A 55786-nucleotide genomic window follows, 5' to 3' on the forward strand; every position below is an offset into this window, starting at 1 on the left:
CGGAGGCGGTGCTGCGCACCTGTCCGGGCTACCAGACGGCACCACCTGTAGCCTCGCTAAGCGAAGCGCGAGCGATGAGACAGCAGAACAGGTGGCTGAGAGTGCAACAGTGGTGGGGGAAGGATTACTCGGCGCTAAAGCGCTTCGCCCTTCGGGCCGTTGCCTACGGCAACGTTCTCTCGCTTCGCTCGAGTCGAACCTTAGTCGAAGCTTCTCATCCTTCCCCATGGGGCAGAATATAGAATATCGTAGAGTAATTGGATTGAGGTGTTTTTTAAGAAGATGGTGGTGGGGGAAGGATTCGAACCTTCGAAGTCGATGACGGCAGATTTACAGTCTGCTCCCTTTGGCCGCTCGGGAACCCCACCAGGGGTAAAAACACATTGTAGGCTATTCAGCAAAATGAATGGTGGTGGGGGAAGGATAACTCGTCGCTATCTCTCCTCGCCCTTCGGGCCGTTGCCTGCGGCAACGTTCTCTCGCTTCGCTCGAGTCGAACCTTAGTCGAAGCTTCTCATCCTTCCCCGTGGGGCAGAATATAGCGTATCGCAGGTGGAATAAGCTGGGCAATACATGAAGAGGTGGTGGTGGGGGAAGGATTACTCGGCGCTAAAGCGCCTCGCCCTTCGGGCCGTTGCCTGCGGCAACGTTCTCTCGCTGGCGCTCGAGTCGAACCTTAGTCGAAGGTTCTTACCCTTCCCGCTAAGTGCAAACATCGTTTACGCTTGTCGGGGAAACCATATCACTGTAGTGAATAATGGTGGTGGGGGAAGGATTCGAACCTTCGAAGTCGATGACGGCAGATTTACAGTCTGCTCCCTTTGGCCGCTCGGGAACCCCACCACGGGGTAATACTTGGTACTGGCCTGCTTCCTTCTCGGGAAGCGGGGCGCATCATACCAAATGATGCGCCCCTGTAAAGCATTCGTTTGACAAAAATAAACTGGTTGCCTGATTTTTACGCGTAACGCCGTAAAGCTAACCAATTCATTTCTCAGTCGATTAAAGAATAATCGTCCGGTTACCGTAAACGAAGACGCGCTGCGCCAGTACCTGATACAGCGCCCGGCTCAAGACGTTTTTTTCGACATCGCGCCCAGCGCGCATCATATCTTCTGCGGTATAAGTATGATCGACATGAATCACGTCCTGCATGATGATCGGGCCTTCATCCAGATTGTCATTCACGTAGTGAGCGGTAGCGCCAATGATTTTCACGCCGCGCTCATAGGCCTGATGATAGGGACGGGCGCCGATAAACGCCGGCAAAAACGAATGGTGGATATTGATGATTTTGTTCGGGAAGCGGGCGACAAATTCTGGCGTCAGGACGCGCATATACTTGGCCAGCACCACGTAATCCGGTTCGTGGGCGGCGATAGTATCGCCCATCCGCTGATCGTGTTCTTCGCGGCTCAGTCCTTCATGGCTGACCAGCTCAAACGGAATACCAAAGCGCTCCACCAACGAGCGCAGGGTGTCATGGTTGCCGATAACCGCGGCAATATCGACATCCAGCCCGCCGTAGTTGGCTTTCATCAGCAGATCGCCCAGACAGTGCGCCTCTTTCGTCACCAGAATCACCACCCGGCGACGGCCTGCCGGATTCAGTTCGCGGATGGAGCCTTCAGGCAGGGCGCTGTCGAGATCGGCCAGCAGAGTAGCGTCGTTAAAAATGCCTTCCAGTTCGGTGCGCATAAAGAAACGACCGGTACGGTGGTCAACAAACTCATTGTTCTGCACAATGTTGAGTTCATGCTTGTAGCAGATATTGGTGATACGCGCGATGAGGCCTTTCTGATCAGGGCAAATAGTGCGTAGTACTTTACGTTGTAATGAATGCATCGCGAGGAAAATCCTGTAATGTTTGCAAGCGCTGCGCCAGCGTTACTGGCCGCAGCATTTTTTAAATTTTTTACCTGAGCCGCAGGGGCAGGGGTCGTTACGGCCAATCAGCGGTCGTGTCCCGTCGATATAGTACCACTGTCCATTTTCTTTTAAGAATCTGGAACGTTCAATAATGGCGCCAGGGCGGTTATTGTCATTAAAGCGGGCGACAAAGCTGACAAAACCTTCATTTGGAGCTCGCCCCTCATCACTGGCGAACAGGGTTAAGCCCAGCCATTCGGTCTGGGAAAACCCTTTCTCCAGCTCGGCGCGAAATTGCTGCGCCTGACAGGACGGGTGCCAGGTTTTGATTAGATAGTCAGCGTCTTTCATGACGAACGCGCTATAACGGGAGCGCATAAGCTGTGACGGGCCCGGCGCAAGCTCAGCGCCGGACAGATATCGCTGGCAACATGAGCTATACTCCAGTGCGCTGCCACAGGGGCATAATTGCGACAAAACTGCCTCCATGGAAGAAAGAGTAACGGCGCTTCTACGCCAAAGGGCATTATGTTAACTGAGCCGTGACAATGTTGCCACGCTCAGAGTGGAAGGATAGTTATTAGTACTAATGAGAAAGCTTAAAATTGGTCTGGCGCTAGGTGCGGGAGCCGCTCGCGGATGGTCGCACATTGGCGTCATCAACGCCCTCCAGCGGGCCGGTATTGAGATTGATATCGTAGCCGGTTGTTCTATCGGTTCGCTGGTAGGGGCGGCGTATGCCTGTAACCGACTCCCGGCACTCGAATCATGGGTCTGCTCATTCAGCAACTGGGATGTCCTGAAGCTGATGGATCTCTCCTGGCGCCGGGGGGGACTGCTGCGGGGGGAAAAGGTATTCAATCATTACCGCCGCATTATGCCCGTCACCGAGATTGAACGCTGCGAGCGCCGGTTTGCTGCTGTTGCCACCAATTTAAGCACCGGTAGGGAGCTGTGGTTTACCGAAGGCGATCTACATTTAGCCATTCGCGCCTCCTGCAGTATGCCGGGGTTAATGTCGCCAGTAAGGCATAATGGTTACTGGCTGGTCGATGGCGCGGTGGTCAATCCGGTTCCTGTGTCGCTCACCCGGGCAATGGGAGCGGATATTGTGATTGCCGTTGACCTGCAACATGATGCCCATCTTATGCAGCAGGATTTGTTCTCCCTTGAAACGCCGCGGCAGGAAGCGGAAGAGAAGGAGGGGCCATGGCATACTCGTCTGCGCGCTCGCTTGACGCGAATGAGTTCCCGCCGTACGGCCGTGACGCCGACGGCGATGGAGATCATGACCACCTCTATCCAGGTACTGGAAAACCGTCTTAAACGCAATCGTATGGCGGGTGACCCGCCGGATATCCTGTTGCAGCCATACTGTCCGCAAGTTTCGACGCTTGATTTTCATCGCGCCGGAGAGGCGATTGCCGCGGGGCAACTGGCGGTAGAAAAGAAAATGGATGAATTATTACCCTTAGTGCGTACAGCCGTTTGACGTACGAGTTACTGACTTAAGCAAATTCTGACAGGCGATAGTGAGAATAGCGTGCCACTATTGAATTATCGTCAGCCAGGGGAGATATCATGACGCAGCCATTGGCGGGAAAACAGATTCTGATAGTTGAAGACGAACCCGTTTTCCGCTCACTCTTGCATGGATGGCTGACCTCGCTGGGAGCAACAACCTTCCAGGCGGAAGATGGCAAGGATGCCCTGCATAAAATGACGGAGGTGCATCCGGACCTGATGATTTGCGACATTTCTATGCCGAGAATGAACGGTCTGGAGCTGGTGGAAACGCTGCGTAACCGCGGCGAACAGTTACCGATCCTGATGATCTCCGCCACCGAAAACATGGCGGATATAGCTAAAGCGTTGCGACTTGGCGTCCAGGACGTGCTGTTAAAGCCAGTAAAAGATTTCGATCGCCTGCGCGAGACCGTTTACGCCTGTCTCTATCCCGCGATGTTCAGTTCGCGCGTGGAAGAGGAAGAGCGTTTATTTGAGGACTGGGATGCGCTGGTCAGTAATCCCATCGCCGCTTCAAGACTATTGCAGGAATTACAGCCGCCGGTGCAACAGGAAATGTCGCACTGCCGCATTCATTATCGACAACTGGTGTCGGCAGACAAGCCCGGTCTGGTACTCGATATCGCGCCGCTTTCGGAAAATGATTTGGCTTTCTATTGTCTGGATGTCACACGCGCAGGCGATAATGGCGTGTTGGCAGCATTATTGCTGCGCGCGTTGTTTAATGGTCTGCTGCAGGAGCAACTGGCGCACCAGGGACAACGGCTACCAGAAATGGGAAGTTTGTTAAAACAGGTGAATCAACTGCTGCGTCAGGCAAATCTTCCGGGCCAGTTCCCTCTGTTAGTAGGGTATTACCACAGCGGGCTGAAAAATTTAATTCTGGTGTCAGCGGGACTTAATGGCACGCTGAATACGGGGGAGCATCAAATTCAGATTAGTAATGGCGTTCCTTTGGGGACGCTGGGTGATGCTTATCTTAACCAAATTAGCCAACGCTGCACCTCGTGGCAGTGCCAAATTTGGGGGGCTGGCGGTCGTTTACGCTTAATGTTGTCTGCGGAATGAGCAATTGCGTTTATATCTAAGCAGACGGGATTACCTCTTGCCCTTTAGCGGTGGTAACATCGAGCAGTTTTATGCGTAAAAGTCCTAATTCGAGGCTATCGGCAGCTTTTCAGACCAGTAAATACGCGGTTGACTGATATACTCGACACGTTATTTGTAACGAGAAGTTTAAAAAACAAACAGTCCAGGAGATTTCAATGGCTGCCCTTAATTCTAAAGTCAGAAAAGCGGTTATCCCGGTTGCGGGATTAGGCACCAGGATGCTGCCGGCCACCAAAGCGATTCCAAAAGAAATGCTGCCGCTGGTAGATAAGCCGTTAATTCAGTACGTTGTTAATGAATGTATCGCTGCAGGAATTACTGAAATTGTTCTGGTAACGCACTCGTCGAAAAACTCTATCGAAAACCATTTCGATACCAGTTTTGAGCTGGAAGCGATGCTGGAAAAACGTGTAAAACGCCAGCTGCTGGAAGAAGTGCAGTCTATTTGCCCGCCGCACGTGACTATTATGCAAGTTCGTCAGGGCCTGGCGAAAGGTCTGGGTCACGCGGTGCTGTGCGCCCATCCGGTAGTGGGAGATGAGCCGGTCGCGGTTATTCTGCCAGACGTTATTCTGGATGAATATGAATCCGATCTGAGCCGCGATAACCTCGCTGAGATGATCTCTCGCTTCGATGAGACTGGCGCCAGCCAGATTATGGTTGAACCTGTCGAAGACGTAACCGCTTATGGCGTGGTTGACTGCAAAGGCGAATCCCTGAAGCCGGGCGAAAGCGTACCGATGGTGGGCGTGGTTGAGAAGCCAAAAGCTGACGTTGCGCCGTCCAACCTGGCGGTGGTGGGGCGTTATGTCCTCAGCGCCGATATCTGGCCGCTGCTGGCGAAAACCCCTCCGGGCGCTGGTGATGAAATTCAGCTGACTGACGCCATTGATATGCTGATCGAGAAAGAAACGGTTGAAGCTTATCATATGAAAGGCAAGAGCCATGACTGCGGTAATAAGCTTGGCTACATGCAGGCGTTTGTCGAATATGGTATTCGTCACAAAACGCTGGGCGACGATTTTAAAGCCTGGCTGGAAACGGCGGTAGCGAAGTAATCCGCCGCGCGGTTGAAAGCACAAACCGGGAGCGCATCTGCGACTCCCGGTTTTTTTATATCGGCCCTGAGGGCAAAAAAAATCCCGCCGCAGCGGGATTTTTTATAGCGATCAACGGAGATTAGATCAGGAAATCGTCCAGTGATTTACCTTGCTCATCCATTGCTTTTTTGATCACAGCCGGGGTACGGCCCTGACCGGTCCAGGTTTTGGTTTCACCATTTTCGTCAACATAGCTATATTTAGCCGGACGTGCAGCACGCTTGGTTTTGGTACCGGCTTTAACGGCAGCCATGGTGCTCAGCAGTTCATTCGGATCAATACCGTCAGCAATCAGCATTTCACGGTATTGCTGCAGCTTACGCGTACGCTCTTCAATTTCTGCCGCGGCAGCGTTTTCTTCTTCACGGCGCTCGTTAACGACGACTTCTAATTTTTCCAGCATTTCTTCGAGCGTTTCCAGGGTGCATTCTCTTGCCTGCGCACGAAGAGTACGGATGTTGTTCAAAATTTTAAGTGCTTCGCTCATTGTAGTAATCTCAAACTTATATTGTGGGGTGGTTTGTTGAACTAATAATAGAGCGATAAAATGCGTTGTGCAATAGGGGGGAATGTAAGGAATTCAAAATTACTGGTTATTTGTCGCGAGAATTAATTAATTTAAGTTAAAATTCCCGTGCCGCTTCACATCTTTCATCGCTTATAGCGATGAGGCGAAGGCAAGCTAAAACATTGAGACGGTATGCTTTTTGAGAGGTTCAGTGAGAGAAATGATCCTTTACATGGGTAAATAACCCTCGTCAGTATTAGCGCATTTTTGGTTACAAGGCTTAATATAAAACAACCGGCAGCCCTGCTTATAGCCCATGGGCAACCGGTCTATAAGCACGAAAAGACAATGGTTACCGTGCCAGTAGCGTAACGGGGCGTACAAATAGTGGCCCTGAAAATTCAATTCATCTTCTTAATCCTTTCGGTTTGCAGGCCCTTCAGCTTCGCGACAATACCCCTGCTGAAAGCGCGGCTGTGCGCATAAAATATGGTACAATCGTCGCCGCGATAAAACACTTTGATTGGGGTCACGCAGCCGATGGCACAACTTTATTTCTACTACTCTGCAATGAATGCAGGTAAGTCGACCGCTCTGTTGCAATCTTCGTACAATTACCAGGAGCGGGGGATGCGTACCGTCGTTTATACCGCTGAGATTGATGACCGCTTTGGCGCCGGAAAAGTCAGTTCGCGTATCGGGCTCTCCTCGCCGGCCCGATTGTATAATCCACAGACCTCGTTATTTGACGATATTGCGGCGGAGCACCAGCTAAAGCCGATTCACTGCGTGCTGGTGGATGAAAGCCAGTTTCTGACGCGTGAACAGGTTCATGAGCTGTCCGAAGTTGTCGATACGCTGGATATTCCGGTGCTTTGCTATGGGTTGCGGACGGACTTTCGCGGTGAGCTCTTTACCGGCAGCCAGTATTTACTGGCCTGGTCAGATAAGCTGGTTGAGCTGAAAACGATCTGCTTCTGCGGCCGCAAGGCCAGCATGGTATTGCGCCTCGATCAGGAGGGGCGTCCTTATAATGAGGGTGAGCAGGTCGTCATCGGCGGTAATGAGCGGTACGTATCGGTCTGCCGTAAGCATTATAAAGAGGCGCTGAGCGTCGGTTCGTTAACCAAGGTACAAAACCAGCACCGTCCCTGCTGATACCCTCAGAAGCTCGTACAGGCGCCTGTGGGCGCCTTTTTTATGTCTGCTATAGGTTGGCGTAGCTGGCGATAAAGAATGGCTGATAGCGGGGATAAAAAAAGCCCCGTCAGGTGACGGGGCTTGTCGCGATGCTATCGCTGTTGGTTAAGCGGATTTTTTCGCTTTTTTCTCAGCCTTTACCGGAGCAACTTCGGCTTTCGCACCGGCTTCGCCTTCGACGAATTCGCGGCCGTAGTAGGTATCCAGCAGGATCTGTTTCAGTTCGGAGATCAGCGGGTAGCGCGGGTTAGCGCCGGTGCACTGGTCATCGAATGCATCTTCAGACAGTTTATCAACGTGGGCCAGGAAGTCAGCTTCCTGAACGCCAGCTTCGCGGATAGATTTCGGAATACCCAGCTCAGCTTTAATGCTTTCCAGCCATGCCAGCAGTTTCTCGATTTTCGCTGCGGTGCGGTCGCCTGGTGCGGAGAGGCCCAGGTGATCGGCGATTTCAGCGTAACGACGACGAGCCTGCGGACGGTCGTACTGGCTGAACGCGGTCTGCTTGGTCGGGTTGTCATTCGCGTTATAGCGGATAACGTTGCAGATCAGCAGGGCGTTGGCCAGACCGTGCGGAATATGGAACTGGGAGCCCAGTTTGTGCGCCATCGAGTGACACACGCCGAGGAAGGCGTTAGCGAACGCGATACCGGCGATAGTCGCGGCACTGTGTACGCGCTCACGGGCAACCGGGTTCTTGGAACCTTCGTGATAGGAAGCCGGCAGGTACTCTTTCAGCAGTTTCAGCGCCTGCAGCGCCTGGCCGTCAGAGAACTCAGAAGCCAGTACGGAAACGTAAGCTTCCAGGGCGTGAGTCACCGCATCCAGACCACCGAACGCACACAGCGATTTCGGCATATCCATCACCAGGTTGGCATCGACAATGGCCATATCCGGGGTCAGCGCGTAGTCTGCCAGCGGGTATTTCTGACCGGTCGCGTCATCGGTCACCACGGCGAACGGCGTAACTTCAGAACCGGTACCGGAAGTGGTAGTGATCGCCACCATCTTGGCTTTGACGCCCATTTTCGGGAACTTGTAGATACGTTTACGGATATCCATAAAGCGCAGCGCCAGTTCTTCGAAGTGGGTTTCCGGATGTTCGTACATAACCCACATGATTTTCGCCGCATCCATCGGGGAACCGCCGCCCAGGGCGATGATCACGTCTGGTTTAAAGGAGTTTGCCAGGTCGGCACCTTTACGTACGATGGTCAGCGTCGGGTCAGCTTCAACTTCGAAGAAGACTTCCGTCTCAACACCCGCTGCTTTCAGTACGGAAGTGATCTGATCGGCATAGCCGTTGTTGAACAGGAAGCGGTCAGTCACGATCAGCGCGCGTTTGTGACCATCGGTAATCACTTCATCCAGTGCGATTGGCAGGGAGCCACGACGGAAGTAGATAGATTTCGGAAGTTTGTGCCACAACATGTTTTCAGCTCGCTTAGCAACGGTTTTCTTGTTGATCAGGTGTTTCGGACCAACGTTTTCAGAGATGGAGTTACCACCCCAGGAACCACAACCCAGAGTCAGGGAAGGCGCGAGTTTGAAGTTGTACAGGTCACCGATACCACCCTGAGAAGCCGGGGTGTTGATCAGGATACGCGCGGTTTTCATCATTTGGCCGAAGTAAGCCACGCGAGCCGGCTGGTTGTCCTGGTCGGTGTACAGGCAAGAGGTGTGACCGATACCGCCCATGGCGACCAGTTTTTCTGCTTTGGCTACCGCGTCTTCGAAATCTTTTGCACGATACATAGCCAGCGTCGGAGACAGTTTTTCGTGAGCAAACGGCTCGCTCTCGTCAACGTTGGTCACTTCACCAATCAGAATTTTGGTGGTGGCCGGCACGGTGAAGCCTGCCAGTTCAGCGATTTTGGCCGCTGGCTGACCAACGATAGCCGCGTTCAGCGCGCCATTTTTCAGGATAATGTCCTGAACGGCTTTCAGCTCTTTACCCTGCAGCAGGTAGCCGCCGTGGCTGGCGAAACGTTCGCGAACCGCGTCATAGACTGAATCAACCACCACAACGGACTGCTCAGAAGCACAGATCACGCCGTTATCGAAGGTTTTAGACATCAGTACGGACGCTACGGCACGTTTGATGTCGGCGGTTTCATCAATGACTACCGGGGTGTTACCGGCGCCGACGCCGATAGCAGGTTTACCGGAGCTGTATGCTGCTTTCACCATGCCTGGACCACCGGTCGCCAGGATCAGGTTGATGTCCGGGTGATGCATCAGCGCGTTAGACAGTTCTACAGACGGCTGATCGATCCAGCCAATCAGGTCCTTCGGCGCGCCGGCCGCGATGGCAGCCTGCAGCACGATATCAGCCGCTTTGTTGGTGGCTTCTTTTGCACGCGGGTGCGGAGAGAAAATGATGGCGTTACGCGTTTTCAGACTGATGAGCGATTTGAAAATGGCTGTTGAAGTCGGGTTAGTGGTCGGTACGATACCGCAGATGATGCCGATAGGCTCAGCGATAGTGATGGTGCCAAAGGTGTCGTCTTCTGACAGAACGCCACAGGTTTTTTCGTCTTTATAAGCGTTGTAAATGTATTCGGAAGCGAAGTGGTTTTTGATCACTTTGTCTTCAACGATGCCCATGCCGGATTCGGCTACGGCCATTTTGGCGAGAGGGATTCGAGCATCTGCAGCGGCCAGAGCGGCGGCGCGGAAGATTTTGTCGACTTGTTCTTGAGTGAAACTGGCATATTCACGCTGGGCTTTCTTGACACGCTCAACAAGCGCGTTCAGTTCAGCGATATTAGTAACAGCCATAATGCTCTCCTGATAATGTTAAACTTTTTTAGTAAATCAGTCGCTCGATTCGACATTATAGACAGGCCGTTAACAGCTTGCATGTAAATGTTTATGTAGAAAAATCAGGGCGCTGTTTCACCGATTTACTAAAAAAGCTTTATCTCTTTCGCTTTCAGGTACTGCTGCCTTCCACTCTGTTGGTGTCATCAAGATTACTCACTTCTGAGTACAAATTACGTGATTTAGATCAAGTATTGTCGCTGCTGATACCTTTCAGCTGGCTGCTTTTTGACCGGTTCGATCAAGTGTGATGGGAGGGTTTTGAAATTAAAAAAACGATTAGCATTAAATATACAAATGGCTAACATTCGATACATATCACCGGGTTATGCATATTTATAATGAATATTGCAGGTAAAAAGCGTATGTTTCGCGCAGTTATTTTATGCTGTTAACAGTCAACCGCCAATTTTGATGATGCTGCGGAGCCCAATGTGACTCAATCACTGTTCGATTTTTCTGCATATTTCAAGTTTTTCATCGGCTTATTTGCCCTGGTTAACCCGGTTGGCATTATTCCGGTATTCATCAGTATGACCAGCTATCAGCCGGCTGCGGTGCGTAATAAGACCAACCTCACCGCCAACCTGTCGGTGGCGATCATCCTCCTGACGTCGCTGTTCCTCGGCGATGGCATTCTGCAGATTTTCGGTATCTCCATTGACTCCTTCCGTATCGCCGGCGGCATCCTGGTGGTGACCATCGCGATGTCGATGATCAGCGGTAAGCTCGGCGAAGATAAGCAGAACAAGCAGGAAAAGTCGGAGACGGCGGTCCGGGAGAGCATCGGCGTCGTTCCTCTCGCGCTACCATTAATGGCCGGGCCAGGGGCAATCAGTTCAACTATCGTCTGGGGGACCCGGTACCACTCCTGGGTGCATCTGGTCGGGTTCTCACTGGCGATAGCGGTATTTGCCCTCTGCTGCTGGGGGATTTTCCGTATGGCGCCGTGGCTGGTCCGTTTGCTGGGGCAGACGGGAATCAACGTCATCACCCGTATTATGGGCCTGTTGCTGATGGCTCTCGGCATTGAGTTTATTGTGACCGGGATTAAAGCGCTTTTCCCAGGGCTGCTGAGTTAGTTCGTCGCCAGCAGGCGGGGAGTCTCGCTTCACGCCTGCGCGATTATTAGCAAAACCTATTAGCCAACGCGGAACTGGCGGTAGGGATAATATTTTGCGATATCGCTATTAATTTCATATTTTTCATTAAGATATGAAATATTTCTCTTAACATTCTCCTCACGCCTCCCACTCCTGTGATGTTATTTTCTTCACATCATTCTCTGGTACTTGCTGTCGGATCATCGAAATGATATTAGTAATTTTAACAAGGCGGCAGATGAATGTGCTAAAAAGTAATCTATTGTTAAATTTTTGTACAAAAAAGCATCTTGTGGTCGCTGCTCAGAATGTCGGCTGATGAAATTATCGTAATGCTCTGATAAATAATAATATTTTTACATCGACGTTTTATGGCAAACGCTTGTCACGCTGGCAAAACCGGCAATAAAAGAGAATTCGGTAACATATTTGCAAATTGCATTGGCGGAGGTGTTTACCTTTTGGTACTTTCCGCCGTTATCGTCTGCTGAATTATGTACGCAAATGAGAATTATTTTTAATTAACTCATTTCGCCAGAACGACCCTCCAGCGAGGGCAACGAATCGACGTTAAGACTGCCGTTCGAGCGGTCGTAATAAATAAGTCGGTGATAGCAATCTGCCAATCGCAAACTCCTGCGTTGGACAGAACCCGAAAACGGGAAAAACAGGCTGGTTAAAAAACCAGTAATTATAATGACTGGAGTTACAACACAATGACCATCATCACTAAAAAGCGTTTAATCGCCGCGGGAGTGCTATCCGCACTGATCGCCGGCAATATGGCAATGGCAGCGGATGTCCCGGCTGGAGTGCAGCTGGCAGAGAAGCAAACCCTGGTACGTAATAGCGGCGCCGAGCCGCAATCGCTGGACCCAAATAAAATCGAAGGGGTGCCAGAGGCCAATATTAGCCGCGACCTGTTCGAAGGTTTGCTGAATACTTCGCCGAAAGATGGCCACCCGATCCCTGGCGTGGCGGAGAGCTGGGATAATAAAGATTTTAAAGTCTGGACCTTCCATCTGCGTAAAGATGCAAAATGGTCTAACGGCGAGCCGGTTACCGCCCAGGACTTCGTATACAGCTGGCAGCGTCTGGTGGATCCGAAAACCGCGTCTCCTTATGCCAGCTATCCGCAATATGGTCATATCGTTAACGTCGACGAAATCATTGACGGCAAGAAAGCGCCGAGCGAGCTGGGCGTAAAAGCCATTGACGACCACACGCTGGAAGTCACCCTCAGCGAACCGGTACCCTATTTTTATAAACTGCTGGTTAACCCGGCGATGTCTCCCGTCTACAAACCGGCCATCGAAAAATTTGGCGAAAAGTGGACGCAGCCTGGCAATATCGTTACCAACGGCGCGTATACTCTGAAAGACTGGGTGGTCAACGAGCGGATCGTAATGGAGCGTAACCCGCACTATTGGGATAATGCTAAAACCGTCATTAACACCGTTACCTGGCTGCCGACCTCTTCCGAAGTGACCTATGTTAACCGCTACCGCAGCGGTGAACTGGACATGACTTATAACCAGTTGCCAATCGAACTCTTCCAGAAGCTGAAAAAAGAGATCCCCAACGAGCTGCACGTTGACCCCTATCTGTGTACCTATTATTACGAAATCAACAACCAGAAGGCCCCGTTCACCGACGTGCGCGTGCGTACCGCGCTGAAGCTGGGTCTGGATCGCGATATTATTGCTAATAAGGTGAAAGGACAGGGCGATCTGCCGGCCTACGGCTACACGCCGCCTTACACCGATGGCGCGAAGCTGAGCGAGCCGGAATGGTTTACCTGGTCGCAGGAAAAACGCAACGAAGAAGCGAAGAAACTGCTGGCCGAAGCCGGCTATAGCGCCGATAAACCGTTGACCTTCAACCTGCTGTATAACACCTCTGATTTGCACAAGAAGCTGGCGATTGCCGCCGCCTCGCTGTGGCGTAAAAACCTGGGCATTGACGTGAAGCTGGTCAACCAGGAGTGGAAAACGTTCCTCGATACCCGTCATCAGGGCACCTATGACGTGGCGCGTGCGGGCTGGTGCGCCGACTATAACGAGCCAACCTCTTTCCTGAACACCATGCTCTCTGACAGTTCAATGAACACCGCGCACTATAAGAGCCCGGCGTTCGACAAGATTATGGCTGAATCCGTAAAAGCATCCGATGAAGCGCAGCGCACGGCGGCCTATGCGAAAGCAGAGCAGCAGCTGGACAAAGACAGCGCGATCGTACCGGTCTATTACTACGTTAACGCCCGCCTGGTGAAACCGTGGGTCGGTGGCTATACCGGTAAAGACCCGATGGATAACGTCTATACCAAAGACCTCTACGTTATCAAACATTAATGGCAATACGTGGAGCGGGTCTCGGCTCGCTCCATCGTGTCTTATTTGAGAGCAGTGCAAAGGCACACGCCAGAAGGTACGGGCAATGTTAAAATTTATCTTACGTCGCTGTCTGGAAGCGATTCCGACGCTATTTATTCTTATCACCATCTCATTCTTCATGATGCGTCTGGCGCCGGGAAGTCCTTTTACCGGGGAACGCACGCTACCGCCGGAAGTCATGGCGAATATTGAAGCAAAATACCATTTAAACGACCCTATCATGACGCAGTACTTCAATTATCTGAAGCAGCTGGCGCATGGCGATTTTGGTCCCTCTTTTAAATACAAAGATTATTCCGTCAACGATCTGGTGGCCGCCAGCTTCCCGGTTTCAGCGAAACTGGGCTTCGCCGCCTTTTTACTGGCGGTGGTGATCGGCGTTGCCGCCGGGGTGATAGCCGCCCTGAAGCAAAATACCCGCTGGGACTACGCGGTGATGGGGGTAGCCATGACCGGCGTGGTTATTCCGAGCTTTGTGGTCGCGCCGCTGCTGGTGATGATCTTTGCCATTACCCTGCACTGGCTGCCGGGCGGCGGCTGGAACGGCGGGGCGCTGAAATTTATGATCCTGCCGATGGTGGCGCTTTCCCTGGCCTATATCGCCAGCATCGCGCGTATTACTCGCGGTTCGATGATTGAAGTGCTGCACTCTAACTTTATCCGCACCGCGCGGGCGAAGGGGCTGCCGATGCGTCGCATTATTCTGCGCCATGCGCTGAAGCCGGCGCTGCTGCCGGTGCTCTCCTATATGGGGCCAGCTTTCGTGGGCATCATCACCGGCTCAATGGTCATTGAAACCATTTACGGCCTGCCGGGGATCGGCCAGCTGTTCGTTAACGGGGCGCTTAACCGCGACTACTCGCTGGTGCTCAGCCTGACGATCCTCGTTGGCGCCCTGACTATCCTGTTCAACGCCATCGTTGACGTGCTGTACGCCGTTATCGATCCGAAGATTCGCTACTGAAGCCGGAGTTCGCCATGATGTTAAGTAAGAAAAATAGCGAGGCGCTGGAAAACTTCAGTGAGAAGCTGGAAGTGGAGGGGCGTAGCCTCTGGCAGGACGCGCGTCGCCGCTTTATGCATAACCGCGCCGCGGTGACCAGCCTGATTATGCTGGTGCTTATTGCGCTGTTCGTTACCTTCGCGCCGATGGTGTCGTCGTTCTCCTACTTCGATACCGACTGGGGCATGATGTCCAATGCCCCGGATATGGCCTCCGGCCACTACTTCGGAACCGACTCCTCCGGGCGCGACCTGCTGGTGCGCGTAGCGATCGGCGGGCGCATTTCGCTGATGGTCGGGGTGGCGGCGGCGCTGGTGGCGGTGATCCTCGGCACGCTGTACGGTTCTCTCTCCGGTTATCTCGGCGGCAAAGTGGATTCGGTGATGATGCGTCTGCTGGAGATCCTCAACTCCTTCCCGTTTATGTTCTTCGTCATCCTGCTAGTGACCTTTTTTGGTCAGAATATCCTGCTGATCTTTGTCGCCATCGGCATGGTGTCCTGGCTGGATATGGCGCGTATCGTGCGCGGGCAGACGCTAAGCCTGAAGCGCAAAGAGTTTATCGAAGCCGCGCAGGTCGGCGGGGTCTCGACGGCGAGCATCGTGCTGCGCCATATCGTCCCCAACGTGTTGGGGGTGGTGGTGGTGTATGCCTCGCTGCTGGTCCCCAGCATGATCCTCTTCGAATCCTTCCTCAGTTTCCTGGGACTGGGGACGCAGGAGCCGCTCAGCAGCTGGGGGGCATTGCTCAGCGATGGCGCCAACTCAATGGAAGTTTCGCCCTGGCTACTGTTGTTCCCGGCGGGTTTCCTGGTGGTGACCCTGTTCTGTTTCAACTTTATCGGCGATGGTCTGCGTGATGCCCTCGACCCGAAAGACCGCTAAGGAGCGCTGCCATGACCATGATTGAAACGGCAAAAGCGCCGCAAGCGCAGAGCCACAGCGGGCTACTGCTGGACGTGAAAGATCTTCGCGTCACCTTTAAAACGCCGGATGGTGATGTCACCGCCGTCAATGATCTGAACTTCACCCTGCAGGCGGGCGAGACGCTCGGCATTGTGGGCGAATCCGGCTCCGGTAAATCGCAAACCGCCTTCGCCCTGATGGGACTGCTGGCGGCCAACGGTCGCATCGGGGGTTCCGCCACCTTTAACGGTCGGCAAATCCTCAATTTGCCCGAGCGTGAGCTGAACAAACTGCGCGCTGAACAAATCTCAATGATTTTCCAGGATCCGATGACCTCTCTTAACCCCTATATGCGGGTGGGCGAGCAGTTAATGGAAGTCCTGATGCTGCATAAAGGGCTGAGTAAAGCCGAAGCGTTTGAAGAGTCGGTGAAGATGCTCGACGCGGTAAAAATGCCGGAAGCGCGTAAGCGCATGAAAATGTTCCCGCACGAGTTCTCCGGGGGCATGCGTCAGCGCGTGATGATTGCCATGGCGCTGCTGTGCCGGCCCCGGCTGCTGATTGCGGATGAACCGACCACTGCCCTGGACGTTACCGTGCAGGCGCAGATCATGACGCTGTTGAGTGAGCTTAAACGCGAATTCAACACGGCCATTATCATGATCACCCACGACCTTGGGGTGGTGGCAGGGATCTGCGATAAAGTGCTGGTGATGTACGCCGGGCGCACCATGGAGTACGGTCAGGCGCGCGATGTCTTCTATCAACCGTCGCACCCATACTCTATTGGGCTGTTGAATGCGGTTCCACGTCTGGATGCGGAAGGCGATGCGTTGTTGACCATTCCCGGCAACCCACCGAACCTGCTGCGATTGCCAAAAGGCTGTCCATTCCAGCCGCGTTGCCCGCATGCCATGGAGCAGTGCAGCAGCGCGCCGCCGCTGGAATCGTTCGCGCCAGGCCGCCTGCGCGCCTGCTTTAAACCGGTGGGGGATCTGCTATGAACGCCGTAACTGAACAACGAAAAGTCCTGCTCGAAATTGCCGACCTGAAGGTGCACTTCGATATCAAAGATGGCAAGCAGTGGTTCTGGCAGCCGTCGAAAACGCTGAAAGCGGTGGATGGCGTGACGCTGCGCCTTTACGAGGGTGAAACCCTCGGTGTGGTAGGGGAGTCGGGCTGCGGCAAATCGACCTTCGCCCGCGCCATTATTGGTCTGGTGAAAGCGACCGATGGCAAAGTGGCCTGGCTGGGTAAAGATCTGCTGGGCATGAAGCAGGAAGAGTGGCGCGACGTGCGCAGCGATATCCAGATGATCTTCCAGGATCCGCTGGCCTCGCTGAACCCGCGCATGACCATCGGAGAAATTATCGCCGAACCGCTGCGTACCTATCATCCGAAGATGCCCCGTCAGGAAGTGCGCGATCGCGTCAAAGCGATGATGATGAAAGTTGGGTTGCTGCCCAACCTGATCAACCGCTATCCGCACGAGTTCTCCGGCGGTCAGTGTCAGCGTATCGGCATCGCGCGGGCGCTGATCCTTGAGCCAAAGCTGATTATCTGCGATGAGCCGGTCTCCGCGCTTGACGTGTCGATTCAGGCGCAGGTCGTCAACCTGCTGCAGCAACTGCAGCGTGAGATGGGGCTATCGCTGATATTTATCGCTCACGATCTGGCGGTGGTTAAGCATATCTCCGATCGGGTTCTGGTAATGTATCTGGGCCATGCGGTGGAGCTGGGGACCTACGACGAGGTGTACCATAATCCGCTGCATCCCTATACCAAAGCGCTGATGTCGGCGGTGCCGATCCCCGATCCTGATCTCGAGAAAACGAAAACTATCCAACTGCTGGAAGGCGAATTACCCTCGCCGATTAATCCGCCCTCAGGCTGCGTATTCCGCACCCGCTGTCCGCTTGCCGGACCGGAGTGCGCCAAAACCCGCCCGGTGCTGGAAGGCAGTTTCCGCCATGCGGTTTCCTGCCTTAAGGTAGACCCGTTATAATCTCAGGGGCTGACGCAGGTCAGCCCTTTTTTTTGCGAGGTTAACGAAGTGGGTATGCTTTCTGCCGCTCGTCTGCGGCTTTATCATTTACTTTTCGATCAGAACCGACGTTCCGGCCGCCGCTTTGAAGGGCTGTGCGGACTTTTCGCCCTGCTCAGCGTACTGGTGATATTTATCGAGTCGGGACTGGGCACGCAATATCACCTGACATTAGATGAATGGCATATTTTTGTCTGGCTGGAGCTGCTGGTGACTGCGGTCTTTACCCTGGAATACCTGCTGCGTATCGCTACCTGGCCCAATCCGCTCCACTATATTTTCAGCTTTTGGGGGCTGATTGACCTGGCGACGATTTTACCGCTGTATGTGATGTGGCTATGGCCGGAAATTAGCCTCAATTATGTATTCGCCTGGCGGGCAATGCGGGCGATCCGCGCGCTGCGTATTCTCAAACTACTGCGCTTTATGCCTTCGCTCAACGTATTCTGGCGAGCGATTGTCAGCGCGCGCCATCAGCTGATCCTGTTTTATTCGTTTATCGCCATTGTGATGGTGATTTTCGGCTCGTTAATGTATCTGATTGAGGGGCCGGAATACGGCTTTACCACGCTTAACGCCTCGGTCTATTGGGCCATCGTGACCATCACCACCGTCGGCTACGGAGACATCACGCCGCACACGCCGTTGGGTCGCATCCTGGCCTCCATTCTTATCCTGATCGGCTACTCCATTATTGCCATACCGACCGGACTTATCACCACGCATATGACCAGCGCCCTGAATCGTCGACGACAGCAGCGCCTGTGTCCGCAGTGTCAGCAGGGCGACCATGACGATAACGCCCGTTTCTGCCATGCCTGCGGTCATGCCTTGCCGAAGTAAGCTGGCGACATAAAAAAGCCTGCCGGGAGAACCGCGGCAGGCTTTTTACTGGATGTTAAAGGTTATTCACGCCACAGAATATGGCACAGCTTATGATCTTTCTCGCGGCACAGCAGAACGCGGGCGAAGATATCATTGATTTCCCCGCCGTCGGTATCCGCCAGACCAATCACCACTTCGGCGAAGAAATCCGGGTTGAGATCGTAATCCACATGCTCTTCCCAGTCTGCCGAAGGGTCGAACAGTTCGGCGCCGCCGCGCTCCTCAAACTGCAGGTTAAACAGAATGATGTCCGCCGGGTCGAGATTGTCGGCCGCCAGTTCGAGGAAGATATCGTAAGCCTGCTCGAGCGTTTCGTCTTCGGTCAGGCGGTTGTTTAAATCCATATCCATGATTGCTACTCATTCGGTATCTGATGGGCACGTTTTACAGCAACGGGCTGAAGAAGTAAAACAGTCGCTCGGCGATCCGCTGCCACAGCGGACGTTTTAACCAGAGACGGGCATCCAGCAGGCGCGAGCGCGAGATATAATCATCCTGAACCGCCGCCAGATCGCTGCCGAAACCGGCGTCATCGATGACCAGGGTAATCTCGAAGTTGAGCCACAGGCTGCGCATATCCAGGTTGACGGTCCCCACAAGACTTAGCTCGCCATCGACCAGCACGCTCTTGGTATGCAACAGTCCGCCCTCAAACTGATAGATTTTGACCCCGGCCGCCAGCAGCTCGGTGAAGAAGGCCCGGCTGGCCCAGCCTACCAGCAGCGAATCGTTCTTGCGCGGTAAAATAATGCTCACGTCAACGCCGCGCTGGGCGGCGGTACAGATCGCATGCAGCAGGTCGTCGCTGGGTACGAAGTAGGGGGTGGTCATGATCAGATGCTCTTTCGCCGCATAGGCGGCGGTGAGGAGAGCCTGATGAATCAGATCTTCCGGAAAGCCCGGTCCGGAGGCGATCGTGTGAATAGTATGTCCGCTGGCCTCTTCGAACGGCATGATATTGACGTCCGGCGGCGGCGGCAGAATGCGCTTGCCGGTCTCTATTTCCCAGTCGCAGGAGTAGACGATGCCCATCGAGGTCGCCACCGGGCCTTCCATTCGCGCCATTAGATCAATCCACTGTCCGACTCCTGAGTCCTGTTTAAAGTAGCGCGGATCGACCATATTCATGCTGCCGGTGTAGGCGATATAGTTATCGATCATCACCATTTTACGATGCTGACGCAGGTCCATCCGGCGCAGGAACACGCGCATCAGGTTAACCTTAAGAGCTTCGACGACTTCAATACCGGCGTTACGCATCATCGCCGCCCATGGGCTGCGGAAAAAGGCCACGCTGCCCGCGGAGTCGAGCATTAGCCGACAGTGAACCCCGCGGCGAGCGGCGGCCATCAGCGATTCAGCGACGCTGTCGGCCATGCCGCCGGGCTGCCAGATATAAAAGACCATCTCTATGTTGTGACGGGCCAGCTGAATATCGCGGATCAGGGCCTGCATCACGTCGTCAGATTCCGTCAGCAGCTGTAGCTGGTTGCCTTTTACGCCGCCAATGCCCTGACGCCGTTCGCACAGCTTGAACAGGGATTCGGCCACCGGGCTGTTATCTTCCGCGAAGATATGTTTGCAGGCTTTGAGGTCGTTTAACCACTTGGCCGTCGAGGGCCACATCGCCCTGGCGCGCTCGGCCCGACGCTTGCCGAGATGCAGCTCGCCAAAGGAGAGATAGGCGATGATCCCCACCAGCGGCAGGATATAAATGATCAGCAACCATGCCATGGCGGACGGGACAGCGCGGCGTTTCATTAGAATTCGTAATGTTACACCGGCGATCAACAGCCAGTACCCCAGAATGACCAGCCAGTTCACCACCGTGTAAAAGGTTGTCATAGATGTAAAATCCTTTTGAATGACGATATGTGATGAGTTTACGCATCAGTATTTTTCTGGCAAATAAAAACGCAGCGAAAGCGGTAGTCAGTTGCTGGCAGAGGTTTATAATGGGGGCTGTTTTCACTCGTAGAGTCGTTGCAATGAAGCGTAGTAGAACGGAAGTAGGGCGCTGGCGCATGCTGAGACAGGTGAATCGCCGTAAAGCGCGCTGGCTGGAAGCCCAATCGCGCCGCAATATGCGGATCCTCGCTATCAGGAAGGGACTGGTGAAACGGCAGCGTCATGCCCTGCTGTTTATCTTCCCTGACAGCTAAGCGAGCAGGCAAACGGCACCGTACGCGGTGCCGTTGTCGTTTTCTCTCTGCGCTAAATTCCCGTTGCACATCGCCATAGGGCAATGATGGTTTTTCATGCTGCGATGCGACGACAAAACAGAGCTCCCGCCTCAGTGAAAAAGAGATGCTACGCCTGGCTTGTAATGACGGACGATAAGAGCCAGAGCCAAGTCATTTGCGGCGACAGGAATTAACCGTCAGATAGCATTTATTGCCGCTCAGGGTTTATTGCCGCTCAGGAAGGGCATGGGGTTGTTAAATGCTTAATGATATGACCGGCCAGCTGCGGTAACCAGGCGGGAACTGAGGGAATGAGAAAACAGACTCAGACAGGCAAGGGGGTTATTAAGCGGTCCAGCGCGTTGAAGCTCAATGAACCGACCGATCCTGACCATGAATAATCTGAGCCTGTTATATTATCCAGAGAGGCCATGCAATAAGCATCCTGAATAAAACGCAATCGTTGCGCCAGCTTTTACTTATTTTGCATAGGCTTCCGTGGATAACGTGATGGTGACGTTATCACTTACCGCCGGCACATATTTATCAAGCTTAAAGTCTGAACGTTTTATCACCCCGGTGGCATCAAATCCAATGGCCTCTTTTTTCACCATTGGGTGCATATCCTGCTTATTCAGGACGGCATGCAGGACCACCGGTTTGGTGATGCCTTTAATGGTCAAATTACCTTCCACATCATATTTATTGTCGCCTTTGCTTTCCACTTTGGTACTCTGGAAAGTGGCGTCGGGAAACGTTTTAACATCAAAATACTCTTTGCCTAAAAACTCATCCGTTAACGCCTTGACGTGAGCGTCAATGGTTTTCACTGGCAGCGTGACGTTCACCGAGGATTTCTCCGGATTCTCTTTATCAAAGGCCAGTTTCCCTGAAACATCAGAGATATAAGCGGTAGGGTTTGAGAAGCCGAAATGGTTCCAGGAGATCACAACCGAGGTATGCTGTGGATCAAGACTGTATTCCTTAGCCGCGGCTTGCGACACAGGAATATATAAGGCAAGTACAGAAAGCAATGCGGTTTTTTTCAGGGTATTCACACAATAATCCTCAAAATCGGCAGGTACATAAATGTTAGCCCAAAAAAATACAGGGCTTATTGAAAACATTTGTTATTCCCTTTCAAATTTTTTAATCAAGCAGTGATGCCCCTACTATCACTCTGCGTGAAGTTTACGCAACGAAATTAATAGGCTTTAAAAATGATGCTCAGCAACTTAACGCTGGCAGCGTAGTTAATATCCCTTTATGCCTGCCAGGTAAACCTTTGTCTGCAGGGGTGTTATTTCCACGTGCTTTCAAGCGGCTACGGTCCTGAATATAGCAAGAGGGGCTACGTTCGGTTCCGCGGCATCCGCAGTGGATGCCCAATAATATTTTTTTCGGGCTTTCATACCTGTCGGGAAGCAACTATCTTTCAGTAATTATTTTCTTTCTATTGCACTGTAGATTTATAGGGCTATATCAGGATGTGCTGACATTAAATGCAAGCGCTAAATAACAACGCGATCCTCCCTAACAGCCTTACACAAGGTATTAGTAATTCACTATCACGCGCGGCGTCGATGTTTTGTCAGCATTTTCTATTGCCGAAAAAAGCGAGGCGATGGTCGATGATGGGGTAGCAGGAGAAAGTGCGTGCTCATCTTCCAGGCTTCTCAGGCGGATAACAGTCAACGCTTTCGCGAGGTTAAAAAGGGCGACACTTCAATGTCGTGTACCAAAATGCGCCCTTCATTCTGATGACCTGGGTGTTTTTGTGGTTAGCCAGAAAAAGGAAAGGGTATTTTCAAAAAACCTTTTTGTATGGCTTAACAGAGACCTGGCGGTAAACCCCGGCGGCGATATACGGATCGTCATTGGCCCAGGCCTGGGCCGCTTCCAGCGATTCAAACTCGGCAATCACCGTTGAGCCGCTGAATCCTGCTGCGCCCGGTTCGTTACTGTCAACGGCCGGCATTGGCCCGGCGGTAAGCAGTCGGCCTTCATCGTGTAAGAGTTGTAAACGCGCGAGATGCGCGGGGCGAACCGACAGCCGCTTTTCCAGAGAATCGGCGATATCTTCAGCGTAGATAACGTAAAGCACGGCAAAGCTCCTTATCAATAATCAGGCGAATTACGTTAAGTTAAACAGCGATGGACTGCAATGCAAAGATGCGCTCTGGAGTGGAAAGCACTGCCGACGCAGCTTTTTTCTGCAAATGGCGGCAAAAATTGACTCAGGTTAAGACGCCTTATTGAATATGATTGCTATTTGCATTTAAAATCGGAGCATCATTTTTCAATAGAAACGACTATGAGCGCAATGACCCTTGATTTACCTCGCCGCTTTCCGTGGCCAACGCTGCTGTCCGTGGCTATCCACGGTGCCGTTGTGGCGGGGCTGCTTTATACCTCGGTACATCAGGTTATTGAACAGCCTTCTCCGACGCAGCCGATAGAGATCACAATGGTGGCGCCGGCCGATCTTGAGCCGCCTCCGGCGGCGCAGCCTGTCGTGGAGCCCGTTGTTGAACCCGAACCTGAGCCGGAGCCAGAGGTAGTGCCTGAACCGCCGAAAGAGGCGCCGGTGGTGATCCATAAACCGGAACCTAAGCCGAAGCCCAAACCTAAACCCAAGCCTAAGCCGGAGAAAAAGGTTGAACAGCCGAAGCGGGAAGTGAAGCCGGCAGCAGAGCCGCGTCCGGCCTCGCCGTTTGAAAACAACAATACGGCGCCGGCGCGTACAGCGCCAAGTACCTCGACCGCAGCGGCTAAACCCACCGTTACTGCTCCGAGCGGCCCGCGGGCGATCAGCCGCGTTCAGCCGTCCTATCCGGCGCGCGCTCAGGCGCTGCGCATTGAAGGGACGGTACGGGTGAAGTTTGACGTTTCGCCTGATGGCCGCATTGATAATCTGCAGATCCTCTCTGCTCAGCCGGCGAATATGTTCGAACGCGAGGTGAAAAGCGCGATGCGCAGATGGCGTTATCAGCAGGGAAGACCGGGTACCGGCGTAACGATGACCATCAAATTCCGCCTGAACGGCGTCGAGATTAACTGATAAAACGCTGCGGCGGACCTGCAAGGTCCGCCGTGAAGCTTGTTTAACGCATTTTCTCCATCAATACATCATCCAGCGCCTGCTGGGCCGTTACCAGGTGCTGGCCGCCAAACAAAATCGCTCTGTTCAGCAGAGTATAAAGCTGATAAATCGGCTGACGATCGAGAAAACCCGATGGCAGAGGCGAAACGGACTGATAGCCGTCATAGATTTGCGGGGGCTGTTCCGGATGCATCGGCAGCATGGCTAAATCGCACTCGCGGTCGCCCCAGTAGCAGGCGGGATCGAATATATAGGGGCCATCCGGCCCTAAGGCGCAGTTGCCGGACCACAGATCCCCGTGCAGCAGCGAAGGCTGCGGCTGATGGTTGGCCAGTCGCTGCTGTACCATATCGACTAAGGTATCGATATCGCCAAAGTGCAATCCCTTCTCCGCCGCGAGCTCCAGCTGCCAGCCGATACGCTGCTCGGCAAAAAAAACCGACCAGCGACGCTGCCAGGCGTTGGGCTGCGGCGTGGTGGAAAGATCGTTATCAAAATCCAGACCGAACTGCGGCTGATCGCTCCACTGATGGAGGTGGGCTAGCTGCTGGCCAAGCAGAAACGCATTGTGCGCATCCAGCGGACGGGGAGGGAGGTACTCCATGACCACGAAGCTATAGTCGCGATCGCTGCCGACGGCAAAGACCTGCGGTACGCGAACGGTTTTGCTTCGCGACAGCAGCTCCAGCTGATCGGACTCGGCGGTGAAGATAGGCAGAAGTTCCCGTTCGTCGCATTTCACGAAGTAATCTTTCCCGCCGAAGCGTAAATGCCAGGCGGAATGGATCTCTCCACCGGGCAGCTCGGTTTTCAGTTCGATTTCAGCGTCTTCGGTATGCCAATCGCGTAAAAGAGTACTGATTGCTTGCCACATGCTGTCTCTCCCCATGTTTTCCACCATATCATAAGGTTAGCGCATTACTACCGGGTAAACCTGGAACTGACGCACAACTGACGCTTTCCGTTGCGCTAAACGCACTTATTGAGCTTTTAACCACTCGGCGAATGTGGCCACAGCGATTTCCGCCGGGCGGCCAAGGGCCGCTTCCGCCAGGCCAGCGCTGAGGGCCTTAACTTCCTCGGCCGTCTGGCCGCTCAGCAGGCCGAAGGTGTTGGTACCCAGCTCATGGGGCGTGCCCTCTTCATCATTGAGCGTCAGTACAAACCCGGCACGGGTAAAATGGTTGCTTACCTCATTGATCTCCGTCAGCGCCTGTTCATGGAAGGTCACGCTGACGACCCAGGCGGTAATCTCATTGCTCATCTCTACACCCCGTTGTTATGCATGGCCTTTCCAGCATAGACCATCCTGCTTATATTGTGATTCCCCTCCGCCTGCGCGGAGGGGGCCGGGAAGATCAACGCCCGCAGAGATAATCATAGATTTTTTGCGTATTGGCCCGCGAGCAGAGGCGGGTGCCCTGGTTGATGGTCGCGGCGCTACCGGCGGCGACGCCAAAGCGAACCATGTCTTCAAGGCTGGCGTTTTCCGCCAGACGCAAGGTCATGGCGCCCACCATGCTGTCGCCAGCCCCGACGGTGCTCTGGCTTTTCATCGGTGGCGGCACAACCTGAACGCTGCCGCTGGCGTCCACGCCTAACGCCCCCTGCGGACCCAGGGAGACCACCACCCGGCGCACTTTACCGGACTGGATCAACGACTGAGCGGCAAGGCGCACGTCATCGGGTTGGCTGAGATCGCGCTGCACGAGGGCGCTAAGCTCTTTCTGGTTCGGTTTCACCAGCTCAATATTGCCGACGTCCAGCGCGGCGGCCAGCGCATCGCCGGAACTGTCAATGATGCAGCGCAGTCCCTGCTGTTGCGCATTTTTCACCAGCTGCATCAGGTTATCGACGCTAATACCTGGCGGCAGGCTGCCGCTGACCACCAGCAGAGAGCCGGGTTCGATAGTCAGAACCTTCTCTTCCAGACGGCGGAATTCATCGTCCGTCAGTGCCGCGCCGGGCATAACGAAGCGATACTGTTCGCCGCTGGCGGCCACGTGGACGTGCAGGTTTTGCCGCGTCCAGTCGCGGGTTTCGACGGTCTCGACCGGCACCTGCTCATCGGCCAGCAGGGCGGCAAGATGCTCGCCGGTAGCGCCACCGACCGGGAAAATGGCGGTGGCTTTGCCGCCGAGAAAGGTCACGGCGCGGGCCACATTGATCCCGCCGCCGCCAGGTTCAAATACCGGCGCGCTGCAGCGAAGTTTGCCTTCCGGGTAGATCTGTGGGGTTTGCGTGGCGCTATCCAGCGAGGGGGCCAGCGTGAGCGTGTAAATTTTGGTCATTCCTTCTCCTCCTTAATACGGCGACTGTCGTTAATTTAAGCATGGCACGATGACTCGGGGAGGGAAAGTCCAGTTCCTGACAGTTTTGCAAAGATGCCTCTATTTTCATTATGAAATAAAGATTGTTTCCGGAGCTGTCTTATTCAAAAAACGAAAGAGTAAGTGATTGCTATGTTATTCGTGCTTTTTTATAATTTGCTACCTTTCTTAGGACCTGCACTCCGCGATCCTCGCGAAAGTTTCCGGGACCCTCAGGTCTCTTTTATGTTGTACGGACGCTAAATTCAATGAGCCGGCGAGATTATGCCTGTTCATCATTTGTACTGTCCTAAAAAAATGTATTTTAGAGAGTTATAATGAAGCTTTTAAAGACAGTACCCGCAGCGGTTATGCTGGCGGGGGGGCTTTTTGCGTCTGTTGGCGCAATGGCCGATGATTCTGTATTTACCGTCATGGATGACCCTTCCGCTGCCAAAAAACCGTTCGAAGGGGTGGTTAACGCAGGCTACCTGGCGCAGTCCGGCAACACCAAGAGCTCTTCGATGACGGCGGATTCCACCCTGACCTGGTATGGTAATACCACCGCCTGGTCGCTGTGGGGCAACGCCAGCAACACGTCGTCCAATGATGAGCGATCCTCAGAAAAATATGCTGTCGGCGGACGTAGCCGCTACAACCTGACCGATATGAACTATGTTTTTGGTCAGGGTAGCTGGCTAACTGACCGCTACAACGGCTATCAACAGCGCGATGTTGTGACGGCGGGCTATGGTCGTCAGATCCTCAACGGGCCGGTGCACAGTCTGCGGTTTGAATTCGGTCCTGGCGTTCGCTATGACGAATATACCGACGGGGATACTGATACCCAGCCGCTGGGTTATGCTTCGGGTACATGGGCCTGGCAGATGACCGATAACGCCAAATTTTCGCAAGGGGTATCGGTGTTCGGCGCCGAGGACACCACGGTCAACTCAGAGAGCGCGTTAAACGTGGCGATTAACGCCCATTTCGCCCTGAAGGTCGCCTACAACGTGACCTGGAACTCTGAGCCGCCTGCGTCCGCGCCGGAGCATACCGATCGCCGGACCTCGCTCTCCCTCGGGTATAAGATGTAATATTTCAGGCCGGGTTTTCCCCGGCCTGTTCGTTTTGGTTTTAGCAATTAGTGATATTATTTTTTCTGGCCGTTCGTTTTACTTTTTGTAAAAAGGAAATAGCCCTCCATTTTTTCTCCATTATTCACGAGCGCCTGACAAATATTCATTCTATTTGACACAAATAGCTAAATATTCGACGGACAAATATGTGATCTGGATCTATACTAACAAGCACTGACCGGAGGGCGACATTGCCCGGTCTGATTTCCGTAATAAGAGAATTAACATCATGAAAAACAATCGTTATACCATCGCAGCCCTGGCGCTGTGCGTGCTTTCTTTTGGCGCATCAGCCGCCACGCCCGTTCCGCCATCGGGTCATCAGGATCATACCCAGGTAGGTATCGCCAAAGCCACTGACGTTGAGGCTGGTTCGAATATTGCGCCCGGCGCCCCTACCACCGGAAAATCCATGAACGACGCCTTTAATGTGCATACGCTGATGGCCGGCGAGTGGTCTTAATATTGCAGGCTATCGTTTCGCGAGCGGTCTAATAAGCCGGGTTAAGTGGTACCGGTTTAATGGCCCGCGGTATACATTCAGCAGGTAATATCTCTACCTCTCTTTTATCATGTCCGAATAATATCGTCCGGCGCCATTGGCCAATATTACCGCGCCACATCGCTTATATTCTGCTTTTTATCCGTGGCCCTCTTGTTTTCTCCGCATTCCGCCATCATTTATGCTGTCGCGGCTTTAATCACGTACCAATGATGTGTAAACTACTCCCCGGTGTTATCAGCAGGCGGCTGCAGGGGGGAGCGATCGTTCCGGTCGTGCTCCTATTTTCGCAGAGTGAAGCGGGAACTGCGCCTTAACCTGATGATAATTATGATTATATAGTTTTGTATGTGCTCTTTCGTGCGGGGCACCACTGCAAATAAGGACATAAAATGCCTGTAATTACGCTTCCTGATGGCAGCCAACGCCATTTTGACCACGCAGTTAGTCCGATGGATGTCGCGCTGGATATCGGTCCAGGCCTGGCGAAAGCCACCATTGCCGGGCGGGTAAACGGTGAACTGGTAGACGCCTGTGACCCGATCGAATCCGATTCCACTCTCTCTATCATCACCGCGAAAGATGAAGAAGGGCTGGAGATCATTCGTCACTCCTGCGCGCACCTGTTAGGCCATGCCATCAAACAGCTATGGCCCAACACCAAAATGGCTATCGGTCCGGTTGTCGATAATGGTTTCTACTATGACGTAGACCTCGACCACACCCTGACCCAGGAAGATATCGACGCGCTCGAAAAACGTATGCATGAGCTCGCCGAGAAAAACTACGACGTTATCAAGAAGAAAGTGAGCTGGCATGAAGCGCGTGAAACCTTCGTGAAACGCGGCGAAAGCTATAAAGTTTCTATTCTTGATGAAAACATTGCCCATGATGACAAGCCTGGCCTGTATCATCATGAAGAATATATCGATATGTGCCGCGGTCCGCACGTACCGAACATGCGCTTCTGCCATCACTTTAAGCTGATGAAAACCGCCGGAGCCTACTGGCGCGGCGACAGCAACAATAAAATGTTGCAGCGTATCTACGGCACCGCGTGGGCAGATAAAAAAGCGCTGAATGCCTACCTGCAGCGTCTGGAAGAAGCCGCCAAGCGTGACCACCGTAAAATCGGTAAGCAGCTCGACCTGTATCACATGCAGGAAGAGGCGCCGGGGATGGTGTTCTGGCACAATGACGGCTGGACCATCTTCCGTGAACTGGAAACGTTTGTTCGTTCTAAACTGAAAGAGTACCAGTATCAGGAAGTAAAAGGTCCGTTCATGATGGACCGTGTGCTGTGGGAAAAAACCGGCCACTGGGACAACTACAAAGATGCGATGTTCACCACCTCTTCTGAGAACCGTGAATACTGTATCAAGCCGATGAACTGCCCGGGTCACGTGCAGATCTTCAACCAGGGGCTGAAATCCTACCGCGACCTGCCGCTGCGTATGGCGGAATTCGGTAGCTGCCACCGTAACGAACCGTCTGGCGCGCTGCATGGTCTGATGCGCGTGCGCGGCTTTACCCAGGATGATGCGCATATCTTCTGTACTGAAGATCAGGTTCGCGATGAAGTGAACGCCTGTATTCGTATGGTCTACGATATGTATAGCACCTTTGGCTTCGAGAAGATCGTCGTCAAACTGTCGACTCGCCCGGAAAAACGTATCGGTAGCGACGAGACCTGGGATCGCGCGGAAGCGGATCTGGCGGTGGCGCTGGAAGAAAATAACATCCCATTTGAATATCAACTGGGTGAAGGGGCGTTCTACGGCCCGAAAATTGAATTTACCCTGTATGACTGCCTCGATCGTGCATGGCAGTGCGGTACCGTACAGCTGGACTTCTCTCTGCCGCAGCGTTTAAGCGCCTCCTATGTGGGCGAAAACAACGAGCGTCAGGTGCCGGTCATGATTCACCGTGCGATTCTCGGTTCTCTGGAGCGCTTCATTGGCATCCTGACCGAAGAGTTCGCAGGCTTCTTCCCAACCTGGATTGCACCAGTGCAGGTAGTGGTCATGAATATTACCGATTCTCAGGCTGAATACGTTAACGAATTGACGCGTAAACTACAAAATGCGGGCATTCGTGTAAAAGCAGACTTGAGAAATGAGAAGATTGGCTTTAAAATCCGCGAGCACACTTTACGTCGTGTCCCGTATATGTTGGTCTGTGGCGACAAAGAAGTCGAAGCCGGCAAAGTGGCCGTGCGCACCCGTCGCGGGAAAGACCTCGGCAGCATGGACGTAAATGAAGTGATCGAGAAGCTGCAACAAGAGATTCGCAGCCGCAGTCTTCAACAACTGGAGGAATAAGGTATTAAAGGCGGAAAACGAGTTCAAACGGCACGTCCGAATCGTATTAATGGCGAGATTCGCGCCCAGGAAGTTCGCTTAACAGGTCTGGAAGGTGAGCAGCTGGGAATTGTGAGTCTGAGAGAAGCTATCGAAAAGGCTGAAGAGGCTGGAGTAGATTTAGTTGAAATCAGCCCTAACGCCGAGCCGCCAGTTTGTCGTATCATGGACTACGGCAAGTTCCTTTATGAAAAGAGTAAGTCTTCTAAGGAACAGAAGAAGAAGCAGAAAGTTATCCAGGTTAAGGAAATTAAATTCCGCCCTGGTACTGATGAAGGTGACTATCAGGTAAAACTCCGCAGCCTGATTCGCTTTCTCGAAGATGGCGATAAGGCCAAGATCACGCTGCGTTTCCGCGGTCGTGAGATGGCCCACCAGCAGATCGGTATGGAAGTGCTTAACCGCGTGAAAGACGATCTGGTTGAACTGGCAGTAGTCGAATCCTTCCCAACGAAGATCGAAGGCCGCCAGATGATCATGGTGCTCGCTCCTAAGAAGAAACAGTAAGGCCATCAAGAAACATTTCCGGTGGGCTTCGGCTCACTGGTTTTGTTCGCCTTTGTTTCGTTTATTAACAATGCGAAGTGGAAGTTATTAAAATGCCAAAAATTAAGACCGTACGCGGTGCTGCTAAGCGCTTCAAAAAAACCGGTAAAGGTGGTTTTAAGCACAAGCACGCTAACCTGCGTCACATTCTGACTAAAAAAGCTACCAAGCGTAAACGTCACCTGCGTCCGAAAGCCATGGTTTCCAAAGGCGATCTGGGCCTGGTTATCGCGTGCCTGCCGTACGCATAAGTCGTTAACGTTTAACTTTTTTAACTTAGAATAGATACAGGAGAGCACACATGGCTCGCGTAAAACGTGGTGTAATTGCACGTGCACGTCACAAGAAAATTTTGAAACAAGCTAAAGGCTACTACGGTGCGCGTTCTCGCGTATACCGCGTTGCCTTCCAGGCTGTTATCAAAGCTGGTCAGTACGCTTACCGTGACCGTCGTCAACGTAAACGTCAGTTCCGTCAACTGTGGATTGCACGTATCAACGCAGCAGCACGTCAGAACGGTATTTCTTACAGCAAATTCATCAATGGCCTGAAAAAAGCCTCTGTTGAAATCGACCGTAAGATCCTGGCTGACATCGCTGTATTCGACAAAGTAGCGTTCACCGCTCTGGTCGAAAAAGCGAAAGCAGCTCTGGCATAAGCCAGTTGAAAGAGGGAGCTTGTCTCCCTCTTTTCGTTTCAACACCATCAATACATTGACTTTTATCGGCGCAGGCTTTTCAATACAGCTCTGACGTTTCTTACCAGACAAGGTAATGCAAGCATGAATGCTGCTATTTTCCGCTTCTTTTTTTACTTTAGCACCTGAACTCAGGGGGCTTGCGCGTGAAAGAAGAAACGGAAAACAGCGCCAGAAAGCCTCCCCTGTGGAGGCTTTTTTCGTATATGGATTCGGAATATTAATTTCACTATAACCGGTGTCTGCACCGACATAATGAGGAAAACCATGTCACATCTCGCAGAGCTGGTTGCCAGTGCCAAGGCAGCCATTAACGAGGCATCAGATGTTGCTGCGCTGGACAACGTCCGCGTGGAATACCTGGGTAAAAAAGGGCATCTGACCCTGCAAATGACCACCCTGCGTGAGCTGCCGCCGGAAGAGCGTCCGGCAGCCGGTGCGGTCATCAACGAGGCGAAAGAGCAGGTGCAGCAGGCGCTGAACGCGCGTAAAGCTGAACTGGAAGGCGCAGCGCTGAATGCGCGTCTGGCCGCAGAGACCATTGACGTCTCGCTGCCGGGTCGCCGCATTGAAAACGGCGGCCTGCATCCGGTTACTCGCACCATCGACCGTATTGAAAGTTTCTTCGGTGAGCTCGGCTTTACCGTGGCGACGGGCCCGGAAATCGAAGACGATTACCACAACTTCGATGCGCTGAATATTCCGGGTCACCATCCGGCGCGCGCTGACCACGACACTTTCTGGTTCGATGCCACTCGCCTGCTGCGTACGCAGACCTCCGGCGTGCAGATCCGCACCATGGAAAACCAGCAGCCGCCTATCCGTATTATCGCGCCGGGCCGCGTCTATCGTAACGACTACGATCAGACCCACACCCCGATGTTCCATCAGATGGAAGGTCTGATCGTTGATAAAAATATCAGCTTCACCAACCTGAAAGGGACGCTGCACGACTTCCTGAACAACTTCTTTGAAGAAGATCTGCAGGTCCGCTTCCGTCCGTCCTACTTCCCGTTCACCGAACCGTCTGCGGAAGTTGACGTAATGGGTAAAAACGGCAAATGGCTGGAAGTGCTGGGCTGCGGGATGGTGCACCCGAACGTGCTGCGTAACGTGGGTATCGATCCGGAAGTCTACTCCGGCTTCGCCTTCGGCATGGGCATGGAGCGTCTGACCATGCTGCGCTATGGCGTCACCGATCTGCGCGCGTTCTTCGAAAACGATCTGCGTTTCCTCAAACAGTTTAAATAAGGGCAGGACAGAACAATGAAATTCAGTGAACTGTGGTTACGCGAATGGGTTAACCCGGCGATCGACAGCGAAGCGCTTTCCGATCAGATCACCATGGCGGGCCTCGAAGTAGATGGCGTTGAGCCGGTTGCCGGCAGCTTCAACGGCGTCGTAGTCGGGGAAGTGGTGGAGTGCGGTCAGCACCCGAACGCCGACAAACTGCGCGTCACCAAAGTCAACGTCGGCGGCGAACGCCTGCTGGACATCGTCTGCGGCGCGCCAAACTGCCGTCAGGGGCTAAAGGTCGCGGTAGCCACCATCGGCGCCGTGCTGCCGGGCGATTTCAAAATCAAGGCCGCGAAGCTGCGCGGCGAGCCGTCTGAGGGGATGCTGTGCTCCTTCTCCGAGCTGGGTATTTCCGACGACCATAGCGGTATCATCGAGCTGCCGGCAGATGCGCCCATCGGCACCGATATTCGCGAATACCTCAAGCTTGACGATAACACCATCGAAATCAGCGTCACGCCAAACCGCGCCGATTGCCTGGGCATCATCGGTGTGGCGCGCGATGTCGCTGTCCTGAACAAAGCGCCGCTGAACGCGCCGGAAATCACGCCGGTTGCCGCGACGATTGACGACGTGCTGCCGATTCAGGTTGACGCGCCGCAGGCTTGCCCGCGCTATCTGGGGCGCGTGGTGAAAGGTATCAACGTCAAAGCGCCGACGCCGCTGTGGATGAAAGAGAAGCTGCGCCGCTGCGGGATCCGCTCCATCGACGCGGTGGTTGACGTGACCAACTATGTGCTGCTTGAGCTGGGCCAGCCGATGCACGCCTTTGACCGCGACCGTATTGAAGGCGGGATCGTGGTGCGCATGGCGAAAGAAGGGGAAACTCTGGTCCTGCTCGATGGCTCTGAAGCAAAGCTCGACAGCGACACGCTGGTCATTGCAGACCATAACAAAGCGCTGGCGATGGGGGGGATCTTCGGCGGGGAACACTCCGGCGTTAACGACGAAACCCAGAACGTGCTGCTGGAATGCGCGTTCTTCAGCCCGCTGTCCATTACCGGCCGCGCGCGCCGTCATGGCCTGCACACCGATGCCTCTCACCGCTATGAGCGCGGCGTCGATCCGGCCCTGCAGTATAAAGCGCTGGAGCGTGCCACCCGTCTGCTGATCGACCTCTGCGGCGGTGAAGCCGGCCCGGTCATTGACGTTACCAGCAAAGAGAATCTACCAACACGCGCCACCATTACGCTGCGTCGCAGCAAGCTGGATCGCCTGATTGGCCACCATATCGACGACGCGCAGGTCACCGACATTCTGCAGCGCCTCGGCTGCGAAGTGACGGTTGGTGAGGGCGAATGGCAGGCGGTTGCGCCGAGCTGGCGTTTCGACATGGAGATCGAAGAAGATCTGGTTGAAGAAGTGGCTCGCGTTTACGGCTACAACAACATTCCTGACGAGCCGGTGCAGGCGGGTCTGATCATGGGAACCCACCGCGAAGCGGACCTGTCGCTGAAGCGCGTGAAAACGCTGCTGAACGACAAAGGCTATCAGGAAGTGATCACCTACAGCTTCGTCGACCCGAAAGTCCAGCAGCTGATCCACGCCGGGGAAGAGGCGCTTATCCTGCCAAGCCCGATCTCCAGCGAAATGTCGGCTATGCGCCTGTCGCTGTGGACTGGCCTGCTGGGCACCGTGGTCTACAACCAGAACCGTCAGCAGAGCCGGGTGCGCATCTTTGAGAGCGGCCTGCGCTTTGTGCCGGACACCAATGCGCCGCTGGGCATTCGTCAGGATGTGATGCTGGCCGGGGCGATCTGCGGCAACCGCTACGAAGAGCACTGGACACTGGCGAAAGAGACGGTCGATTTCTATGATCTGAAAGGCGATCTGGAAGCCGTTCTGGATTTAACCGGAAAATTGGCGGATATCGAATTCCGTGCTGAAGCGACCACCGCGCTGCATCCGGGACAATCCGCAGCGATTTATCTTAAAGGTGAACGCATTGGTTTCATTGGGGTTGTTCATCCTGAGCTGGAACGTAAACTGGATCTGAACGGTCGCACTCTGGTGTTCGAACTGGAGTGGAACAAGCTCGCAGACCGCGTGGTGCCTCAGGCGCGCGATATTTCCCGCTTCCCGGCGAACCGTCGCGACATCGCGGTGCTGGTCGCGGAAAACGTGGCTGCCGCCGATGTTTTAGCCGAATGTAAGAAAGTTGGCGTAAATCAGGTAGTTGGCGTAAACTTATTTGACGTGTACCGTGGTAAGGGTGTGGCGGAAGGGTATAAGAGCCTTGCGATTAGCCTGATCCTGCAGGATACCAGCCGTACACTCGAAGAAGAGGAGATTGCCGCTACCGTTGCCAGATGTGTAGAGGCATTAAAAGAGCGATTCCAGGCATCATTGAGGGATTGAACCTATGGCGCTTACAAAAGCTGAAATGTCAGAATATCTGTTTGATAAGCTTGGGCTTAGCAAGCGGGATGCCAAAGAACTGGTCGAGTTGTTTTTCGAAGAGATCCGTCGTGCTCTGGAAAACGGAGAACAGGTCAAACTCTCCGGGTTCGGCAACTTCGATTTGCGGGATAAAAACCAACGCCCGGGACGTAACCCGAAGACGGGGGAGGATATTCCCATTACAGCCCGGCGCGTGGTGACCTTCAGACCCGGTCAGAAGCTGAAAAGCCGTGTCGAAAACGCGTCGCCGAAAGACAAATAATCTGCACTAATTAAAAAGGCCGCATTGCGGCCTTTTTCTTTTCTGTCAATCTTTACGCTTTGACGGCGGTGAGCATGATCTCCACCAGGATTTCTGGTCGCGCCATCTCCGCCTGCACGGCCGCTCGCGCCGGGCTATAGCCTTCCGGCATCCATTGCACCCACACCTCATTGAATGCGGCAAAGTCACGCTCGATATTTTTCAACCAGATCTGCGCGGAGAGAATGTGCTGCTTATCGCTCCCGGCTGCGGCCAGCAGCGCGTCGATCTTCTCCAGTACTTCACGGGTTTGTAAAACGATATCGTCTTCATTGCTTTTTGGCGTCTGCCCGGAGAGGAACAGCAGATCGCCATACGCAACGCTGGCGGCAAGACGAAGTTGTGGATTATTGCGAATAATTGTCATGCGGTTTGTTTCCATGTGAGACCTTCTAAAGAAATGTCTGGCATCTGATTGTCGATTAACGCGCCCAGCACCACCGCGCTGCCGGCGGCGAGAGTAAAGCCGAGGCTACCCTGGCCGAGGTTCATCCACAGGTTGGGGTAGCCGGCGCGCCCCAGCATCGGCGGGCCTGCTGGCGTTGACGGGCGCATGCCGGTCCAGACTTCGGCCTCGTCCAGCCCCTCCAGTTCAGGAAAGCTGCGGGCGACGATGTTCTTCAGCGCCTGAATGCGGCATTCGCGCAGTTCGTCGCCGTCGTAGCCGATGTCCACCATCGCCGCGATGCGCAGTTGTTGGCCAAGGCGGGCATAAACGATTTTGTGCCCGTAGTCGGTGACGCTGATGTCAGGGGCAATACCTGCTTTTTCAGGATAGGGCAGGGTCAGGCTGTACCCCTTCAGGGCGCACAGCGGCACGCGAACCCCCAGATGCCCAAGCAGAGAACCACTGCCGTTACCGGCGGCGACGACATACTCATCGCCGGTGAGGGTCCCCTGACTGGTCTCAAGGCTGCTGATGCGTCCCCCGCGCTTATGGAGTCGCCGCACCTCACACTGGGTCAGCAGGCTAAAGTCGCTGCTGGCATTGAGCTTGTCGAGCAGGGCAAGGCAGAACTGATGACAATCTGCCGTTTCATCGCCTGGCGAATAGATTCCGCCCAGCAGAGAAGGACTAATATGTTTGAGCGCCGGCTCCAGCTGCAGGCAGGCTTCAGCATTCAGCGCCTGCTGATACTGAGGATCAATCCCTTTTGCTGCTTTATTAAAATCATATTCGCGACGATGGATAATTAATTTTCCGCTGCGCCGCCAGTGGAAATCGGCAAGATTATCCTCATCCCGCCACGCCTGCATGACCTGACGGCTGAGCAGCGACAGGCGTAAGATATGGTCGCCATTCATTTTATTGGTCTGGTTATTACAGGCGCGCAGAAACTGCAGCAGCCAGCGCCACTGCTGGAGAGACATCCTGAGACGCATATTCAGCGGCGAATCGGCTTTGCCCATCCATTTCATTCCCTGCAGAGGAACGCCGCTGTCGGCAAGGGGGGCGACGTAGCGGTAACTTAATTGTCCGCCGTTGGCAAAACTGGTGGCGCTGCCCGGTTCGGCATTGCGCTCCAGTAATTGCACCTGATGGCCGCGCTTGATCAGTTCCCAGGCCGTGGCCAGACCGACCACGCCGCCGCCGATAATGACAATGCGTTTGTTCATAACCCGATATATCCACCGCTGATAAATTTATCGGGTTATGTCAAAGCATTTACCCCAGCGGCGCAATTGACTTTTTATGGTCAGGGTATAACCGCAGGTTAATCTCCTTGAGCTGCTGGCGCAGACGCTGGCAGAGAAAATCGACGAACTTTTGCGCCATCGGGCTCAGGGAAACGTCGGCCCGGCGTAACAGACAGAGGTTAATCGCCATCGGCGGCGTAATGGGATGGATCATCTCCGGGGCCAGGTTGTGCTGGGCGGAAAAGATATCAGTGATGCTGCAGCCCATGCCGCGCTTCACGAACTCGGTGGCCATATAGTAGGTCTGGACGTTTAGCCGGGTGGTGGAAAAGTCGCGACGGGTGGCGATGGCGGCAGAGAGCGAGTGCGGTCCCGGCGAGATCCAGCGCTGCTGGTCGATCTGATCGATCTCCACCGCCCCCTGACGATAATGACGGTCGATGTACACCAGCGGTACTTCGGCAATCAGGGTGGTCAGGATCTCCCCCTGCTGCACCGGCTGTAGCGTCAGCGCCAAATCTATCTCGCGCAAATCCAGTTTTTTGACCAGCGTCTCGGTGTGCTCGGTAGTGAGCGTCATCACCAGGTTGCTGTTTTGCTGATAAAAGTCGGTCACCAGCTCCGGCACCAGGCTTAACCCCAGGCTTGGCAGACAGCCTAAAGTGATCTTGGCGCGCGGATCGCGAGCCAGGTTGTCGGCCAGCAGGCGCAGGTTGTCCAGGTCCTGATAAATGCTCTGCGCTTTTTCGAAAAGTGTGATCGCCTCGCTGGTCGGCAGCAGCTTGCCGCGCACCCGCTGAAACAGGGTAAAACCCAGCCTCATTTCGGCGCTTTTTAACGCTTTGCTGGCCGCGGGCTGGGAAATATTGAGCGCTTCCGCCGCCCGCGATAAAGAGCCGCAGGTCATGACGGCATAGAAGATTTCCAGATGACGCAGTTTCATGAACAGTTAACTCAGGGTTATAGCCTACCGATAAAAAGTCATTTTCTACTAACACTAAGTTAACATAGATTTAATCACCAATCAGCGCATTGGTTACATCTTGTGCTGTAGACCCCGCCCAATGGCGGCATATTACGCTCTCAGAATCGTTTCCTTTGTACCCAAACAAACCCTCAGGCCGCGGCCAATCAATAATGAAAAAGAGGGAGGATATTTTCTGAGCAGGCCCCCATACACCACCTGACCATCATGGTCGGATTGATTGGCATTAAGGAGTGTTATGAGTGACTCAACGCTCACAGGCAATGCGCCTGTCAGACAAAATATCACGCGGAAAAACGTTATTATTGGTCTGTTATTGCTGCTGTTCGTGTTGATCGCGCTGTGGTGCCACGGTCGACCAGGCAGCGAGCTTGGTCTGCTGGGATTTACGCCGCTGGTGGCGCTAGCGATATTATCGCTGATCGGCGTTGATATTGTGCTGGCGGTCATCTCCTCGATTATTATCGCCATGATAATGACCTCGACCGGCCTGCCGGAAATGGGCACGATGCTGGCGAAATCCACCGGGTCATTTATTGCCACCGTTGGGCTTATCATTATGCTCGGCGCCGGCGTGGGGGAAGTGGCCACCCGCACCGGCGCAGCGGTTGAGCTGGTAAAATTTGTCGTCCATCGCATCGGGTTGTCGAGTCAGACGCGGGTGAAATTCGGCATTGTGGCGTCATCGATTTTAATTTGCGGTTCGCTGGGCACTATGGCCGGTGGCAATGCCATTATCGTGGCAGTAATCATTCCGGTGGCGGCAGCGGTACGCTTGACGCCGCCAACGGTCGCCGCGCTGATGATGACCGCCGGTTCCGTTGGGCTGTTTACCGGGCCTTTCACCCCCAGTACCGTGACGATCCTCAGCCTCGGTGGGTTGAGCTACCCGGATTATCTGCTGTACGTTGGTCTGCCGATGAGCGCGGTCACGCTGCTGGCCGGCTGGGTAATGGCGGGACGGATCCAGAAGATGACCGAAGGCAAACTGCGCTATGACGTCGATCTCGCGGAAAAGCCGCAAGAGGATCTCAGCGCCGCGCAGCAGCGTCGGCGTAAATTAAGCGCGCTGGCCTTCGCGGCGACCATCATCGTGATGGCGATCGTTGGCGTGGTGATTAAAGCCGGCTTCAGCTTCGCGATAATCGTGATGCTGCTGGTGGCCCTGATGACCGGCCTGGTAGGCGGCCTGCGACCGACGCAGATCCTTCAGGCCCTGTATCACGGCTGCGGCCGCCTGGTGTGGATGTTTATTCTCTACTGGCTGTACAACCCGATCCTTGAGCTGATGGATGGCCTGCACGCCTATCAGGGGCTGCTGGAGTATACCCAACCGCTGCTGGAGGGGATCTCCCCGGCCTGGCTGTGCTTTAGCATCTTCGCGTTCAATATTATCGGCCATGTGCCCGGTGCGGCGGTGGCCCAGATGACCTTTACTCATAAAATCTTTGGCCCGATGCTGATGGCCGCCGGCGTGCCGCCCCAGGGGACCACCGCCGTGCTGCTGGCCTCATCCCAGGTGGACTGGTTCGGGCCGTTTCCCTCATCAGATATGTTCGGCCAGATGGGGCTGGCGCAGTCTACTCATCTGAAATATATGCTCTATAACGGCTGGGCAATCGTGGTGGCGAACATCATTCTCTTTGCGCTGCTGTTTCAGATTCTGGTGTGACGAACGACCGCAGACGCGGAGGAGATTTTCCTTCGCGTCGACGTTTGGTCGTGAGGTTTTCCTTTTCTCACCGCGACAGCCACCGTAAAATCAGCCTCTTGTTCCCCCTGCGTAATGGAATCTATGCTGACTCTCGCCCATCTTCAACAGCGCCGCAGCCGGCGTTGGCTCTTCGGATTAACGCTGTTGCTGCTGGTCACCCTGCTGATCAGCCTGTGCGCGGGCGAGCAATGGATCCCGCCCGGCGAGTGGCTCAGCGCCAAAGGTCAGCTGTTTATCTGGCAGATCCGCCTGCCGCGAACCCTGGCGGTGCTGCTGGTGGGGGCGGCGCTGGCGCTCTCCGGGGCGATTATGCAGGCGTTGTTTGAAAATCCGCTGGCGGAGCCGGGGCTGCTGGGGGTCTCCAACGGCGCAGGCGTCGGGCTGATTGCCGCCGTCCTGCTGGGCAAAGGAGTCTTGCCCGGCTGGGCGCTCGGCCTGTGTGCCATCTTTGGCGCGCTGCTGATCACTTTTATTCTGCTGCGTTTTGCCCGCCGCCATCTGTCTACCAGCCGTCTGCTGCTGGCGGGGGTGGCGCTGGGGATCATCTGCAGCGCCCTGATGACCTGGGCAGTCTACTTCTCCACCTCTTTTGACCTGCGTCAGCTAATGTACTGGATGATGGGCGGGTTTGGCGGCGTCGACTGGCAACAGCTGTGGCTGATGATAGCCCTCCTGCCGGTGCTCTGCTGGGTCTGTCTGCAGTCGCAACCCCTGAATTTACTGGCGCTGGGCGAAGTCTCCGCTCGTCAGCTTGGGCTGCCGCTGTGGCTGTGGCGCAAATTACTGGTGGTGGCGACCGGCTGGATGGTCGGCGTTAGCGTGGCGCTGGCGGGGGCGATTGGCTTTATCGGTCTGGTGATCCCGCATATTCTGCGGCTATGCGGCTTGAGCGATCACCGGGTGTTGCTCCCGGCCTGTATGCTGGCCGGGGCAAGCGCCTTGCTGGGGGCGGATATCATTGCCCGGCTGGCGCTTTCCGCCGCAGAGCTGCCGATTGGCGTGGTGACGGCGACCCTGGGCGCGCCGGTCTTTATCTGGTTGCTGCTGCGTTCGCGGGGGCGGGGATAGCGCGGCGCCGTCGGCAGGGACGGCGCCGGTTCAGGCTTACCAGCCTTTGATCGCGTCGCCTTTGTAGACTTCCTTCGCTTTTTCCGCGACTTCGCTGGTCTGGAAGGCGGCTTTTAATTCCTGAATTTTCTTGCTGTCCTTATTATCCTCGCGGGCGACTATCGCATTCACGTATGGGGAATCCGGCCCCTCCATAAACAGACCGTCGCGGGCGGCCGACAGGCCCGCCTGGGCGGAGAAGTTGGTGTTAATGATTGACAGGCTGACGTTCGGATCGTCAAGGGTACGGGTCAGCTGCGGGGTATCCACTTCAACAATTTTCAGCTGTTTCGGATTGTCGATGATATCCAGCGTGGTGGGTAAATAGCCGACGCCCGGTTTCAGCTTGAGTAACCCCTGCGCCTGAAGCAGCAGCAGGCTGCGGCCCAGGGTGGTGGTTTCATTAGAGATGGTCACCGTCGCCCCTTCGGGCAGTTCGCTGATATTTTTGATCCGGTGAGAATAGGCGGCGATAGGGAAGACAAAGGTTTTACCGACCACCGCAAATTTATAGCCGCGTTCTTTCGACTGCGCCTCAAGGTACGGCAGGGTCTGGAAGGCGTTGGCATCGACATCTTTGTTGTTCAGCGCTTCGTTGGGCAGCACATAATCATTGAAGGAGACCACTTCGACGTCGAGGTGGTATTTATCCTTCGCCACCTGCTCCACCACTTTCCAGATGGCTTCGTCCGGCCCGGTATTGATAGCGACTTTTACTTTATTATCTTCATCCGGGGAGCAGGCGCTCAGCAGGGCGACAGAGGTGGCGATTAACGCCAGGCTAAACAACTTCTTCATCACTAAAACTCTCTTAAATTAACAAGTAACGAAACCATATTACATTCATGGAACACTGTACACGGAAATGGTCGACGTCCCAATTGAGAGGATTTCATGTTGCCGGCGGCCAGCGAAGCGCTGTTACATCATGCGACAACTCGGGGGGAATGGCAGTAGAATGGCGGGCGCTGAATCCGCTACAGTAGAAAGGGATCACCTTCACCGGAAACCGGTTTATCCATTGAGGACAGGCTATGCAACATGACATTCTGAATACCGAAGTGACGACCATTGATGGCGAGAAAACCACCCTGGCATCCTTTGCCGGCAAGGTGCTACTGATCGTCAATGTAGCCTCGAAATGCGGCCTGACGCCGCAGTATGAGCAACTCGAGGATCTGCAAAAGCAGTTTGCCGCCGAGGGCTTCAGCGTGCTGGGGTTCCCCTGCAACCAGTTCCTCGGCCAGGAGCCGGGCAGTGAAGAGGAGATTAAGACCTTCTGCAGCACTACCTACGGCGTCACCTTCCCGCTGTTTAGCAAAATTGACGTCAACGGCGAACATCGCGCGCCGCTCTATCAAAAACTGATTGCCGCCGCGCCGAAAGCGGTGGCCCCGGAAGGCAGCGGTTTTTATGAGCGGATGGCCAGCAAAGGCCGGGCGCCGCTGTATGTGGACGACATTCTGTGGAACTTCGAAAAATTCCTCATCAATCGCCAGGGCAACGTCATTCAGCGCTTCTCGCCGGATATGACGCCGGACGATCCGCAGCTGGTGGCGGCGATTAAAGGAGCGCTGGCGCAATAATGTCGTTTCTGATGCAGCTACAGGATGTAGAGACGGCGGGGCGCCTGGCCCCGTTTTCTGCGGCCTTTCGCGCCGGGGAGATTGTCCATCTGGTGGGGCCGAACGGCGCAGGGAAGAGCACGCTGCTGACCCGCATGGCGGGGCTGTCCGACGGCCCCGGCACGGTTCATTTTAACGGCCGGCTGCTTGACGAGTGGCCGGCGAGGGAGCTGGCGCGCCGTCGCGGGTATCTGTGTCAACACCAGACCCCGCCGTTCGCCATGCCGGTATGGCACTACCTGGCGCTGCATATGCAGCAGCAGGGTGATAGCGCCCGTCTGAGCGATATCGCGGCCAGGCTTGGTCTGGACAATAAGCTGGGCCGTCCGGTCAATCAGCTGTCGGGCGGCGAGTGGCAGCGCGTGCGGCTGGCGGCAGTGATCCTGCAGATCGATCCCTTGAGTAATTCCGCGGGTCAGCTGCTGCTGCTGGATGAGCCGATGAACAGTCTGGATGTGGCCCAGCAGGCGGCGCTGGATCGGCTGTTACACGAGCTGAGCGCGGCGGGGATTGCGGTGGTGATGAGCAGCCACGATCTCAACCATACCCTGCGCCACGCCGGTCAGAGCTGGCTGCTCTGCCAGGGGGAAGCCATCGCCTGCGGGGAGACCGCCGAGGTGCTGAATGAGGAAAATTTAACCGCCGCCTATGCGATCCCGTTCCAGCGCGTTGAGGTGGCCGGTCATATTATGCTCATCGCGTCACAGTAGCACGCAGTTATCTTGTCACTATATTGATAAACAAGCTAAATTATTGCGATAAAGAGACTAGGGACAGAGGGATCATCTGAAATGCGCTTCTGGTTCATGTTGGCGGCGGCGTTAATTTTAGCCGGCTGCAGCAGCCATCGGGCACCGCCGCCGAATCCTCGGCTGGCTGACTCCATCACGGTGGTGGCGAATCTGAACGAGCAGCTGCGCAGCTGGCGCGGCGCACCGTATCGCTACGGCGGCATGACGCCGCGCGGCGTTGACTGCTCCGGCTTCGTGGTGCGCACGTTTCGCGATAAATTTGCCCTCCAGCTGCCGCGTGAAACCCGCGAGCAGGCGGAAATCGGCACCCGCATCGATAAGCGCGATCTGCTGCCCGGCGATCTGGTGTTCTTCAAAACCGGCTCAGGGGAGAGCGGCCTGCACGTTGGCATCTACGATACCGACAACCAGTTTATTCACGCCTCCACCAGCCAGGGCGTCACCCGTTCCTCGCTGGATAACGTCTACTGGAACAAAAAGTTCTGGCAGGCGCGGCGAATCTGACGTCATTCAGAAGCAAGAGGGAAGCGAACGCTTCCCTTTTTTATGCCGATAACCCTGCACTCCGCCCGTGTTAATCCGCTGTTCCAGGCACTACACTGGAGAGAGGAGGAACCATGACCCTTTCTTTTACCACCCACTGGCGGGATGAACTGCCGGACTTTTACACTTCCCTGTCACCAACGCCGTTGGATAACGCCCGACTCATCTGGCGCAACGCCCCGCTGGCGCAACAGCTGGGGGTGCCCGACGCCCTGTTTGCGCCTGAAAGCGGGGCCGGTGTCTGGGGCGGCGAAGCGCTGCTTCCGGGCATGTCGCCGCTGGCGCAGGTATATGGCGGCCATCAGTTTGGCGCCTGGGCCGGCCAGCTGGGCGACGGACGCGGGATCCTGCTCGGCGAGCAGCAGCTGGCGGATGGCCGCCGTTACGACTGGCATCTGAAAGGCGCCGGCCTGACTCCTTATTCGCGGATGGGGGACGGCCGCGCCGTGCTGCGCTCGACGATCCGGGAAAGTCTGGCGTCGGAGGCGATGCATGCTCTGGGGATCCCGACGACGCGCGCCCTGGCGATGGTGACCAGCGATACCCCGGTCTACCGCGAGCGCGTGGAGCCCGGCGCGATGCTGATGCGGGTGGCCGAGAGCCATGTCCGCTTCGGCCATTTCGAACATTTTTACTATCGCCGTGAGCCGCAGAAGGTCCAGCAACTGGCCGACTATGTTATTCGCCACCACTGGCCGCAGCTGCAGGATGAGGCGGATAAGTACCTGTTATGGTTCCGTGACATTGTCATGCGTACCGCGCAGACTATCGCCAGCTGGCAAACCGTGGGCTTTGCCCATGGGGTGATGAATACCGACAACATGTCGATTCTCGGTCTGACCATCGACTACGGCCCGTATGGCTTCCTTGACGATTTTCAACCGGACTTCATCTGCAACCACTCCGATTATCAGGGGCGCTACAGTTTTGAAAACCAGCCGGCGGTGGGGCTGTGGAATCTGCAGCGTCTCGCCCAATCGCTGTCGCCGTTTATCAGCGCTGAAGCGTTAAACGCGGCGCTGGATGAGTATCAGCACGCCTTGCTGACCGCTTATGGCCAGCGGATGCGCGATAAACTCGGCCTGTTCAGCCAGCAGAAAGGGGATAACGACCTGCTGGACGGGCTGTTTGCCCTGATGATCCGCGAGAAGAGCGACTATACCCGGACGTTCCGCCTGCTGAGCCACAGCGAACAGCTCAGCGCCGCTTCGCCGCTGCGCGATGAGTTTATCGACCGCGCGGCCTTTGACAGCTGGTTTGCCGGGTATCGTGCGCGGCTGCGTGATGAACAGGTGGACGACGCGCAGCGCCAGCAGAGGATGCAGGGCGTGAATCCGGCGCTGGTGTTACGTAACTGGCTGGCGCAGCGGGCGATCGAGCAGGCTGAGGCGGGCGATATGGGCGAGCTGGAGCGCTTGCATGCCGCGCTGGCAGACCCCTTTACCGATCGCGAGGACGACTACGTCCGCCGCCCGCCGGACTGGGGGAAACGTCTGGAAGTCAGCTGCTCGAGCTAACTTGCCTCGCCCCGCGTTCAGCGGGGCGCTTACTTGGTCAGAATTAACTTCCCGGCGTGGGTCTGGCGCAGCAGATAGCGCTGGCCGCCATGCTCAATCACTAATCGTCCTTCGCTGCCTAACAGAACCCGACTGCTGATCTCTCTGTCCGTCGCCACGGGATAAGGGGCATTGTCTTTTGGTTTTTCAGCTGTGGCAGTGTTATCCATACGCGTCATAGCTCTCAAAATAAAAATCAAGGCAACAATGATAATCATTATCAATAATGTTGTTTTTGACGGCAAGCGTTATTTATCGTGTTACCGGATTTGGTAGGGGAGTCAGCGAAGAGAATTGCCCGCCGCAGGCGCGGCGGGCGGAGCGGTTACAGGCGGGTGGCGGTGGCCGCAGCCAGCTCGCTCAATAATCTTTCGCTGTCTTCCCAGCTCAGGCAGGGGTCGGTGATCGACTGGCCCCAGGTCAACGGCTGGCCGGGGACCACTTTCTGAGTGCCTTCCTGCAGGAAGCTTTCGGCCATAATCCCGGCGATGGCGGTGGAGCCCGCGCGAATTTGCTGACAGATATCGGCGCACACCTCCAGCTGACGGCGGTGCTGCTTCTGGCAGTTGCCATGGCTGAAATCAACGACCAGCTGTTCCGGCAGATCGAATTCACGCAGCGCCTCGCCGGCGGCGGCGATATCCTCGGCGTGATAGTTTGGCCGTTTGCCGCCGCGCATAATGATATGCCCGTACGGGTTGCCGCTGGTCTGGTAAATCGTCATCTGCCCCTGCTTGTCCGGGGAGAGGAACATATGGCTGGCGCGGGAGGCGCGGATGGCGTCCACCGCGATGCGCGTATTGCCATCGGTGCCGTTTTTAAAACCGACCGGGCAGGAGAGCGCTGAGGCCATCTCACGGTGGATCTGGCTTTCTGTGGTGCGCGCCCCGATGGCCCCCCAGCTGATGAGATCGGCGATAAACTGACCGGTCACCATATCGAGAAACTCGGTGGCCGTCGGTACCCCCAGCTCATTAACCTGCAGCAGCAGGCGCCGCGCCAGCTCAATTCCGTGGTTGACCCGGTAGCTGCCGTTGAGGTCGGGATCGGAGATTAAGCCTTTCCAGCCCACCACGGTGCGCGGTTTTTCAAAGTAGGTGCGCATCACGATCTCCAGCTGCGGCTGGTAGCGCTCGCGCATGCCCTGCAGGCGGCGGGCATACTCCAGCGCCGCGTCGGTGTCGTGAATGGAGCAGGGGCCGATAATCACCAGCAGTCGGCGGTCTTCGCCGTTGAGGATTTTTTCAATTCGGCGGCGGGAGGCCGAGACGTGGGCAGCCACGTCGGCCGTCACGGGATGGCGCTGGGCCAGCTCCGCGGGCGTTACCAGGCTCTCAATGCGCGCGGTACGCAATTCGTCTGTTTTATTCATTGGGGTCTCAAAAATCTGTTTCTTCCGCGGCGAAAATGCCGGGAAGTGATGCGCATCACGATAAACCAATCCCTGCTTATTGCAAGAGCAGGGCATGATCCTGTATAGGCCACGGGTGATAGCATAAACAAATTTTTAATAATGTACTAGTGTATTAGTACATTCTGCGATTCAGCCCCATGATGTCCATGATTTTTGTCGCTATTTCCTCAACGGAATAGTTGGTGCTGTTCAGGCAGGGGATTTTATTCTTGCGATACAGGGCCTCCACTTCGGTCACTTCCATCCGACACTGGCGCAGCGAGGCGTAGCGGCTGTTCTCCCGGCGCTCCTCGCGGATCGCCGCCAGACGCTCCGGATTGATGGTCAGGCCGAACATCTTATGCTGCAGGGGTTTCAGCGAGGCCGGCAGCACCAGATTGTCCATATCGTCGGCGATAAACGGATAGTTGGCGGCGCGAATACCGTACTGCATGGCGAGATACAGACTGGTGGGTGTTTTGCCGCAGCGCGAGACGCCGAGGAGGATCACCTGCGCCTGGTCAAGGTTGCGCAGCGAGATGCCATCGTCATGGGCGAGGGTATAATCGATGGCGGCGATACGCGCATCGTATTTAATCAGGTTGCCGGGGTTGAGGCCGTGGGTGCGGTGGGCCACCGGCGTCGGGTCGAGGTTGAGCTCCTGCTGCAGCGGGGCCACCAGCGCCTGTACGATATCCTGACAAAAGCCTTCACTTTGCAGAATAATGTCGCGTATTTCCGGGATGACGATGGAGTAGAACACCAGCGGGCGAATACCCGTTTGCTGATAAATGGCGTCGATCTGCTCCTTTACCGCCCGCGCGCGGCTGATATTTTCCACAAACGGCAGGGTTACGCTGCTGATGGCGACCGGGAATTGCGACATCACGGCATGCCCCAGCACCTCCGCCGTAATGGCGGTACCGTCAGAAATATAAAATACGTGGCGATCTACAGCACTTTCCATTTTGACCATCCGGTATAATGAGTTTAATTGCCTGAAAGCGGATATTAAATTTAAGCATATCCCTGTTTGATTTGTCTCTTGTTAAAATTGAAACGCTATTTTTGTTTTTTATGAAAAGGGTGGTTCATTTTCTTTTTGTCGCCGTTATTTCCAGCGTTTTCCATCAGAATTCCTAAAAATCATCAAGTTAGCAATATCGGGGGAACAGTCCGAAAAATGAAAAAATAATTTGCTTGAACGATTCACCGTTTTTTTCAGCTTCATAAATATGTCAGGATAATCCTGCAGTCGATCGTGAAATTTTTTTCACTGGTATTAAATCACAAAAGGATTGTCTCGATGTCCAACAATGGCTCGTCACCGCTGGTGCTTTGGTATAACCAACTCGGCATGAATGATGTAGACAGAGTTGGGGGCAAAAATGCCTCCCTTGGTGAAATGATTACGAATCTGTCCGGTATGGGTGTTTCCGTACCTAACGGGTTTGCCACCACCGCTGATGCTTTCAATCAGTTCCTGGACCAAAGCGGTGTTAACCAGCGCATCTATGCGCTGCTGGATGAAACCGACATTGACGACGTTTCCGCATTAGCGAAAGCGGGCGCGCAGATCCGACAGTGGATCATCGATACCCCCTTCCAGAGCGAACTGGAAAACGCGATTCGCGATGCTTATGACCTGCTGTCCGCCGATGACGCCGAGGCCTCATTCGCCGTGCGCTCTTCCGCCACCGCGGAAGATATGCCGGATGCCTCCTTTGCCGGACAGCAAGAGACATTCCTCAACGTGCAGGGCTTTGACGCCGTGCTCGTTGCCGTGAAGCACGTGTTTGCTTCGCTGTTTAACGATCGCGCAATCTCCTACCGCGTGCATCAGGGTTACGATCACCGCGGCGTGGCGCTCTCCGCCGGGGTGCAGAGGATGGTCCGCTCCGATCTGGCCTCCTCCGGCGTCATGTTCTCCATCGATACCGAATCCGGCTTTGACCAGGTGGTGTTTATCACCTCGGCGTGGGGTTTGGGCGAGATGGTGGTGCAGGGCGCGGTGAACCCGGACGAATTCTACGTCCACAAACCGACGCTGGCCGCTGGCCGTCCGGCGATCGTGCGCCGCACCATGGGGTCGAAAAAGATCCGTATGGTTTACGCGACGACCCAGGAGCACGGTAAACAGGTGCGTATCGAAGATGTGCCGCAGGCGCAGCGCGATATTTTCTCGTTAAGCAACGAGGAAGTGCAGGAGCTGGCGAAGCAGGCGGTGCAGATCGAGAAGCACTACGGCCGTCCGATGGATATCGAGTGGGCGAAAGATGGCCACACCGGTAAGCTGTTTATCGTCCAGGCGCGTCCTGAAACCGTGCGTTCCCGCGGCCAGGTGATGGAGCGTTATACCCTCCACGCTCAGGGGCAGATCATCGCCGAAGGGCGCGCCATCGGCCACCGCATTGGCGCCGGTCCGGTCAAGGTGATCCACGATATCAGCGAGATGAATCGCATTGAGCCAGGCGACGTACTGGTTACCGACATGACCGACCCGGACTGGGAACCGATCATGAAAAAAGCCTCGGCGATTGTCACCAACCGCGGCGGGCGTACCTGTCACGCGGCGATTATCGCCCGTGAGTTGGGGATCCCGGCAGTGGTCGGCTGCGGCGATGCTACCGATCGCATTCAGGAAAATCAGAATGTCACCGTCTCCTGCGCCGAAGGCGACACCGGCTATGTCTACGCCGAGCTGCTCGACTTCAGCGTCAAGAGCTCCAGCGTCGGCGACATGCCGGATCTGCCGCTGAAGGTGATGATGAACGTCGGCAACCCGGATCGCGCGTTCGACTTCGCCTGCCTGCCGAACGAAGGCGTCGGTCTGGCGCGGCTGGAATTTATCATCAACCGTATGATTGGCGTTCATCCGCGCGCGCTGCTGGAGTTTGACGACCAGGAGCCGGGCCTGCAGAACGAAATCCGCGAGCTGATGAAAGGCTACGATTCGCCGAGAGAGTTCTACGTTGGCCGCCTGACCGAAGGGATCGCCACCCTCGGCGCCGCTTTCTATCCGAAACGGGTGATCGTGCGTCTGTCGGACTTCAAATCGAACGAATACGCCAACCTGGTGGGCGGCGAGCGCTATGAGCCGGAAGAAGAGAACCCGATGCTCGGCTTCCGCGGCGCCGGACGCTACGTTTCCGAAAGCTTCCGCGACTGCTTCGCCCTTGAGTGCGAAGCGATGAAGCGCGTACGTAACGATATGGGACTGACCAACGTTGAAGTGATGGTCCCGTTCGTCCGTACCGTCGCCCAGGCGAAAGCGGTGGTCGAAGAGCTGGAGCGTCAGGGGCTGAAGCGCGGCGAGAACGGGCTGAAGATCATTATGATGTGCGAGATCCCGTCGAACGCCTTGCTGGCGGAGCAGTTCCTCGAGTACTTCGACGGCTTCTCCATCGGTTCGAACGACATGACCCAGCTGGCGCTCGGTCTGGATCGCGATTCCGGTGTGGTTTCTGAGCTGTTTGATGAACGCAACGACGCGGTGAAAGCCCTGCTGTCGATGGCCATCCGCGCGGCGAAGAAACAGGGTAAATACGTCGGCATCTGCGGCCAGGGGCCGTCTGACCATGAGGATTTCGCCGCCTGGCTGATGGAAGAGGGGATTGATAGCTTGTCCCTGAACCCGGATACCGTGGTACAAACCTGGTTAGGTCTGGCGGAACTGAAAAAATAAGTTCGCCCTGACAGGACCGATCCCCGGCAGCGATGCCGGGGATTTTTTTTACCGGTGTCAGGCTATCTGGTGTCGTGATGCGCAGGGCAAAAAAAAGCCCATCGTGGGAGATGGGCAAAGACTACACACAGCAATTCGTTGTTTCACTCAGGGGATTTCCATGCTTATAAATCAAGGTGTTGATTTATAACCGTGAGCTAATAGTAGGCAGCGGGGCCTTTGCCGTCGATCAGATTCCTCTCAATAGTTAAATTGTTGTGAAGGACCGGGGGAGGAAAGCGAGGTGAAGGGCGCGCGGGGCCAGCGCATTGCCGGCGATCAATAAATTTTGCTTAACAATATGCGGGCAAAGAAACAGGCGGGTCTCCCCGCCTGCCAGGCATTACTTGCGACCGGCCTCCAGCTCACTGAGCTCTTCAAGGACGACGTCAGGGTCTTTCGGCGGCGGCGGCACCTCATGCACCCAGGCGTCATACAGTCGCCAGGAGACGGCGAGCAGCACCGGACCGATAAACAGGCCGATCATGCCGAAGGCGATCAGGCCGCCAATGACGCCGGTGAGGATAAGGATCATTGGCAGGTCGGCGCCCATGCGGATGAGCACCGGACGAATAACGTTGTCCATGGTGCCGACTACGCAGCTCCAGACCAGCAGCACGGTGCCCCAGGTGGTGTCCCCGCTCCAGTAAAGCCAAATAATCGACGGCACCAAAACCAGTAAAGGGCCGAGCTGAACCAGACAGGTAAAGATCATCACCACGGTCAGCAGAGCGGCGTAGGGCACGCCGGAGACGGCAAGGCCAATCCCGCCCAGTACCGCCTGAGTGAGGGCAGTGACCACCACGCCCAGCGCCACGGCGCGCACGGCCTGGCCGGCCAGCAGCACCGCGGCGTCGCCGCGTTTGGCCGCGAGGCGCGTGGCGAAGTAGCGGAAACCATAGGCCACCTGCTCGCCGCGCCAGTAGAGCAGCGCGCTGAACAGCAGCATCAAACCGCAGTAGACCAGCAGCTTGCCGATGTGCGCCGCCTGACCGACAAACCAGCTGGTGGTGGTGCCAATATAGGGACGAACCTTGGCCATAATCGCCGAGCCGCCCATATCCAGCAGACCGTGCCAGGCGGAGTACAGTTTATCGCCGACCAGCGGTACGCTGTTGAGCCAGGCGAAATCCGGCAGCGTCACATTTCCGCTGCTGATGAGTTTGATCAGCGGAACGCTGTTATCCACCAGGCTGTTGACCAGCAGAGCAATAGGAATAACGAATAGCAGAAACAGCAACAGGGTCATCGCCAGCACCGCCAGCAGTCGTTTGCCGAACAGCACACGCTGCAGACGCAGCAGCACCGGCCAGGTGGCGATCACCACCGTTCCGGCCCAGGCGAAGGACAGAATAAACGGCTGCACAACCCACAGGCAGGATATGATAATCAGGGCCAGGAACAGCACCGACAGCAGTATTTGCGGAATGTCCCGAGGCTGATGGGGATTAATCATAGAGAAATTTTACCTTTCCAGTCGCGCCAAACAGCTGGCGCCGCGTAAATCCATATACTGATAATAATATCAATAATTTTGCCGGGCTGATTTTGCACAGAAAACACGTGGGCGCATATGAAAAAAATGTGATAAAAAGTTGAATGCGCTACGCAAACGTTTAGTTAGCACCAACACAATATTTTCAAACACAACATAGTCAGGCAGGGTCAAGCGTGATGATCCCACAAATTTCTCAGGCGCCAGGGGTAGTTCAACTGGTGCTGAATTTTTTGCAGGTACTGGAGCAACAGGGTTTTACCGGCGATACCGCCACCAGCTATGCCGACAGGCTAACGATGGCCACCGACAACAGCGTCTATCAGCTGCTGCCGGATGCGGTCATTTTTCCTCGATCCACGGCGGACGTGGCGTTGCTGGCGCGCGTCGCCGCCGAACCGCGTTTTAAATCGCTGATCTTCACACCGCGTGGCGGCGGCACCGGCACTAACGGCCAGGCGCTGAACGGCGGGATTATCGTCGATATGTCCCGCTATATGAACCGCATTATCGAGATTAACCCCGAAGAGGGCTGGGTGCGCGTTGAAGCCGGGGTCATCAAAGATCAGCTGAACCAGTTTCTTAAACCCTATGGTTACTTCTTTGCGCCTGAGCTATCCACCAGCAACCGCGCCACGCTGGGGGGGATGATTAACACCGACGCGTCCGGCCAGGGATCGCTGGTGTACGGCAAAACGTCGGATCACGTGCTCGGCCTGCGGGCGGTGCTGATGGGCGGGGATATCCTCGATACCCAGGCGGTGCCGGTGGCGCTGGCGGAGACGCTGGGCAATACCCCCTCGACGGTTGGCCGGATCTACAACACGGTCTACCAGCGCTGCAAGGCGCAGCGTGACCTGATCATTGATAAGTTTCCCAAACTCAACCGCTTCCTCACCGGATACGATCTGCGTCACGTCTTTAACGATGAGATGAGCGAGTTCGACCTGACCCGTATTTTAACCGGTTCGGAAGGGACGCTGGCGTTTATTACCGAAGCGCGGCTGGATATCACCCGCCTGCCGAAGGTGCGCCGTCTGGTCAACGTCAAATATGACTCCTTCGACTCTGCGCTGCGCAATGCGCCCTTTATGGTCGAAGCGAAAGCCCTGTCGGTGGAGACCGTCGATTCTAAAGTTCTCAATCTGGCGCGCGAGGATATCGTCTGGCACTCGGTAAGCGAACTGATCACCGACGTACCGGATAAAGAGATGCTCGGGCTCAATATCGTCGAATTCGCCGGCGATGACGCGGCGCTGATTGACCAGCAGGTTACTACCCTGTGCCAGCGGCTGGACGAGCTGATGGCCGCCAGCGAGGCGGGCGTCATTGGCTGGCAGGTCTGTCACGATCTTGAAGGCGTGGAGCGCATCTATGCCATGCGCAAGAAGGCCGTCGGCCTGTTGGGTAATGCCAAAGGCGCCGCCAAGCCTATTCCTTTCGCCGAGGACACCTGCGTACCGCCCGAACATCTGGCGGATTACATCGTCGAGTTCCGCGCGCTGCTCGACAGCCACGGCCTAAGCTACGGCATGTTTGGCCACGTTGATGCCGGGGTGCTGCACGTGCGTCCGGCGCTGGACATGTGCGATCCGCAGCAGGAGGTGCTGATGAAGCAGATCTCCGACGAGGTGGTAGCGCTGACGGCGAAGTATGGCGGCCTGCTGTGGGGCGAACATGGCAAAGGGTTCCGCGCGGAGTACAGCCCGGCCTTCTTTGGCGAGACGCTGTATGCCGAGCTGCGCAAGATCAAAGCGGTCTTCGATCCCGATAACCGCCTGAATCCGGGGAAAATCTGTCCTCCGGAAGGTATCGACGCGCCGATGATGAAAGTCGATGCGGCGAAGCGCGGCACCTGGGATCGGCAGATCCCCATCGCGGTGCGCAGCAGCTGGCGTGGGGCGATGGAGTGTAATGGCAACGGGCTGTGCTTCAACTTTGACGTCAAGAGTCCGATGTGTCCGTCGATGAAAGTCAGCAACCAGCGCATCCACTCGCCGAAAGGGCGGGCGACGCTGGTGCGGGAATGGCTGCGCCTGCTGGCCGACCGCGGCGTCGATCCCAACCAGCTGGAGAAGGCGCTGCCGGAGCAGGGCGTCAGCCTGCGCTCGCTGGTGGCGCGCACGCGCAACAGCTGGCATGCGCGCAAAGGCGAGTATGACTTCTCGCATGAGGTCAAAGAGGCGATGTCCGGCTGTCTGGCCTGTAAAGCCTGTTCGACCCAGTGCCCGATCAAAATCGATGTTCCCGAGTTCCGCTCGCGCTTCCTGCAGCTGTACCACAGCCGCTATCTGCGGCCGGTGCGCGATCATCTGGTGGCCTCGGTCGAATCTTATGCGCCGCTGATGGCGCAGGCGCCGAAGACCTTTAACTTTTTTATTAACCAGCCGTGGCTGAAAAAGCTGTCGGAGAAGCATATCGGGATGGTCGATCTGCCGCTGCTCTCGGCGCCGTCGCTGAAGCAGCAGATGGCCGGCCACCGTTCCGCCAATATGACCCTTGAGCAGCTCGAAGCGCTGAGCGCCGAGCAGAAAGCGAAGATGGTGCTGGTGGTGCAGGATCCCTTCACCAGCTACTACGACGCCCAGGTGGTGGCCGACTTTATCCGTCTGGTCGAGGCCTTAGGCTATCAGCCGGTGCTCCTGCCGTTCTCGCCGAACGGCAAGGCGCAGCATATCAAAGGCTTCCTCACCCGCTTCGCGCGCACCGCGCAGAAGACGGCGGACTTCCTCAACCGCGTGGCGCAGCTGGGCATGCCGCTGGTGGGCGTCGATCCGGCGCTGGTGCTCTGCTACCGCGATGAGTACAAGCAGACGCTCGGCGACAAGCGCGGCGATTTCCAGGTGCTGTTAGTCCATGAGTGGTTGCCGAAGGCCCTAACCAGCGACGCCCGTCCCGATCTGGGCGGTGAGCCCTGGTACCTGTTCGGTCACTGTACCGAAGTGACCGCGCTACCGGCGGCGACAAAGCAGTGGGCAGATATTTTTGCCCACTTCGGCGCGAAGCTGGAAAACGTCAGCGTTGGGTGTTGCGGGATGGCTGGCACCTATGGTCATGAAGTGAAAAACCACGCCAACTCGTTGGCCATTTACGCGCTCTCCTGGCAGCAGGCGATGCAGCGGCTGCCGCGAAACCGCTGTCTGGTGACGGGCTACTCCTGCCGCAGTCAGGTGAAGCGTATTGAAGGCAGCGGCGTTCGCCACCCGCTGCAGGCGTTACTGGAGATAATCGGATGATTTGGAAACGTCAGGCCACGCTGGAGCAGCTCAACCGGCTCGGTGAGGGGAACATGGTAGGGCTGCTCGATATTCGCTTTGAGACCGTTACCGACGATACGCTGGAGGCCACTATGCCGGTCGATAGCCGCACACAGCAGCCGTTTGGCCTGCTGCACGGCGGAGCGTCGGTGGTGCTGGCGGAGACCCTGGGGTCGGTGGCAGGCTATCTGTGCAGCGAAGGCGAACAAAAGGTGGTGGGGCTGGAGGTTAACGCCAACCACATCCGTTCGGCGCGCGGGGGCCGGGTGCGCGGCGTCTGCAAAGCGCTGCACGTCGGGACGCGCCATCAGGTCTGGCAAATTGAAATCTTCGACGAACAGTCGCGGTTATGTTGTTCATCACGACTAACCACCGCGGTAATATAAGCCGCATGGCGGGAGGCGAATAGCCTCCCTTTTTTTAAGGTAATAAGCGAGAGCCGGCCTGCCAGAGCCAGAGATGTTGTCACAAGATCAGCCGGGCGTCGGCAGGGAATTATCTAATATTTATATTATTACCGATCCACTCTCGTTATTTATGCTACTCTTTTCAATACTAAATGCTTAAAGGTAACAAGAGGACGGTTAACCATGGGTATTCTTTCCTGGATCATTTTTGGACTTATTGCCGGTATTTTAGCCAAGTGGATTATGCCGGGAAAAGATGGCGGCGGATTTATCGTGACCGTTAT

At 55.3% G+C, this 55786-nt stretch carries 56 protein-coding genes, 2 tRNA genes, 4 other RNA genes and 1 other annotated feature (1 of these 63 cut by a window edge); of the genes, 34 read left to right on the top strand and 28 right to left on the bottom strand.

Annotated elements, in window-relative coordinates; genetic code table 11:
• Positions 1-107: 107 nt before the first annotated feature.
• From HMPREF3140_RS12550 to HMPREF3140_RS12580, 7 genes are all read right to left on the bottom strand, one after another.
• Positions 108-239: non-coding RNA, RtT sRNA (locus HMPREF3140_RS12550), on the bottom strand.
• Positions 240-283: 44 nt separating this feature from the next.
• Positions 284-368: transfer RNA gene (locus HMPREF3140_RS12555), tRNA-Tyr, on the bottom strand.
• 39 nt (positions 369-407) lie between these two features.
• A non-coding RNA gene (locus tag HMPREF3140_RS12560) (RtT sRNA) lies at positions 408-539 on the bottom strand.
• Positions 540-582: 43 nt separating this feature from the next.
• A non-coding RNA gene (locus HMPREF3140_RS12565) (RtT sRNA) lies at positions 583-715 on the bottom strand.
• 43 nt (positions 716-758) lie between these two features.
• A tRNA-Tyr gene (locus tag HMPREF3140_RS12570) sits at positions 759-843 on the bottom strand.
• Positions 844-1002: 159 nt separating this feature from the next.
• Positions 1003-1845 (bottom strand): formyltetrahydrofolate deformylase, encoded by an 843-nt coding sequence (purU, locus tag HMPREF3140_RS12575; RefSeq protein ID WP_023285280.1) that lies wholly within the window; start codon positions 1843-1845, stop codon positions 1003-1005.
• Between the two features lie 42 nt (positions 1846-1887).
• Positions 1888-2346: a YchJ family protein gene (locus tag HMPREF3140_RS12580; protein ID WP_002910109.1), complete on the bottom strand. Its 459-nt coding sequence runs from the start codon at positions 2344-2346 to the stop codon at positions 1888-1890.
• Positions 2347-2458: 112 nt separating this feature from the next.
• Here HMPREF3140_RS12580 and rssA point away from each other — a divergent pair, with 112 nt between their 5' ends.
• The 3 genes from rssA to galU all read left to right on the top strand — a co-directional run bounded on the left by rssA (position 2459) and on the right by galU (position 5564).
• The gene (rssA, locus tag HMPREF3140_RS12585) at positions 2459-3361 is read left to right on the top strand and encodes a patatin-like phospholipase RssA (RefSeq protein ID WP_002910108.1); all 903 of its coding nucleotides are present in this window, start codon (positions 2459-2461) and stop codon (positions 3359-3361) included.
• Positions 3362-3450: 89 nt separating this feature from the next.
• Entirely contained in the window at positions 3451-4464 is a 1014-nt protein-coding gene (gene rssB, locus HMPREF3140_RS12590) for a two-component system response regulator RssB (protein ID WP_002910107.1), read from the top strand.
• Between the two features lie 197 nt (positions 4465-4661).
• A complete protein-coding gene (gene galU, locus HMPREF3140_RS12595; RefSeq protein ID WP_002910105.1) occupies positions 4662-5564 on the top strand; it encodes a UTP--glucose-1-phosphate uridylyltransferase GalU in 903 nt (300 codons plus the stop codon).
• A gap of 121 nt (positions 5565-5685) precedes the next feature.
• Here the strand turns inward: galU and hns are convergent, their stop codons facing one another.
• Positions 5686-6093 (bottom strand): histone-like nucleoid-structuring protein H-NS, encoded by a 408-nt coding sequence (hns, locus tag HMPREF3140_RS12600; RefSeq protein WP_002910103.1) that lies wholly within the window; start codon positions 6091-6093, stop codon positions 5686-5688.
• 422 nt (positions 6094-6515) lie between these two features.
• Positions 6516-6647: a hypothetical protein gene (locus HMPREF3140_RS28775; protein ID WP_004145401.1), complete on the bottom strand. Its 132-nt coding sequence runs from the start codon at positions 6645-6647 to the stop codon at positions 6516-6518.
• 7 nt (positions 6648-6654) lie between these two features.
• On the opposite strand from HMPREF3140_RS28775, the gene tdk reads away from it, so the two are divergent.
• Positions 6655-7272: a thymidine kinase gene (gene tdk / locus HMPREF3140_RS12610; protein WP_002910100.1), complete on the top strand. Its 618-nt coding sequence runs from the start codon at positions 6655-6657 to the stop codon at positions 7270-7272.
• A gap of 147 nt (positions 7273-7419) precedes the next feature.
• Here tdk and adhE read toward each other — a convergent pair whose 3' ends face one another.
• A complete protein-coding gene (gene adhE / locus HMPREF3140_RS12615; protein WP_002910097.1) occupies positions 7420-10095 on the bottom strand; it encodes a bifunctional acetaldehyde-CoA/alcohol dehydrogenase in 2676 nt (891 codons plus the stop codon).
• Between the two features lie 77 nt (positions 10096-10172).
• On the opposite strand from adhE, the gene HMPREF3140_RS12620 reads away from it, so the two are divergent.
• The 8 genes from HMPREF3140_RS12620 to HMPREF3140_RS12660 all read left to right on the top strand — a co-directional run bounded on the left by HMPREF3140_RS12620 (position 10173) and on the right by HMPREF3140_RS12660 (position 18428).
• Positions 10173-10388 carry a hypothetical protein gene (locus HMPREF3140_RS12620; protein WP_004145398.1) on the top strand — a complete coding sequence of 72 codons (216 nt, stop codon included), beginning with the start codon at positions 10173-10175 and terminating at the stop codon, positions 10386-10388.
• A 183-nt stretch (positions 10389-10571) separates the two neighbouring features.
• Positions 10572-11219: a YchE family NAAT transporter gene (locus HMPREF3140_RS12625; protein WP_002910095.1), complete on the top strand. Its 648-nt coding sequence runs from the start codon at positions 10572-10574 to the stop codon at positions 11217-11219.
• Positions 11220-11956: 737 nt separating this feature from the next.
• Complete coding sequence (gene oppA, locus HMPREF3140_RS12635; protein ID WP_004148754.1) at positions 11957-13591, top strand: oligopeptide ABC transporter substrate-binding protein OppA; 1635 nt, start codon at positions 11957-11959, stop codon at positions 13589-13591.
• An 85-nt stretch (positions 13592-13676) separates the two neighbouring features.
• Positions 13677-14597 (top strand): oligopeptide ABC transporter permease OppB, encoded by a 921-nt coding sequence (oppB, locus tag HMPREF3140_RS12640; protein WP_002910089.1) that lies wholly within the window; start codon positions 13677-13679, stop codon positions 14595-14597.
• A gap of 14 nt (positions 14598-14611) precedes the next feature.
• Entirely contained in the window at positions 14612-15520 is a 909-nt protein-coding gene (gene oppC / locus HMPREF3140_RS12645) for an oligopeptide ABC transporter permease OppC (protein ID WP_004145396.1), read from the top strand.
• Between the two features lie 11 nt (positions 15521-15531).
• Positions 15532-16545, top strand: a complete 1014-nt coding sequence (locus HMPREF3140_RS12650; protein ID WP_070553001.1) for an ABC transporter ATP-binding protein — start codon at positions 15532-15534, stop codon at positions 16543-16545.
• Positions 16542-17546 carry a murein tripeptide/oligopeptide ABC transporter ATP-binding protein OppF gene (gene oppF, locus HMPREF3140_RS12655; RefSeq protein ID WP_002910083.1) on the top strand — a complete coding sequence of 335 codons (1005 nt, stop codon included), beginning with the start codon at positions 16542-16544 and terminating at the stop codon, positions 17544-17546. Before HMPREF3140_RS12650 ends, oppF begins: the two co-directional genes overlap by 4 nt.
• 54 nt (positions 17547-17600) lie before the next feature.
• Entirely contained in the window at positions 17601-18428 is an 828-nt protein-coding gene (locus HMPREF3140_RS12660; protein WP_002910080.1) for an ion transporter, read from the top strand.
• A gap of 62 nt (positions 18429-18490) precedes the next feature.
• Here HMPREF3140_RS12660 and HMPREF3140_RS12665 read toward each other — a convergent pair whose 3' ends face one another.
• Both HMPREF3140_RS12665 and cls read right to left on the bottom strand, forming a co-directional pair.
• The gene (locus HMPREF3140_RS12665; protein WP_002910079.1) at positions 18491-18820 is read right to left on the bottom strand and encodes an HI1450 family dsDNA-mimic protein; all 330 of its coding nucleotides are present in this window, start codon (positions 18818-18820) and stop codon (positions 18491-18493) included.
• A 34-nt stretch (positions 18821-18854) separates the two neighbouring features.
• A complete protein-coding gene (gene cls, locus HMPREF3140_RS12670; RefSeq protein WP_002910077.1) occupies positions 18855-20315 on the bottom strand; it encodes a cardiolipin synthase in 1461 nt (486 codons plus the stop codon).
• A gap of 143 nt (positions 20316-20458) precedes the next feature.
• Between cls and HMPREF3140_RS28330 the strand changes: the two genes are divergently transcribed.
• Positions 20459-20632, top strand: coding sequence for a YciY family protein (locus tag HMPREF3140_RS28330; protein ID WP_004194006.1), 174 nt, complete (start codon positions 20459-20461; stop codon positions 20630-20632).
• 500 nt (positions 20633-21132) lie between these two features.
• Here the strand turns inward: HMPREF3140_RS28330 and HMPREF3140_RS12685 are convergent, their stop codons facing one another.
• From HMPREF3140_RS12685 to HMPREF3140_RS12695, 3 genes are all read right to left on the bottom strand, one after another.
• Positions 21133-21780: a YceI family protein gene (locus tag HMPREF3140_RS12685; RefSeq protein ID WP_004148751.1), complete on the bottom strand. Its 648-nt coding sequence runs from the start codon at positions 21778-21780 to the stop codon at positions 21133-21135.
• Positions 21781-22207: 427 nt separating this feature from the next.
• Positions 22208-22348, bottom strand: coding sequence for a hypothetical protein (locus HMPREF3140_RS28780; RefSeq protein ID WP_032411788.1), 141 nt, complete (start codon positions 22346-22348; stop codon positions 22208-22210).
• Positions 22349-22460: 112 nt separating this feature from the next.
• Entirely contained in the window at positions 22461-22757 is a 297-nt protein-coding gene (locus tag HMPREF3140_RS12695; protein WP_002910042.1) for a YciI family protein, read from the bottom strand.
• A 210-nt stretch (positions 22758-22967) separates the two neighbouring features.
• Here HMPREF3140_RS12695 and tonB point away from each other — a divergent pair, with 210 nt between their 5' ends.
• Positions 22968-23714 (top strand): TonB system transport protein TonB, encoded by a 747-nt coding sequence (gene tonB, locus HMPREF3140_RS12700; RefSeq protein ID WP_004145385.1) that lies wholly within the window; start codon positions 22968-22970, stop codon positions 23712-23714.
• Positions 23715-23757: 43 nt separating this feature from the next.
• On the opposite strand, the gene HMPREF3140_RS12705 is transcribed toward tonB, so the two are convergent.
• The 3 genes from HMPREF3140_RS12705 to pfkB form a co-directional block, all read right to left on the bottom strand.
• The gene (locus HMPREF3140_RS12705; protein WP_002910036.1) at positions 23758-24630 is read right to left on the bottom strand and encodes a fructosamine kinase family protein; all 873 of its coding nucleotides are present in this window, start codon (positions 24628-24630) and stop codon (positions 23758-23760) included.
• 105 nt (positions 24631-24735) lie between these two features.
• A complete protein-coding gene (gene ghoS, locus HMPREF3140_RS12710) occupies positions 24736-25020 on the bottom strand; it encodes a type V toxin-antitoxin system endoribonuclease antitoxin GhoS (RefSeq protein WP_002910033.1) in 285 nt (94 codons plus the stop codon).
• 94 nt (positions 25021-25114) lie between these two features.
• Complete coding sequence (pfkB, locus tag HMPREF3140_RS12715; RefSeq protein WP_004145382.1) at positions 25115-26047, bottom strand: 6-phosphofructokinase II; 933 nt, start codon at positions 26045-26047, stop codon at positions 25115-25117.
• A 356-nt stretch (positions 26048-26403) separates the two neighbouring features.
• On the opposite strand from pfkB, the gene HMPREF3140_RS12720 reads away from it, so the two are divergent.
• The 10 genes from HMPREF3140_RS12720 (at position 26404) to ihfA (ending at position 35267) form a co-directional block, all read left to right on the top strand.
• Positions 26404-27162 (top strand): DUF481 domain-containing protein, encoded by a 759-nt coding sequence (locus HMPREF3140_RS12720; protein ID WP_002910030.1) that lies wholly within the window; start codon positions 26404-26406, stop codon positions 27160-27162.
• A gap of 271 nt (positions 27163-27433) precedes the next feature.
• Positions 27434-27667 (top strand): YdgH/BhsA/McbA family protein, encoded by a 234-nt coding sequence (locus HMPREF3140_RS12725; RefSeq protein ID WP_015958606.1) that lies wholly within the window; start codon positions 27434-27436, stop codon positions 27665-27667.
• Positions 27668-28098: 431 nt separating this feature from the next.
• The gene (thrS, locus tag HMPREF3140_RS12730; RefSeq protein WP_002910026.1) at positions 28099-30027 is read left to right on the top strand and encodes a threonine--tRNA ligase; all 1929 of its coding nucleotides are present in this window, start codon (positions 28099-28101) and stop codon (positions 30025-30027) included.
• Between the two features lie 3 nt (positions 30028-30030).
• Entirely contained in the window at positions 30031-30573 is a 543-nt protein-coding gene (gene infC / locus HMPREF3140_RS12735) for a translation initiation factor IF-3 (protein ID WP_004189469.1), read from the top strand.
• A 92-nt stretch (positions 30574-30665) separates the two neighbouring features.
• Complete coding sequence (rpmI, locus tag HMPREF3140_RS12740; RefSeq protein WP_001124225.1) at positions 30666-30863, top strand: 50S ribosomal protein L35; 198 nt, start codon at positions 30666-30668, stop codon at positions 30861-30863.
• 50 nt (positions 30864-30913) lie between these two features.
• Positions 30914-31270, top strand: coding sequence for a 50S ribosomal protein L20 (rplT, locus tag HMPREF3140_RS12745; RefSeq protein WP_000124850.1), 357 nt, complete (start codon positions 30914-30916; stop codon positions 31268-31270).
• Between the two features lie 118 nt (positions 31271-31388).
• Positions 31389-31513: a sequence feature (Phe leader region), on the top strand.
• Positions 31394-31438: a pheST operon leader peptide PheM gene (pheM, locus tag HMPREF3140_RS28785; protein ID WP_001386830.1), complete on the top strand. Its 45-nt coding sequence runs from the start codon at positions 31394-31396 to the stop codon at positions 31436-31438. It overlaps the preceding feature by 45 nt.
• Positions 31514-31576: 63 nt before the next feature.
• The gene (gene pheS, locus HMPREF3140_RS12750; RefSeq protein WP_002909105.1) at positions 31577-32560 is read left to right on the top strand and encodes a phenylalanine--tRNA ligase subunit alpha; all 984 of its coding nucleotides are present in this window, start codon (positions 31577-31579) and stop codon (positions 32558-32560) included.
• A gap of 15 nt (positions 32561-32575) precedes the next feature.
• Complete coding sequence (gene pheT / locus HMPREF3140_RS12755) at positions 32576-34963, top strand: phenylalanine--tRNA ligase subunit beta (RefSeq protein WP_015958605.1); 2388 nt, start codon at positions 32576-32578, stop codon at positions 34961-34963.
• A gap of 4 nt (positions 34964-34967) precedes the next feature.
• Positions 34968-35267 carry an integration host factor subunit alpha gene (gene ihfA / locus HMPREF3140_RS12760; protein WP_002909098.1) on the top strand — a complete coding sequence of 100 codons (300 nt, stop codon included), beginning with the start codon at positions 34968-34970 and terminating at the stop codon, positions 35265-35267.
• A 52-nt stretch (positions 35268-35319) separates the two neighbouring features.
• Here ihfA and HMPREF3140_RS12765 read toward each other — a convergent pair whose 3' ends face one another.
• The 3 genes from HMPREF3140_RS12765 to HMPREF3140_RS12775 are packed head-to-tail and all read right to left on the bottom strand — an operon-like array spanning position 35320 to position 37887.
• On the bottom strand, positions 35320-35673 hold the full coding sequence (locus HMPREF3140_RS12765) for a RidA family protein (protein ID WP_032411785.1): 354 nt from the start codon (positions 35671-35673) through the stop codon (positions 35320-35322).
• On the bottom strand, positions 35670-36935 hold the full coding sequence (locus HMPREF3140_RS12770; RefSeq protein ID WP_322966477.1) for a D-amino acid dehydrogenase: 1266 nt from the start codon (positions 36933-36935) through the stop codon (positions 35670-35672). The genes HMPREF3140_RS12765 and HMPREF3140_RS12770 overlap by 4 nt, the downstream gene beginning before the upstream one ends.
• A 37-nt stretch (positions 36936-36972) precedes the next feature.
• Positions 36973-37887 (bottom strand): HTH-type transcriptional regulator AdmX, encoded by a 915-nt coding sequence (locus tag HMPREF3140_RS12775; RefSeq protein WP_004189476.1) that lies wholly within the window; start codon positions 37885-37887, stop codon positions 36973-36975.
• 280 nt (positions 37888-38167) lie between these two features.
• Between HMPREF3140_RS12775 and HMPREF3140_RS12780 the strand changes: the two genes are divergently transcribed.
• A complete protein-coding gene (locus HMPREF3140_RS12780) occupies positions 38168-39601 on the top strand; it encodes a gluconate:proton symporter (RefSeq protein ID WP_004184568.1) in 1434 nt (477 codons plus the stop codon).
• 123 nt (positions 39602-39724) lie between these two features.
• A complete protein-coding gene (btuC, locus tag HMPREF3140_RS12785) occupies positions 39725-40711 on the top strand; it encodes a vitamin B12 ABC transporter permease BtuC (RefSeq protein ID WP_004151850.1) in 987 nt (328 codons plus the stop codon).
• 36 nt (positions 40712-40747) lie between these two features.
• Here btuC and HMPREF3140_RS12790 read toward each other — a convergent pair whose 3' ends face one another.
• Complete coding sequence (locus HMPREF3140_RS12790) at positions 40748-41548, bottom strand: MetQ/NlpA family ABC transporter substrate-binding protein (protein ID WP_002909085.1); 801 nt, start codon at positions 41546-41548, stop codon at positions 40748-40750.
• Positions 41549-41784: 236 nt separating this feature from the next.
• Here HMPREF3140_RS12790 and HMPREF3140_RS12795 point away from each other — a divergent pair, with 236 nt between their 5' ends.
• From HMPREF3140_RS12795 to selO, 4 genes are all read left to right on the top strand, one after another.
• Positions 41785-42336 (top strand): glutathione peroxidase, encoded by a 552-nt coding sequence (locus HMPREF3140_RS12795; RefSeq protein ID WP_004175610.1) that lies wholly within the window; start codon positions 41785-41787, stop codon positions 42334-42336.
• Positions 42336-43085 (top strand): vitamin B12 ABC transporter ATP-binding protein BtuD, encoded by a 750-nt coding sequence (gene btuD / locus HMPREF3140_RS12800; protein ID WP_004175611.1) that lies wholly within the window; start codon positions 42336-42338, stop codon positions 43083-43085. Before HMPREF3140_RS12795 ends, btuD begins: the two co-directional genes overlap by 1 nt.
• Before the next feature lie 81 nt (positions 43086-43166).
• Positions 43167-43631: an NlpC/P60 family protein gene (locus tag HMPREF3140_RS12805; protein ID WP_002909082.1), complete on the top strand. Its 465-nt coding sequence runs from the start codon at positions 43167-43169 to the stop codon at positions 43629-43631.
• A gap of 113 nt (positions 43632-43744) precedes the next feature.
• Positions 43745-45187: a protein adenylyltransferase SelO gene (gene selO / locus HMPREF3140_RS12810; RefSeq protein ID WP_032411780.1), complete on the top strand. Its 1443-nt coding sequence runs from the start codon at positions 43745-43747 to the stop codon at positions 45185-45187.
• A 29-nt stretch (positions 45188-45216) separates the two neighbouring features.
• Here the strand turns inward: selO and hemP are convergent, their stop codons facing one another.
• The 4 genes from hemP to HMPREF3140_RS28790 form a co-directional block, all read right to left on the bottom strand.
• Positions 45217-45396, bottom strand: coding sequence for a hemin uptake protein HemP (hemP, locus tag HMPREF3140_RS12815; protein WP_240164194.1), 180 nt, complete (start codon positions 45394-45396; stop codon positions 45217-45219).
• 155 nt (positions 45397-45551) lie between these two features.
• Positions 45552-46598, bottom strand: a complete 1047-nt coding sequence (gene aroH, locus HMPREF3140_RS12820) for a 3-deoxy-7-phosphoheptulonate synthase AroH (protein ID WP_004180369.1) — start codon at positions 46596-46598, stop codon at positions 45552-45554.
• 154 nt (positions 46599-46752) lie between these two features.
• On the bottom strand, positions 46753-47586 hold the full coding sequence (locus HMPREF3140_RS12825) for a posphoenolpyruvate synthetase regulatory kinase/phosphorylase PpsR (protein WP_002909061.1): 834 nt from the start codon (positions 47584-47586) through the stop codon (positions 46753-46755).
• Between the two features lie 144 nt (positions 47587-47730).
• Complete coding sequence (locus tag HMPREF3140_RS28790) at positions 47731-47850, bottom strand: hypothetical protein (protein ID WP_009484225.1); 120 nt, start codon at positions 47848-47850, stop codon at positions 47731-47733.
• 75 nt (positions 47851-47925) lie between these two features.
• Here HMPREF3140_RS28790 and ppsA point away from each other — a divergent pair, with 75 nt between their 5' ends.
• Positions 47926-50304, top strand: coding sequence for a phosphoenolpyruvate synthase (ppsA, locus tag HMPREF3140_RS12835; protein ID WP_032411775.1), 2379 nt, complete (start codon positions 47926-47928; stop codon positions 50302-50304).
• An 86-nt stretch (positions 50305-50390) separates the two neighbouring features.
• Here ppsA and rprA read toward each other — a convergent pair.
• Together rprA and ydiK are read right to left on the bottom strand one after the other, a co-directional pair.
• Positions 50391-50498: antisense sRNA RprA (rprA, locus tag HMPREF3140_RS12840), an RNA gene on the bottom strand.
• Positions 50499-50686: 188 nt separating this feature from the next.
• A complete protein-coding gene (gene ydiK, locus HMPREF3140_RS12845; RefSeq protein WP_004148729.1) occupies positions 50687-51799 on the bottom strand; it encodes an AI-2E family transporter YdiK in 1113 nt (370 codons plus the stop codon).
• Between the two features lie 218 nt (positions 51800-52017).
• Here ydiK and HMPREF3140_RS12850 point away from each other — a divergent pair, with 218 nt between their 5' ends.
• The 3 genes from HMPREF3140_RS12850 to HMPREF3140_RS12860 all read left to right on the top strand — a co-directional run.
• The gene (locus tag HMPREF3140_RS12850; protein WP_004175614.1) at positions 52018-55074 is read left to right on the top strand and encodes a D-2-hydroxyglutarate dehydrogenase YdiJ; all 3057 of its coding nucleotides are present in this window, start codon (positions 52018-52020) and stop codon (positions 55072-55074) included.
• Positions 55071-55481, top strand: a complete 411-nt coding sequence (menI, locus tag HMPREF3140_RS12855; RefSeq protein WP_002909015.1) for a 1,4-dihydroxy-2-naphthoyl-CoA hydrolase — start codon at positions 55071-55073, stop codon at positions 55479-55481. The genes HMPREF3140_RS12850 and menI overlap by 4 nt, the downstream gene beginning before the upstream one ends.
• Positions 55482-55685: 204 nt before the next feature.
• A protein-coding gene (locus HMPREF3140_RS12860; RefSeq protein ID WP_002909014.1) for a GlsB/YeaQ/YmgE family stress response membrane protein crosses the window boundary here: on the top strand, positions 55686-55786 show its beginning. It continues 148 nt past the right edge of the window; the window shows 101 of its 249 coding nt (coding positions 1-101); the start codon lies at positions 55686-55688; the stop codon falls past the right edge of the window.

The organism is Klebsiella sp. HMSC16A12 (assembly GCF_001808265.1).
Classification (GTDB): domain Bacteria; phylum Pseudomonadota; class Gammaproteobacteria; order Enterobacterales; family Enterobacteriaceae; genus Klebsiella; species Klebsiella pneumoniae.

What these genes read in the sequence shown, in the direction of transcription:
- HMPREF3140_RS12685 (WP_004148751.1), bottom strand. Translation starts at nt 21,780, where the DNA reads ATGTTTTCAATAAGCCCTGTATTTTTTTGGGCTAACATTTATGTACCT.
- pheS (WP_002909105.1), top strand. Translation starts at nt 31,577, where the DNA reads ATGTCACATCTCGCAGAGCTGGTTGCCAGTGCCAAGGCAGCCATTAAC.
- galU (WP_002910105.1), top strand. Translation starts at nt 4,662, where the DNA reads ATGGCTGCCCTTAATTCTAAAGTCAGAAAAGCGGTTATCCCGGTTGCG.
- oppC (WP_004145396.1), top strand. Translation starts at nt 14,612, where the DNA reads ATGATGTTAAGTAAGAAAAATAGCGAGGCGCTGGAAAACTTCAGTGAG.
- rssA (WP_002910108.1), top strand. Translation starts at nt 2,459, where the DNA reads ATGAGAAAGCTTAAAATTGGTCTGGCGCTAGGTGCGGGAGCCGCTCGC.
- pheT (WP_015958605.1), top strand. Translation starts at nt 32,576, where the DNA reads ATGAAATTCAGTGAACTGTGGTTACGCGAATGGGTTAACCCGGCGATC.
- hemP (WP_240164194.1), bottom strand. Translation starts at nt 45,396, where the DNA reads ATGGATAACACTGCCACAGCTGAAAAACCAAAAGACAATGCCCCTTAT.
- HMPREF3140_RS12775 (WP_004189476.1), bottom strand. Translation starts at nt 37,887, where the DNA reads ATGAAACTGCGTCATCTGGAAATCTTCTATGCCGTCATGACCTGCGGC.
- btuC (WP_004151850.1), top strand. Translation starts at nt 39,725, where the DNA reads ATGCTGACTCTCGCCCATCTTCAACAGCGCCGCAGCCGGCGTTGGCTC.
- cls (WP_002910077.1), bottom strand. Translation starts at nt 20,315, where the DNA reads ATGACAACCTTTTACACGGTGGTGAACTGGCTGGTCATTCTGGGGTAC.
- btuD (WP_004175611.1), top strand. Translation starts at nt 42,336, where the DNA reads ATGTCGTTTCTGATGCAGCTACAGGATGTAGAGACGGCGGGGCGCCTG.
- HMPREF3140_RS28790 (WP_009484225.1), bottom strand. Translation starts at nt 47,850, where the DNA reads ATGAAGCTGAAAAAAACGGTGAATCGTTCAAGCAAATTATTTTTTCAT.
- hns (WP_002910103.1), bottom strand. Translation starts at nt 6,093, where the DNA reads ATGAGCGAAGCACTTAAAATTTTGAACAACATCCGTACTCTTCGTGCG.
- rplT (WP_000124850.1), top strand. Translation starts at nt 30,914, where the DNA reads ATGGCTCGCGTAAAACGTGGTGTAATTGCACGTGCACGTCACAAGAAA.
- HMPREF3140_RS12660 (WP_002910080.1), top strand. Translation starts at nt 17,601, where the DNA reads ATGCTTTCTGCCGCTCGTCTGCGGCTTTATCATTTACTTTTCGATCAG.
- HMPREF3140_RS12705 (WP_002910036.1), bottom strand. Translation starts at nt 24,630, where the DNA reads ATGTGGCAAGCAATCAGTACTCTTTTACGCGATTGGCATACCGAAGAC.
- oppB (WP_002910089.1), top strand. Translation starts at nt 13,677, where the DNA reads ATGTTAAAATTTATCTTACGTCGCTGTCTGGAAGCGATTCCGACGCTA.
- rpmI (WP_001124225.1), top strand. Translation starts at nt 30,666, where the DNA reads ATGCCAAAAATTAAGACCGTACGCGGTGCTGCTAAGCGCTTCAAAAAA.
- HMPREF3140_RS12795 (WP_004175610.1), top strand. Translation starts at nt 41,785, where the DNA reads ATGCAACATGACATTCTGAATACCGAAGTGACGACCATTGATGGCGAG.
- HMPREF3140_RS12650 (WP_070553001.1), top strand. Translation starts at nt 15,532, where the DNA reads ATGACCATGATTGAAACGGCAAAAGCGCCGCAAGCGCAGAGCCACAGC.
- HMPREF3140_RS12805 (WP_002909082.1), top strand. Translation starts at nt 43,167, where the DNA reads ATGCGCTTCTGGTTCATGTTGGCGGCGGCGTTAATTTTAGCCGGCTGC.
- HMPREF3140_RS12780 (WP_004184568.1), top strand. Translation starts at nt 38,168, where the DNA reads ATGAGTGACTCAACGCTCACAGGCAATGCGCCTGTCAGACAAAATATC.
- adhE (WP_002910097.1), bottom strand. Translation starts at nt 10,095, where the DNA reads ATGGCTGTTACTAATATCGCTGAACTGAACGCGCTTGTTGAGCGTGTC.
- tonB (WP_004145385.1), top strand. Translation starts at nt 22,968, where the DNA reads ATGAGCGCAATGACCCTTGATTTACCTCGCCGCTTTCCGTGGCCAACG.
- ghoS (WP_002910033.1), bottom strand. Translation starts at nt 25,020, where the DNA reads ATGAGCAATGAGATTACCGCCTGGGTCGTCAGCGTGACCTTCCATGAA.
- ihfA (WP_002909098.1), top strand. Translation starts at nt 34,968, where the DNA reads ATGGCGCTTACAAAAGCTGAAATGTCAGAATATCTGTTTGATAAGCTT.
- tdk (WP_002910100.1), top strand. Translation starts at nt 6,655, where the DNA reads ATGGCACAACTTTATTTCTACTACTCTGCAATGAATGCAGGTAAGTCG.
- ydiK (WP_004148729.1), bottom strand. Translation starts at nt 51,799, where the DNA reads ATGATTAATCCCCATCAGCCTCGGGACATTCCGCAAATACTGCTGTCG.
- pfkB (WP_004145382.1), bottom strand. Translation starts at nt 26,047, where the DNA reads ATGACCAAAATTTACACGCTCACGCTGGCCCCCTCGCTGGATAGCGCC.
- HMPREF3140_RS12850 (WP_004175614.1), top strand. Translation starts at nt 52,018, where the DNA reads ATGATCCCACAAATTTCTCAGGCGCCAGGGGTAGTTCAACTGGTGCTG.
- purU (WP_023285280.1), bottom strand. Translation starts at nt 1,845, where the DNA reads ATGCATTCATTACAACGTAAAGTACTACGCACTATTTGCCCTGATCAG.
- menI (WP_002909015.1), top strand. Translation starts at nt 55,071, where the DNA reads ATGATTTGGAAACGTCAGGCCACGCTGGAGCAGCTCAACCGGCTCGGT.
- HMPREF3140_RS12765 (WP_032411785.1), bottom strand. Translation starts at nt 35,673, where the DNA reads ATGACAATTATTCGCAATAATCCACAACTTCGTCTTGCCGCCAGCGTT.
- ppsA (WP_032411775.1), top strand. Translation starts at nt 47,926, where the DNA reads ATGTCCAACAATGGCTCGTCACCGCTGGTGCTTTGGTATAACCAACTC.
- HMPREF3140_RS12665 (WP_002910079.1), bottom strand. Translation starts at nt 18,820, where the DNA reads ATGGATATGGATTTAAACAACCGCCTGACCGAAGACGAAACGCTCGAG.
- HMPREF3140_RS12725 (WP_015958606.1), top strand. Translation starts at nt 27,434, where the DNA reads ATGAAAAACAATCGTTATACCATCGCAGCCCTGGCGCTGTGCGTGCTT.
- aroH (WP_004180369.1), bottom strand. Translation starts at nt 46,598, where the DNA reads ATGAATAAAACAGACGAATTGCGTACCGCGCGCATTGAGAGCCTGGTA.
- selO (WP_032411780.1), top strand. Translation starts at nt 43,745, where the DNA reads ATGACCCTTTCTTTTACCACCCACTGGCGGGATGAACTGCCGGACTTT.
- HMPREF3140_RS12790 (WP_002909085.1), bottom strand. Translation starts at nt 41,548, where the DNA reads ATGAAGAAGTTGTTTAGCCTGGCGTTAATCGCCACCTCTGTCGCCCTG.
- rssB (WP_002910107.1), top strand. Translation starts at nt 3,451, where the DNA reads ATGACGCAGCCATTGGCGGGAAAACAGATTCTGATAGTTGAAGACGAA.
- oppF (WP_002910083.1), top strand. Translation starts at nt 16,542, where the DNA reads ATGAACGCCGTAACTGAACAACGAAAAGTCCTGCTCGAAATTGCCGAC.
- HMPREF3140_RS12825 (WP_002909061.1), bottom strand. Translation starts at nt 47,586, where the DNA reads ATGGAAAGTGCTGTAGATCGCCACGTATTTTATATTTCTGACGGTACC.
- HMPREF3140_RS28330 (WP_004194006.1), top strand. Translation starts at nt 20,459, where the DNA reads ATGAAGCGTAGTAGAACGGAAGTAGGGCGCTGGCGCATGCTGAGACAG.
- HMPREF3140_RS12720 (WP_002910030.1), top strand. Translation starts at nt 26,404, where the DNA reads ATGAAGCTTTTAAAGACAGTACCCGCAGCGGTTATGCTGGCGGGGGGG.
- thrS (WP_002910026.1), top strand. Translation starts at nt 28,099, where the DNA reads ATGCCTGTAATTACGCTTCCTGATGGCAGCCAACGCCATTTTGACCAC.
- oppA (WP_004148754.1), top strand. Translation starts at nt 11,957, where the DNA reads ATGACCATCATCACTAAAAAGCGTTTAATCGCCGCGGGAGTGCTATCC.